The sequence below is a fragment of the Massilia sp. YIM B02443 genome, assembly GCF_030411955.1.
Classification (GTDB): domain Bacteria; phylum Pseudomonadota; class Gammaproteobacteria; order Burkholderiales; family Burkholderiaceae_D; genus Telluria.
In genome coordinates this window covers 54316-111986 of the sequence record NZ_JASNRA010000016.1, presented here as the reverse complement: position 1 = coordinate 111986, position 57671 = coordinate 54316, and the positions used below count along the sequence as shown (strand labels likewise).

General features: G+C 64.9%; 48 protein-coding genes, 1 tRNA gene and 1 riboswitch (2 of these 50 only partly in view). Of the genes, 17 read left to right on the top strand and 32 right to left on the bottom strand.

The window, feature by feature from the left end; translation table 11 throughout:
- Window positions 1–449 carry the 5' portion of an alpha/beta hydrolase gene (locus tag QPK27_RS17115; RefSeq protein ID WP_290419458.1) on the bottom strand. 592 nt of this gene lie to the left of the window's left edge, so 449 of the gene's 1041 nt are visible here — the first part of the coding sequence; the start codon lies at window positions 447–449; its stop codon lies beyond the left edge, outside the window.
- 157 nt (window positions 450–606) lie between these two features.
- On the opposite strand from QPK27_RS17115, the gene QPK27_RS17110 reads away from it, so the two are divergent.
- Together QPK27_RS17110 and QPK27_RS17105 are read left to right on the top strand one after the other, a co-directional pair.
- Window positions 607–1608 (top strand): serine/threonine protein kinase, encoded by a 1002-nt coding sequence (locus QPK27_RS17110; RefSeq protein WP_290419457.1) that lies wholly within the window; start codon window positions 607–609, stop codon window positions 1606–1608.
- Between the two features lie 138 nt (window positions 1609–1746).
- Window positions 1747–4146 carry a hypothetical protein gene (locus tag QPK27_RS17105; protein ID WP_290419456.1) on the top strand — a complete coding sequence of 800 codons (2400 nt, stop codon included), beginning with the start codon at window positions 1747–1749 and terminating at the stop codon, window positions 4144–4146.
- Between the two features lie 135 nt (window positions 4147–4281).
- Here the strand turns inward: QPK27_RS17105 and QPK27_RS17100 are convergent, their stop codons facing one another.
- Both QPK27_RS17100 and QPK27_RS17095 read right to left on the bottom strand, forming a co-directional pair.
- Complete coding sequence (locus QPK27_RS17100; RefSeq protein WP_290419455.1) at window positions 4282–4731, bottom strand: hypothetical protein; 450 nt, start codon at window positions 4729–4731, stop codon at window positions 4282–4284.
- Between the two features lie 140 nt (window positions 4732–4871).
- Window positions 4872–5942, bottom strand: coding sequence for a DUF475 domain-containing protein (locus QPK27_RS17095; RefSeq protein WP_290419454.1), 1071 nt, complete (start codon window positions 5940–5942; stop codon window positions 4872–4874).
- Window positions 5943–6077: 135 nt separating this feature from the next.
- Here QPK27_RS17095 and QPK27_RS17090 point away from each other — a divergent pair, with 135 nt between their 5' ends.
- The 4 genes from QPK27_RS17090 to QPK27_RS17075 all read left to right on the top strand — a co-directional run bounded on the left by QPK27_RS17090 (window position 6078) and on the right by QPK27_RS17075 (window position 15629).
- On the top strand, window positions 6078–6500 hold the full coding sequence (locus QPK27_RS17090) for a divergent PAP2 family protein (RefSeq protein WP_290419453.1): 423 nt from the start codon (window positions 6078–6080) through the stop codon (window positions 6498–6500).
- 285 nt (window positions 6501–6785) lie between these two features.
- Window positions 6786–7937, top strand: coding sequence for an efflux RND transporter periplasmic adaptor subunit (locus tag QPK27_RS17085; RefSeq protein ID WP_290419452.1), 1152 nt, complete (start codon window positions 6786–6788; stop codon window positions 7935–7937).
- A gap of 64 nt (window positions 7938–8001) precedes the next feature.
- Entirely contained in the window at window positions 8002–11202 is a 3201-nt protein-coding gene (locus tag QPK27_RS17080; RefSeq protein ID WP_290419451.1) for an efflux RND transporter permease subunit, read from the top strand.
- A gap of 209 nt (window positions 11203–11411) precedes the next feature.
- Window positions 11412–15629, top strand: a complete 4218-nt coding sequence (locus QPK27_RS17075) for an ATP-binding protein (protein ID WP_290419450.1) — start codon at window positions 11412–11414, stop codon at window positions 15627–15629.
- A 276-nt stretch (window positions 15630–15905) separates the two neighbouring features.
- Here QPK27_RS17075 and QPK27_RS17070 read toward each other — a convergent pair whose 3' ends face one another.
- The 4 genes from QPK27_RS17070 to QPK27_RS17055 form a co-directional block, all read right to left on the bottom strand.
- Window positions 15906–16319: a hypothetical protein gene (locus tag QPK27_RS17070; protein ID WP_290419449.1), complete on the bottom strand. Its 414-nt coding sequence runs from the start codon at window positions 16317–16319 to the stop codon at window positions 15906–15908.
- 281 nt (window positions 16320–16600) lie between these two features.
- Complete coding sequence (locus QPK27_RS17065) at window positions 16601–17572, bottom strand: NAD(P)H-hydrate dehydratase (protein ID WP_290419448.1); 972 nt, start codon at window positions 17570–17572, stop codon at window positions 16601–16603.
- A 10-nt stretch (window positions 17573–17582) separates the two neighbouring features.
- Complete coding sequence (locus QPK27_RS17060) at window positions 17583–18320, bottom strand: histidine phosphatase family protein (RefSeq protein ID WP_374047084.1); 738 nt, start codon at window positions 18318–18320, stop codon at window positions 17583–17585.
- 150 nt (window positions 18321–18470) lie between these two features.
- On the bottom strand, window positions 18471–19871 hold the full coding sequence (locus tag QPK27_RS17055; protein ID WP_290419446.1) for an L-cystine transporter: 1401 nt from the start codon (window positions 19869–19871) through the stop codon (window positions 18471–18473).
- Between the two features lie 287 nt (window positions 19872–20158).
- On the opposite strand from QPK27_RS17055, the gene QPK27_RS17050 reads away from it, so the two are divergent.
- Window positions 20159–21907 (top strand): methyl-accepting chemotaxis protein, encoded by a 1749-nt coding sequence (locus QPK27_RS17050; RefSeq protein WP_290419445.1) that lies wholly within the window; start codon window positions 20159–20161, stop codon window positions 21905–21907.
- A 222-nt stretch (window positions 21908–22129) separates the two neighbouring features.
- On the opposite strand, the gene QPK27_RS17045 is transcribed toward QPK27_RS17050, so the two are convergent.
- The 23 genes from QPK27_RS17045 to QPK27_RS16940 form a co-directional block, all read right to left on the bottom strand.
- A complete protein-coding gene (locus QPK27_RS17045; protein WP_290419444.1) occupies window positions 22130–23494 on the bottom strand; it encodes a DUF3526 domain-containing protein in 1365 nt (454 codons plus the stop codon).
- Window positions 23491–24951, bottom strand: coding sequence for a DUF3526 domain-containing protein (locus tag QPK27_RS17040; RefSeq protein WP_290419443.1), 1461 nt, complete (start codon window positions 24949–24951; stop codon window positions 23491–23493). The genes QPK27_RS17045 and QPK27_RS17040 overlap by 4 nt, the downstream gene beginning before the upstream one ends.
- Window positions 24948–25688 (bottom strand): ABC transporter ATP-binding protein, encoded by a 741-nt coding sequence (locus tag QPK27_RS17035; RefSeq protein ID WP_290419442.1) that lies wholly within the window; start codon window positions 25686–25688, stop codon window positions 24948–24950. The genes QPK27_RS17040 and QPK27_RS17035 overlap by 4 nt, the downstream gene beginning before the upstream one ends.
- Before the next feature lie 330 nt (window positions 25689–26018).
- Complete coding sequence (locus tag QPK27_RS17030) at window positions 26019–26339, bottom strand: hypothetical protein (RefSeq protein ID WP_290419441.1); 321 nt, start codon at window positions 26337–26339, stop codon at window positions 26019–26021.
- A gap of 75 nt (window positions 26340–26414) precedes the next feature.
- On the bottom strand, window positions 26415–26609 hold the full coding sequence (locus tag QPK27_RS17025) for a hypothetical protein (protein WP_290419440.1): 195 nt from the start codon (window positions 26607–26609) through the stop codon (window positions 26415–26417).
- Between the two features lie 487 nt (window positions 26610–27096).
- Window positions 27097–27375, bottom strand: coding sequence for a PAAR domain-containing protein (locus QPK27_RS17020; RefSeq protein ID WP_290419439.1), 279 nt, complete (start codon window positions 27373–27375; stop codon window positions 27097–27099).
- Between the two features lie 160 nt (window positions 27376–27535).
- Window positions 27536–27781 carry an Imm74 family immunity protein gene (locus tag QPK27_RS17015; protein WP_290419438.1) on the bottom strand — a complete coding sequence of 82 codons (246 nt, stop codon included), beginning with the start codon at window positions 27779–27781 and terminating at the stop codon, window positions 27536–27538.
- A 162-nt stretch (window positions 27782–27943) separates the two neighbouring features.
- Window positions 27944–28228, bottom strand: a complete 285-nt coding sequence (locus tag QPK27_RS17010; protein ID WP_290419437.1) for a hypothetical protein — start codon at window positions 28226–28228, stop codon at window positions 27944–27946.
- A 530-nt stretch (window positions 28229–28758) separates the two neighbouring features.
- The gene (locus tag QPK27_RS17005; RefSeq protein WP_290419436.1) at window positions 28759–28965 is read right to left on the bottom strand and encodes a hypothetical protein; all 207 of its coding nucleotides are present in this window, start codon (window positions 28963–28965) and stop codon (window positions 28759–28761) included.
- Between the two features lie 49 nt (window positions 28966–29014).
- Window positions 29015–29248, bottom strand: coding sequence for an RHS repeat-associated core domain-containing protein (locus QPK27_RS17000; RefSeq protein ID WP_290419494.1), 234 nt, complete (start codon window positions 29246–29248; stop codon window positions 29015–29017).
- Entirely contained in the window at window positions 29220–29393 is a 174-nt protein-coding gene (locus tag QPK27_RS25510; protein ID WP_374047085.1) for an RHS domain-containing protein, read from the bottom strand. The genes QPK27_RS17000 and QPK27_RS25510 overlap by 29 nt, the downstream gene beginning before the upstream one ends.
- 430 nt (window positions 29394–29823) lie before the next feature.
- The gene (locus QPK27_RS16995; protein WP_290419435.1) at window positions 29824–30285 is read right to left on the bottom strand and encodes a hypothetical protein; all 462 of its coding nucleotides are present in this window, start codon (window positions 30283–30285) and stop codon (window positions 29824–29826) included.
- 431 nt (window positions 30286–30716) lie between these two features.
- Window positions 30717–35273, bottom strand: coding sequence for an RHS repeat-associated core domain-containing protein (locus QPK27_RS16990; protein ID WP_290419434.1), 4557 nt, complete (start codon window positions 35271–35273; stop codon window positions 30717–30719).
- A 9-nt stretch (window positions 35274–35282) separates the two neighbouring features.
- Window positions 35283–38315: a type VI secretion system Vgr family protein gene (locus QPK27_RS16985; RefSeq protein WP_290419433.1), complete on the bottom strand. Its 3033-nt coding sequence runs from the start codon at window positions 38313–38315 to the stop codon at window positions 35283–35285.
- A gap of 244 nt (window positions 38316–38559) precedes the next feature.
- Window positions 38560–38635: transfer RNA gene (locus QPK27_RS16980), tRNA-Lys, on the bottom strand.
- A 74-nt stretch (window positions 38636–38709) separates the two neighbouring features.
- Window positions 38710–39465 carry a tol-pal system protein YbgF gene (gene ybgF / locus QPK27_RS16975; protein WP_290419432.1) on the bottom strand — a complete coding sequence of 252 codons (756 nt, stop codon included), beginning with the start codon at window positions 39463–39465 and terminating at the stop codon, window positions 38710–38712.
- Between the two features lie 113 nt (window positions 39466–39578).
- Window positions 39579–40106, bottom strand: a complete 528-nt coding sequence (pal, locus tag QPK27_RS16970; RefSeq protein WP_290419431.1) for a peptidoglycan-associated lipoprotein Pal — start codon at window positions 40104–40106, stop codon at window positions 39579–39581.
- Between the two features lie 34 nt (window positions 40107–40140).
- Window positions 40141–41412 (bottom strand): Tol-Pal system beta propeller repeat protein TolB, encoded by a 1272-nt coding sequence (gene tolB, locus QPK27_RS16965; RefSeq protein ID WP_290419430.1) that lies wholly within the window; start codon window positions 41410–41412, stop codon window positions 40141–40143.
- 32 nt (window positions 41413–41444) lie between these two features.
- Window positions 41445–42470, bottom strand: a complete 1026-nt coding sequence (gene tolA, locus QPK27_RS16960; RefSeq protein WP_290419429.1) for a cell envelope integrity protein TolA — start codon at window positions 42468–42470, stop codon at window positions 41445–41447.
- 37 nt (window positions 42471–42507) lie between these two features.
- Window positions 42508–42939, bottom strand: coding sequence for a biopolymer transporter ExbD (locus QPK27_RS16955; protein WP_290419428.1), 432 nt, complete (start codon window positions 42937–42939; stop codon window positions 42508–42510).
- Window positions 42940–42963: 24 nt separating this feature from the next.
- Entirely contained in the window at window positions 42964–43647 is a 684-nt protein-coding gene (tolQ, locus tag QPK27_RS16950) for a protein TolQ (RefSeq protein WP_290419427.1), read from the bottom strand.
- A 52-nt stretch (window positions 43648–43699) separates the two neighbouring features.
- Window positions 43700–44101 carry a tol-pal system-associated acyl-CoA thioesterase gene (gene ybgC, locus QPK27_RS16945; protein WP_290419426.1) on the bottom strand — a complete coding sequence of 134 codons (402 nt, stop codon included), beginning with the start codon at window positions 44099–44101 and terminating at the stop codon, window positions 43700–43702.
- A 244-nt stretch (window positions 44102–44345) separates the two neighbouring features.
- Entirely contained in the window at window positions 44346–45095 is a 750-nt protein-coding gene (locus QPK27_RS16940) for an SDR family NAD(P)-dependent oxidoreductase (RefSeq protein ID WP_290419425.1), read from the bottom strand.
- Between the two features lie 170 nt (window positions 45096–45265).
- Window positions 45266–45389: riboswitch (ZMP/ZTP riboswitch) on the top strand.
- A 126-nt stretch (window positions 45390–45515) separates the two neighbouring features.
- Between QPK27_RS16940 and glyA the strand changes: the two genes are divergently transcribed.
- The 10 genes from glyA to QPK27_RS16890 all read left to right on the top strand — a co-directional run bounded on the left by glyA (window position 45516) and on the right by QPK27_RS16890 (window position 53382).
- Entirely contained in the window at window positions 45516–46763 is a 1248-nt protein-coding gene (gene glyA, locus QPK27_RS16935) for a serine hydroxymethyltransferase (protein WP_290419424.1), read from the top strand.
- A gap of 56 nt (window positions 46764–46819) precedes the next feature.
- Window positions 46820–47287 (top strand): transcriptional regulator NrdR, encoded by a 468-nt coding sequence (nrdR, locus tag QPK27_RS16930; protein ID WP_290419423.1) that lies wholly within the window; start codon window positions 46820–46822, stop codon window positions 47285–47287.
- A 147-nt stretch (window positions 47288–47434) separates the two neighbouring features.
- On the top strand, window positions 47435–47962 hold the full coding sequence (gene pilV / locus QPK27_RS16925) for a type IV pilus modification protein PilV (RefSeq protein WP_290419422.1): 528 nt from the start codon (window positions 47435–47437) through the stop codon (window positions 47960–47962).
- Entirely contained in the window at window positions 47959–49158 is a 1200-nt protein-coding gene (locus QPK27_RS16920; protein ID WP_290419421.1) for a PilW family protein, read from the top strand. The genes pilV and QPK27_RS16920 overlap by 4 nt, the downstream gene beginning before the upstream one ends.
- A 27-nt stretch (window positions 49159–49185) precedes the next feature.
- Complete coding sequence (locus tag QPK27_RS16915) at window positions 49186–49809, top strand: PilX N-terminal domain-containing pilus assembly protein (RefSeq protein WP_290419420.1); 624 nt, start codon at window positions 49186–49188, stop codon at window positions 49807–49809.
- A 16-nt stretch (window positions 49810–49825) separates the two neighbouring features.
- On the top strand, window positions 49826–50275 hold the full coding sequence (locus QPK27_RS16910; RefSeq protein WP_290419419.1) for a type IV pilin protein: 450 nt from the start codon (window positions 49826–49828) through the stop codon (window positions 50273–50275).
- A 44-nt stretch (window positions 50276–50319) separates the two neighbouring features.
- On the top strand, window positions 50320–50877 hold the full coding sequence (locus tag QPK27_RS16905; protein ID WP_290419418.1) for a GspH/FimT family pseudopilin: 558 nt from the start codon (window positions 50320–50322) through the stop codon (window positions 50875–50877).
- A 55-nt stretch (window positions 50878–50932) separates the two neighbouring features.
- Window positions 50933–52093, top strand: a complete 1161-nt coding sequence (ribD, locus tag QPK27_RS16900) for a bifunctional diaminohydroxyphosphoribosylaminopyrimidine deaminase/5-amino-6-(5-phosphoribosylamino)uracil reductase RibD (RefSeq protein WP_374047083.1) — start codon at window positions 50933–50935, stop codon at window positions 52091–52093.
- A gap of 47 nt (window positions 52094–52140) precedes the next feature.
- Entirely contained in the window at window positions 52141–52767 is a 627-nt protein-coding gene (locus QPK27_RS16895) for a riboflavin synthase (RefSeq protein ID WP_290419416.1), read from the top strand.
- Between the two features lie 174 nt (window positions 52768–52941).
- Window positions 52942–53382, top strand: a complete 441-nt coding sequence (locus QPK27_RS16890; RefSeq protein ID WP_290419415.1) for a hypothetical protein — start codon at window positions 52942–52944, stop codon at window positions 53380–53382.
- A gap of 101 nt (window positions 53383–53483) precedes the next feature.
- On the opposite strand, the gene QPK27_RS16885 is transcribed toward QPK27_RS16890, so the two are convergent.
- Window positions 53484–56366: a pitrilysin family protein gene (locus tag QPK27_RS16885; RefSeq protein WP_290419414.1), complete on the bottom strand. Its 2883-nt coding sequence runs from the start codon at window positions 56364–56366 to the stop codon at window positions 53484–53486.
- Window positions 56367–56548: 182 nt separating this feature from the next.
- Window positions 56549–57671, bottom strand: partial view of an EAL domain-containing protein gene (locus QPK27_RS16880; protein ID WP_290419413.1) — the 3' portion only. The gene runs 1577 nt beyond the window's last position; the window shows 1123 of its 2700 coding nt (coding positions 1578–2700); its start codon lies beyond the right edge, outside the window; its stop codon occupies window positions 56549–56551.

Here is a 57671-nt window from a genome sequence, read left to right as displayed (position 1 = left end):
TCGGCCGAGACCACGACCGCCTTGGCGCCCTTGGCCAGCGCGCGCACCGACGACTCATAGACCTTGGTGTCGGCGATCACGAAGCCGCCGCCGTGGTAGTACACCACGACCGGGAACGGGCCCTTGCCTTCCGGCGTGAAGACGTGCACCGGGAAGCTGCCGCCCTTGCCCTGGACCGACATGGTCTTCATGGTGACGCCGTCTTGCGGCGCGCTGCTCTTGCCCGCGTCGGCCAGCAGTTTCTTGACCGCGTCGGCCGGGGTCGGCTGCTTGCGCGCTTCTTCCGGCGACAGGGTCTCGATCGGCTTAGGCTTCAGGGTGGCCATGGCGTCCAGCACTTTCTGCATGTTCGGCTCGGCCTTCGGCGGTTGGGCGTTCTGGGCGATGGCGACACCGCACAGCAGGCCGGCGGCGACGGCGGCGACGGTCAGGGTCAGCGATTTCTTCATGTTCTTCCTTTCGGTATTTCGTAGCGCACGCGACTGCGTCGGCTTACGTTGATGACATGAGACCTTGTTAAACATGCACGTTCAGTGCGTGAACGAACTCAGCATGATGGAAATCGGGTCATTCGCGGTTTCGCGTGCGCCACCGTACAATGCGGGCATGGATATCGACGACACCACTGCGCAAGCCCACCCGTTCGCCCGGCTCGACCCGGCCACCGTGCTCGACGCCCTCGACAGGGTCGGCCTGCATGCCGACGGCCGCCTGCTGGCCCTGAACAGCTACGAGAACCGGGTCTACCGCGCCGGCCTCGATGAAGGCGCGCCGGTGGTGGTCAAGTTCTATCGGCCCGAGCGCTGGAGCGACGCCGCCATCCTCGAGGAACACGCCTTCGTGGCCGAGCTGGTGGAGCAGGAAGTGCCGGCGGTGCCGGCATTGACGATCGACGGCCGCACGCTGCACGGCCACGCCGGTTTCCGCTTCGCCGTCTTCCCCAGCCGCGGCGGGCGCGCGCCCGAACTCGACCGGCCGGAGGTGCTGGAGTGGATTGGCCGCTTCATCGGCCGCATCCACGCCGTCGGCGCCGCGCGAGCCTATACCCAGCGCCCGGTGCTCGACCCGCAGACGTTCGGGCGCGCACCGTTCGACTACCTGCGCAATCACGGCTTCGTGCCGCCCGAGCTGCTGCCGGCCTGGACCAGCGTAGTGGAGCAGGCGCTGGACGGCGTGGCGCGCTGCTACGAGCGCGCCGGCGAATTGCCGCTGTTGCGCCTGCACGGCGACTGCCACGGCGGCAACGTGCTGTGGACCCCGGACGGGCCGCACTTCGTCGACTTCGACGACAGCCGCATGGGGCCTGCGGTGCAGGACCTGTGGATGCTGCTGTCGGGCGAACGCCAGGAGATGGTGCGCCAGATGGGCGACGTGCTGGCCGGCTACGAGGACTTCTGCGAATTCCATCCGCGCCAGCTGTACCTGGTCGAAGCGCTGCGCACGCTGCGCCTGATCCACTATGCGGCGTGGCTGGCGATGCGCTGGGACGATCCGGCGTTCCCGGCCGCTTTCCCCTGGTTCAATACCCAGCGCTACTGGCAGGACCGGATCCTGGAACTGCGCGAGCAGGTGGCGCTCATGGATGAGCCGCCGCTGTGGCCGGTATGACACACCGGTAAATACGCAGCGCAAACCGACGAGCTGACAGGGATGCCGCCCGCTGTTCGGCGTGGCATGCCTTGCAATTTTGCCGGATAATCGACACGACACATCCCATCTTCGGGATCGCCGCCAACGAGAGCTTTCATGGAACCGAACCAAGCCAAGCCAGACGATGACGACTTCATGATCGACCTGTCGCACATGGATGGGCCGCCGGAGGCGCCTGCCGCGCCCGACGTGGCACAGGCTCAGGCCGCCGGTCCGGCTGCGGCCGGGGCTGCAGCCGGAGCGGCGGCCGAGCGCAAGCCGCTCGAGATGCGCGAGATCCAGGAAGCGATCGCGCGCGTCGAAGCCGAGGCCAAGGCCAATGTGGCCGCCGAGAGCCGCGCCCACGCCGAAGCCCAGGCCCGTGCGCTGGCCGAGGAGCGCGCCGCGCTCGACGCCGCAGCGGCGGCAGCGGCGCTGGCCAATTCCCAGGCCTCCGAAGAAGCGATCGCCGCCAACCGCGACCGCCTCGATTCGCTGCGCGCCGCGGCCCAGGCCTCGAGCGAGCGGCTGGAAGCGATCCGGCAAGAGACCGCCGAGCTGCGCGCCCGCGTCAAGACCGAGACCGAGGTACGGCTGGCGGCCGAGGCGCGCGTGCGCAGCGAAGAAGAAGCGCGGCGCCGCGCCACGGTCCAGATCGAGGCCGAGGCCGAACTGGCGGCCAAGGCCGCGCGCGCCGCCGACGACCTGGTGCTGCAAACCGAACAGGCGCGCCTGCAGGCGGCCGAACGGATGGCGGCGGTGGCGGCGGCCAAGGAAGAAGTGCTGCACAACGCCAGCGCCGACGCCCGCATCGCGATCCTGGCGCGCGAGCGCGAACGCGCCGAAAAAGCCGCGCGCCAGACCGCCGAGAAGCTGGCCCAGGCCGAAGCCGAAGCGCTGGAACTGACGCTGCAGCGCGAGCGCGCCGACCAGGTGGCGCTCACCTCGGCCTTCCAGCGCGCCGCGGCCGAAGCGCGCGCGCTGGAAGAAGCGCGCGCGTTTGCCCACATCGAACAGGAACGCGAAGCGATCGCGCTGGCCCAGGCCGAATCCGAGCGGGTCGCGGCGCAATCGCTGCGCATGCGCCTGCAGACCGAGAAGGAATTGCGCGACGCCGCCACCCACCGCGCGCGGATGGAGCAGATGGCGGCCAGCAGCGCCGAGGCGCGGCGCGACGCTGAAGTGCGCATCATGGCCGCGACCGAGGCCCGCATCGAGGCCGACCGCAAGCTGCTGGACGTGTCCGAGGACCGCGCGCGCGTCGAGGAAGAAGCCGGCATGCAGAGCCAGGCGCGGCTCGAGGCCGAAGCGCAGGCGGCGAACGCCGCGCGCGACCGCATGGCGGCCGACGAAGCGGCGCAGGCGGCAGCCCTGCACGAGCAGGAAGAACAGGAGCGCGAACGGGCGCTGGCCGCAGCACGCGCCGAGCAGGCGCAGGCCGCAGCCGACGCGCTGGCGGCGCAGAACGAAGCCGAAGCGGCTGCGCTGGCGCTGGACACCGAGCGCGCCGAACTGCAACGCCAGGCGGCCGAACTGGCCGAGCAGCGCCGCGTTGAAGCCGAAGCGTTGGCCCAGGCCGAACGCGAACGGCTTGAAGCCGAAGCGGCGGCGCTGGCGCAGTTGGAACAAAAGCAGGCGGTCGAGCGTTCCCTGACGCTGGCCGCGCAGGCGCGTATCGAAGCGGAACAGGCGACGGCCGAAGCGCTGCGCAGGCAGGCCGAGGCCGAGCAGCGCCTGGAGGCGGCCCAGCGCGCGGCATGGGAAGCGCAGCAGGCGCAGGCCGACGCCGCGATCGAAGAAGCGGCGCAAGCCGAAGCGGCCGCAGCGGCCCAGCAGGCGCAGACCCGGCGCGCGGCCGAACTGGCGGCGGCCCAGGCCGAGCGGGTCGAGGTCGAGCGCCAGCAGGTGCAGCTGACCGAACAGGCGATCGCCTCCGAGCGCGAAGCGACCCAGGCCGCGCGCGAGGCGCTGGCCCTGGTCGAACGCAAGCTGGCCGCCCAGCGCCAGCAGGCCGCGGCCGACGCCCGCGCCAACGAAGCGGCGGCGGCGCGCCTGGCCTCGGAGCAGGCCGCAGCCCAGGCCGCGCAGGCGCGCGCCGAAGCCGAGGAAGAACAGGCGCACCTGGCGCGCGAGCGCGAACTGGTGGAGCAGGCCGCGATGCAGGCCGCGGTCGACAAGCGCGAAGCCCAGCGGGTGCTGCTGGAGCACGCCCAGGCGCACGCCGAGATGCAGCGCAAGTCGGCGCAAGCCACGCAGCAGATGGCCGACGCGCGCAAGCACCTGGTGAACCTGGAAAGCAAGCGCCAGGACGAACAGGCGGCCGAACTGGCGGCGACCGAACGGGTGATCGGCGAGCGGCGCCAGGAAGCCGGGCAGCGTTCCATCTCGGCGGATTTGACGCGCGAAGTGCTGGGACGCTTCAAGCAGTCGCAGGCGAGGGCGGCGGAATCGTCGGCCGCGCAGGCGGCGGCCAGGCTGGCGGAAGTGGTGGCGGCTCAGCGCAAGCTGGATCAGTAAGGCGGTGTGGCCTGCGACCTGAATACCGTCGTTCCCGCGAAGGCGGGAACCCAAGTTCGTCGCGTGCCAATCAAATCAAGCGTAGTCGGTCCGCACGCAAACTTGGATTCCCGCCTTCGCGGGAATGACGTCGGTTTATTGTGCAGACTGAGCTGGCGCCGCCGGCGCTTGCACCGCCCCACTTGCTTCGCTCGGCGACACCGGATTCACCGGCCCCGTCACCACGCCCTTGACGAAATACTCGGTATCCCCAAAGCACGAGGTCGGCACACCCTTGTGCTGCTGGTACGACACCTGCACCCGGCGACCGATATTGCTGTTCAGTTGCTTGGCCACCGCATCGTCGCGCACCGTGAACGCGAAGCGCTCCGGAATCGCGCCCGGCATGCTCGACAGCAGGATATCGCCTTCCCAGGTCTTGCACAGCCAGCCCTTCTTCGAGAACGACTGCAGGTAGCCGGCACGGTCGCCTTCGGAATACGACCAGTTCAGCGTGAACCAGGTGTACAGGCTGCCCAGGACGGCAACGATGGCGATGACGGACAGCAGCAGGGCGGTGATGCGCTTGGACGAAGTGGTCGGCATGGTGGGGCGGTGATTCCTAAGTGGTGGTCGGGATGGCAGCGAAAATGGCAGCGCCGGGGGCGCCGCGCGCCCATTCTGCCATGGCCGCGCCGGTTAGCAAACCGCCGTGTCGGATATCTGTTCCGGAATCAATTCACGCCTTAGTGCACGCCGCCCGCCGTCTCGACGCCGCCCGCGGCTTCCCCGGCCTCCATGCGCCGCCGGTAGCGCACCGACGACCACAGCGACACCAGGATGAAGGCCAGCCCCGACAGCCCGGTGAACCACTCGGGAATGTGATAGTGCACGCCGAGGAACATGATCAGCGCCAGGATGCCAATCGCGTAGTGCGCCCCGTGCTCGAGATAGACGAACTGCTGCAGCGTACCCTTGTAGACCAGGAACACCGTCATGGAACGCACGAACATGGCGCCGATCGCCAGGCCCAGCATGATGATCACCACGTCGTTGGTGATGGCGAACGCCCCGATCACGCCGTCGAAACTGAACGACGCATCCAGCACTTCCAGGTACAGGAAGCCGCCAATGCTGCCCTGCGAGATCATGGCCCCGACCGACGGGTCTTCTTCCTTTTCTTCCAGCAGGCCGCTGAGCCACTGCACGCCGATATACACCAGCACCCCGACCACGCCGGCCAGCAGCACCGCCAGCTTGCGCTCGGGCGGCATCAGGCTCATCGAGGCCAGCACGCCGAGCAGGGTGATCAATACGGCGAGGCCGCCGGTGCCGTACTGGCCCATCTTTTCCTCGATCCAGCCCAGCCAGTGCAGTTCCTTTTCTTCGTCGAACAGGAAGTTCAGGAACACCAGCGCCAGGAAGGCGCCGCCGAAGGCCGCCACCTCGGCATGGTGCTCGGTCAGGTGGCGCGAGTATTCGTTCGGGTTCTCGATCGCCATGTGCCAGACGTCGACCAGGCCGAGGCCGGTCGCCACGGCCACGATCACCAGCGGGAACAGCAGCCGCATGCCGAACACCGCCACCAGGATGCCGACCGTGAGGAACAGCTTGCGCCAGAATTCGTTCCAGTGCTTCAGCACCGAGGCGTTGACGACGGCATTGTCGAAAGAAAGCGACACTTCCAGCACCCCGAGGATGGCGGTGATCCACAGCGCCTGCAGCAGGCCGGCCATGCCGCGGTGCTCGTACCCCCACCAGCCGGCCAGGGCCATCAAGACGATGGTGACGATGAACGACCAGCGGAAATGCTGCATGGGGACTCCTTGTATGTCGGACCGGGTTGGAGGAATATTACCTTCTTCCGGCGTGATGGGGCCGTTCGGAAAATCTCCTGCCAGGGCTTGCTTCTGAGATAATTCTGCCCGACATTTTTCACTCTTTAAAATTCCATGGAAATTATCTACCTCGTGACGCCGGTGTTGACCTGGATGGTGGTCGGCCCGATCAAATTCCTCATTTCCAGCATCCGCCTGCGGCGCTGGGCCTTCGACCTGGTCGGCAACGGCGGCTTCCCCAGCAACCACAGCGCCGTGGTGTCGAGCATGGCGACCCTGATCGCGCTGCGCGAAGGCATGGGCCATCCCGCCTTCGGCGTGGCCGTGACGCTGGCCTTCATCGTCATGATCGACGCCAACAGCCTGCGCCAGCACGTCGGCCGCCACGCGGTGGCGCTGAATCGCCTGCACGACGGCAAGACCGAATACGTGGTGCTGCGCGAGCGCATGGGCCACACCAAGATCGAGATCGCCGGTGGCGTGCTGACCGGCATCGGCATGGGCTTCCTGATCAACGCCGTCCTCGGCGGCCTGTAAGCCATGAACGGCGCGTATCTACTTCTCGTATGTACGCGCCACCCGTCAGCGGACAGGGGGCGGACGTCCGCCCGTCCGCCCGGCGCTGCATTCCATCCGGGCTGCAACGCAGCTCATCGCCAAAATCCGCAGTTCATCCATCGAAACCCGCAGCCCGCAGGTTCCTCGATTGACGCCAGTGAGGCAGTCCTGAATACTGCCCGCTGACCCTGTTTGTTCGCCCGTCGGACACGTCGCATTTCCCATACTTACAAAGACACTGAGTCCATTCTCCGGAGATCCACAATGCTGCGCAAAACCCTTCTCGTTCTCGCCATCGCTTCCAGCCTCGCCGCCTGCGGCAAGGGTGGCGCCCCGGATGCGGCCAAAGCCAAGGACAACAAGCCCACGCAGCTGTCGGTGGCGCCCGAAGACGTGCTCACCGTGCAGAGCGACGCGGTGGCCTCGGGCCCGGTGATCACCGGCTCGATCCAGCCCGAGCGCCGCGCCGACCTGCGCGCCGAAGTCTCGGCCATCGTGCTGCAGGTGCTCAAGGAGAACGGCGAACCGGTCAAGCGCGGCGACGTGCTGGTGCGCCTGGACGAAACCTCGATCCGCGACACCCTGACCTCGGCCGAGGATGCGCAGCGCGCCGCCGGCCTGGCGCTGGACCAGGCCAACCGCCAGGTCGAGCGCCTCAAAACCCTGAGCGCTTCCGGCATGACCTCGATGAAGGCGCTGGACGACGCCGAGATGGCGCGCAACAACGCCCTGAGCGAACTGTCGGCCTCCAAGAGCCGCGTAGCCACCGCGCGCCAGCAACTGGCCCGCACCACGGTGCGCGCGCCGTTCGACGGCATCGTCTCCGAGCGCAAGGTCTCGAACGGCGACACTGCCACCGTCGGCAAGGAACTGGTGAAGGTGATCGACCCGTCCAGCATGCGCTTCGAAGGCGCGGTGTCGGCCGATTCGATCAGCACCGTCAAGGTCGGCCAGCCGGTCAAGTTCCGCGTCAACGGCTATGGCGACCAGCTGTTCGCCGGCACCGTGCGGCGCATCGATCCGGCGGCGAATGCCGTCACGCGCCAGGTCGAGGTGCTGGTCGGCTTCGCCGACAACGCCCAGCCGCGCGTGGCGGGCCTGTACGCCGAAGGCCGCGTCGACGCCCACAGCAGCGACGCGCTGATGCTGCCCGAGAGCGCGCTGGTGCGCCAGGGCGACAGCAGCTACACCTGGCGCATCAAGGACAAGACGCTGTCCAGGGTGAACCTGGTGGTCGGCGCGCGCGATGCGCGCACCGGCAACTTCGAGGTCAGGCAGGGCCTGGCGGCCGGCGACGTCGTGCTGCGCGCCCCGACCTCGAACCTGAAGGACGGCCAGAAGGTCGACATGGCCACTGCGCGCGTGGCCAGCGCGGCGCCGGCGGGGCAGGGCCCGGCCCAGAACCAGAACAAGTAACAGCATAAATAAGCGGGCGCACCAGAACAGCTCTATAACAAAGAAAATAAGCAAGGAAAACAAGATGTTCCTGTCCAATTTCAGTGTCAAGAAACCGATCGCCACGATCGTGATCATCGTGGCGATGATGGCCATGGGGCTGCTGGCCCTGTCCAAGCTGAAGGTCAACCAGAACCCGGACGTCGACCTGCCGCTGATCGTGGTCGACATTCCGTATCCGGGCGCTTCGCCCGAGACCGCCGAGCGCGAGGTCACCAACCGCATCGAGAAGCAGCTGCAGGCGATCCAGGGCGTGGACGAGCTCACTTCCAACTCCTACGAGGGCGGGGTCAGCATCCTGCTGTGGTTCGACTTCGGGCGCGACCTGATCGAAGCCTCGGACGACGTGCGCAACGCGATCTCCGCGGTGCGCTACAAGCTGCCGCTCGAAATGCGCGAGCCGGTGCTGCGCCGGGTCGACCCGGCGGCCGACCCGATCATGCAGCTGGCCCTGTCGTCGACCAGCCAGAGCCACGCCGACATCTCGCGCTATGCCGAAGACGTGCTGGCCGACCGCTTCCGCGGCATCGAGGGCGTGTCGATCGTCAATGTCGGCGGCGCCCTGCGCCGCGAACTGTCGGTGCTGCTGCGCGCCGAGAAGCTGCGTGAATTTAACGTCTCGGTGACCGACGTCACCAACGCCCTGCGCAGCGGCAATACCAATGCGCCAGTGGGCAAGCTGCGCAGCGAACTGGACGAGAAGGGCATCCGCCTGATCGGCCGCATCGAGCGTCCGGAAGACTTTTCCCAGATCGTCGTGAAACGCAACGGCGACCAGATCGTGCGCCTGAACCAGGTGGCCGAGATCCGCGACGGCTTTGCCGACATCAATTCGCTGTCGATCCGCAGCGGCAAGCCGAACGTCGGCCTGTACATCTCGCGTTCGCGCGACGCCTCCACCGTGGCGCTGGCCAAGAAGGTCCATGCCCTGGTCGAGGAAGTCAACAAGGAACTGCCGCAAGGCACCAAGGTGGAAGTGACGCGCGACGGCGGCCGCGAGGCGCAGCTGAGCCTGAACAACGTGATCGAATCGCTGGTGCTGGGCGCGGTGCTGACCGTGTTCGTGGTGTACGCCTTCCTGAATTCGTGGCGTTCGACCCTGATCACCGCGCTGGCGCTGCCGACCTCGGTGCTGGCGGCCTTCATCGCGGTCTGGCTGTGCGGCTTCACGCTCAACTTCATGACCCTGCTCGGCCTGTCGCTGGCGATCGGCGTGCTGATCGACGACGCCATCGTGGTGCGCGAAAACATCGTGCGCCACATGGAGATGGGTTCTGATCGCCGCACCGCGGCCCTCGAAGGCACGGCCGAGATCGGCCTGGCGGTGGCCGCCACCACCTTCTCGATCATGGCGGTGTTCGTGCCGGTGGCCTTCATGCCGGGCCTGGCCGGCGAATGGTTCCGTCCGTTTGCCCTGACCGTGACCTGCTCGGTGATCGTCTCGCTGCTGATCTCGTTCACGCTCGATCCGATGCTGTCGGCCTACTGGGGCGACCCGCCGGGCCACCACAGTGCGCCGAAGAAGGGCCTGGGCCGCCAGCTGGACCGTTTCAATCACTGGTTCGACCGCCAGGCCGACCGCTACGGCCACGTGATCGCCTGGGCGCTGCACCACCGGCGCTGGATGGGCGCGATCGCGCTGGCCAGCTTCGTGGCGGCGATCGTCCTGCAGGGCAAGTTCGGCGGCACCAGCTTCCAGCCGAAGATGGACTCGGGCAACGTCCAGATCGAGGTGCGCACCCCGGCCTCGTCGAGCATCGAGTACGCCCGCCGCAAGGTGGAGGCGGCGGCCGAACTGGCGCGCACCATTCCCGAGACCAAGGACACCAACAGCCGGATCGACCTGAACGGCGGCCGCGTCACGGTCGACATCGGCCGCCGCAGCGAACGCAAGCGCAACGCCGCCGAGATCGCGATCGAACTGCGCCAGAAACTGGCGCCGCTGGTCGGCGCCGAGTACACCGTCATCGACGACCTCAACGGCGGCGGCAAGCCGGTCCAGATCGAGTTCACCGGCCCCGATTCGCGTAAACTCATGGAGCTGACCACCGCCTACATGGCCAAGCTGCGCGAGGTGCCGGGCGCGGTCGACGTCTCCCTGTCCGAGCAGGACCCGAAGAACGAGCTGCAGATCGTGCTCGACCGCGGCCTGGCCAACGCCATGGGCATCTCGGTCAACGACGCCGCGCAGTCGCTGCGCGTGGCCTTCGCCGGCATCGAGGTCGGCGACTGGGTCGACCCGACCAGCGAGACGCGCGACGTGGCGGTGCGCCTGCATCCGGACGACCGGGTCAGCACCGAAAGCATCGAGCGCCTGCCGATCTCGGTCGCCGGCACCGGCATGATGGTGCCGCTCGAGCAGATCGCCACCATCACCATGGGCAAGGGCCCGTCCGGCATTCGCCACAAGGACGGCGAGCGCCTGATCACGGTCTCGGCCAACGTCCAGGGCCGCGCCCCGGGACAGGTGACGGAAGAAGCGATGGCGCTGGCGCGCACCTTCGACTTCCCGCCGGGCTACGGCCTGTCGCTGGGCGGCGCCGGCGAAGACCAGCAGGAACTGATGCAGGCGATGGTGATCGCGCTGCTGTCGGGCATCGCCCTGATGTACCTGATCCTGGTGATGCAGTTCGGTTCGTTCACGGCGCCGTTGGGCGTGATGCTGTCGCTGCCGCTGTCCCTGATCGGCGTGGTGCTGGCCCTGATCCTGACCAGCAACACGCTCAACATGATGAGCATGATCGGCATCATCATGCTGATGGGGCTGGTGGCCAAGAACGCGATCCTGCTGCTGGACGCGGCGCGCGCCCTGGAGCACGAAGGCATGGACCGCGAGGAAGCGCTGATGGCCGCCGGCCGCAAGCGCCTGCGTCCGATCCTGATGACCACCTTTGCCCTGATCGCCGGCATGTTCCCGGTGGCCCTGGCGCTGGGCGACGCCGGCCAGTTCTTCCAGCCGCTGGCGATCGCCATCATCGGCGGCACCATCACCTCGACCCTGCTGACGCTGCTGGTGGTGCCGACCTTCTACGACAGCATCGAGATCGCCGCCGACCGCATGGCCGCCAAGTACGGCCGCCGCTCGGCGCGCTGGAGCATGCTGCCGGCGTTCCTGGTGACGCTGGTGGAAGCGATCCTGACGCTGACCTTCGTGCGCCTGGTGTACCGCTTGATCGTGCGCGGCATCGGCTTCGCGACCGGACGCGGCAAGGCGCAGCCGGTGTAAGCGCCGGGCGGCGCGCCCGCCGCTTTGACCTGCGGACACGGCCAGCCATGCGCTGGCCGTGTCGTTTTCGGGCGCGCCGTAGCTTCCTGGTTGTATTTATGCGACTGCCGGTTTTGTAGCTATTGCAATGGAGTATTGCCACATGGCGTAGAATGGCTGACTTCGCGCGGCTGTCCAGCGTGTTCGTCCATTGCCTCCCAAGTCCTGCCATGTCCGCATCCGATCACATCCCACACCAGTCCAGCGCCGATCCCGACCTCAACTGGCTCGCCGGCGGCGGCGAGATGGGTGAGCTGATCCGCAATATGGACTGGTCCAGGACGCCGCTGGGGCCGCTGTCCGGCTGGCCGCAGAGCCTGCGCACCTCGGTCAGCCTGTGCCTGTCGTCGACCTTCCCGATCCTGGTGTGCTGGGGCCCGGACGACATCCAGATCTACAACGACGCTTACCGCCCGATCTGCGGCGACCTGCACCCGGCCTCGATGGGGGCGCCGTTCAAGGTGATCTGGGCCTCGGCGCTGCCGGTGGTGGGCGATGCCTTCGAGCGCGCGCACCAGGGAGAAGGCGCCTACATCAAGGACCAGCAGATGTTCCTCGATCGCAGCGGCTACCTGGAAGAAGCCAACATGACCTTCTCGTTCTCGCCGATCCGCGACGAGTCGGGCGCGGTGGGCGGCGTGTTCCACCCGATCACCGAGACCACGGCAGTGGTGCTGGGCGCGCGCCGCACCCAGTGCCTGCGCGACCTGAGCGCCAGCCTGGCCGGAGCGCGCACCATCGGCGAGATCGGCGAGCACATCGAGCGCCATGGCGCGCAGCTGGCGGCCGACGTGCCGTTCTTGCTGTTCTACCAGATCGACGCCGCCAGCGGCGAGCTGCAGCTGCGCGGGCGCGCCGGCCTGTCCGGGGACTGTCCGCTGGCGCCCGGGACGCTGGCGCTGAGCGACGCCTGCTGGCCATTCGCCCGCGCCAGCGCCTCGCACGCGGCCGAGCAGGTCGACGACGTCGCCGCGCGCCTGCAGGGCCAGGTTTGCGGCCCGTACGACGAGCCGCCGCGCTCGGCGCTGGTGCTGCCGCTGGCGCTGCCCGGCGGGCAGGAGCTGTTCGGCTTCCTGGTGGCGGGCGTCAACGTGCGGCGCGCGCTCGATAGCGAGTACCGCAATTTCTACGAACTGCTGGGCGCGGCCGTGAACACGGCGGTCGGCAACGTGCTGGCCTACGAGCAGGAGCAGCGCCGCGCCGAAGAGCTGGCCGCGATCGACCGCGCCAAGACCGCATTCTTCTCCAACGTCTCGCACGAATTCCGCACGCCGCTGACCCTGATCCTGGGCCCGCTCGACGACGCCCTGGCCGCCGGCGCCGGGGAGGCGCTGGCGCCGGCCCAGCGCAAGCGCATCGAGGTCACCCACCGCAACGCGCTGCGCCTGCTGAAACTGGTCAATTCGCTGCTCGACTTCTCGCGCATCGAGGCCGGGCGGGTGCAGGCCAGCTACGTGCCGCTCGACCTGGCGCGCACCACGCTCGACCTGGCGGGCGTGTTCGAGTCGGCCATGGCCAAGGGCGGCCTGGAATATCACGTCGAGATGCAGGAGCTGGGCCAGCCGGTCTACGTCGACCGCGACATGTGGGAAAAGATCGTGTTCAACCTGCTGTCGAACGCCTTCAAGTTCACGCTGCAGGGCAGCGTCACGATCCGCCTGGCCGAGCACGAAGGCATGGCGCGGCTGTCGGTGCTGGACACCGGCACTGGCATCCCCGAGCACGAACTGCCGCGCATGTTCGAGCGCTTCCACCGCATCGAGGGCGCGCCCGGACGCACCTATGAGGGCACCGGCATCGGCCTGGCGCTGATCCAGGAACTGGTGCGCCTGCACGGCGGCAGCATCGCCGTCTCCAGCACCTACGGCCAAGGCACCCGCTTCGACGTCGACCTGCCGTTCGGCAGCGCCCATCTGCCGGCGGACAGCGTGCAGGGCGCGCCGGACGACGTGGCCGACAGCCGGCGCATGGGCGCCGCTTTTGTCGAGGAAGCGCTGCGCTGGCTGCCCGACGCTCAAGCTGCGCCGGCCGCGGCGCCGGACCTGGATGGCGCGGCCCAACAGCTGCGCCCGCGCATCCTGATCGCCGACGACAACAACGACATGCGCGCCTACCTCAAGTCGCTGCTCGAGCCGCACGCCGAGGTGCGCGCCTGCGCCGACGGCGAGGCCGCGTTCGAACTGGCGCTGGCCGATCCGCCCGACCTGCTGCTGAGCGACGTGATGATGCCGCGCCTGGATGGCTTCGGCCTGATCGCGCGCATCCGCGCCACCGAGGCGCTGCGCCACCTGCCGGTGATGCTGCTGTCGGCGCGCGCCGGCGAAGAAGCCAAGGTCGAGGGCCTGCAGGCCGGCGCCGACGACTATCTGGTCAAGCCGTTCTCCACCAGCGAACTGCTGGCGCGGGTCCAGACCCAGGTGACGCAGGGCCGCGAGCGGCTGCAGGCGGCGCAGGATGCGCGCCAGCGCGAAGCCGCGGTGCGCTCGCTGATCGACGCCTCGCCGGCCACGCTGTGGACCACCGACAACGATGGCCAGTGCACCTACCTCAGCCAGCGCTGGTACGACTACACCGGCCGCACGCCCGAGCAGGACCTGGGCATGGGCTGGCTCGACAACGTGCACCCGGACGACGCCGCGCGCTCGGGCGCGATCTTCCTGACGGCGAACGCCCGGCGCGAAGCGTTCTCGTTCGACTACCGGCTGCGCCGCCACGATGGCCAGTACCGCTGGTTCATCGACGCCGGCATGCCGCGCCTGGACGCGGCCGGCGCGCCGGACGGCTACGTCGGCACCGTGATCGACGTCCACGAACGCAAGCTGCTGCAGGAACGCTTCGAGCGCGTCTCGCGCGCCGGCAACATCGGCGTCTGGTACGCCGATGCGCCGTTCGCGCGCTTCCAGCTCAACGCCGAGATGGCGGCGCATTTCGGCCTGGACGGCGCCGGCGAGGTGGCGCTGGACACGCTGCTGGCGGCGGTCGACCCGGCCCAGCGCACGCAGCTGGCCCAGGGCATCGAGCACGCGATCCGCGACGGCGCCGCGCTCGACCTCGAGCTGTGCAGCCTGGGCGCCGGCGCGAGCGATAGCGGCGGCAAGGACGGCAACGGCAATGTCAGCGGCGGGCGCTGGCTGCGCGCGATCGGCTGGCGCGGCGTCGACGAACGCGGCCAGCCGGCGCGCTTCGACGGCGTGATCCTCGACATCGACCGCCACAAGCAGGCGGAAGCGGACTTGCAGCACCTGGCGCGCGAATTGACGGAAAAGAACCGCCTGCAAAGCGAGTTCCTGTTCACCCTGGCGCACGAGCTGCGCAACCCGCTGGCGCCGATCCGTTCCGGCCTGGAGCTGATGCGCATCGGCAGCGCCGCCGCCAACGTGCAGGGCATCATGCAGCGCCAGGTCGACCACATGGTGCACCTGGTCGACGACCTGCTCGACATGGCGCGCCTGGCCGAGGGCAAGGTCACGCTGCAGCTGGAAACGGTGCTGCTGGCCGACGTGGTGCGCGACGCGGTGGAGATGTGCGCGCCGCAGGTGGAGGCCGGGCGCCACGCCCTCAGCCTGCGCCTGCCGCCGAGCGCGGTCGCGCTGCAGGCCGACCGCCACCGCCTGGCCCAGATCTTGAGCAACCTGATCAACAACGCCGCCAAATACACTCCGCCCGGCGGCGCGATCGAGGTCGCGGCCCAGGTGGAAAGCGGCGCGGCGCCGGCGGTGGCGATCTCGGTGACCGATAACGGCATCGGCATCGCGCCCGAGCTGCTGGAGTCGGTGTTCGACATGTATTCGCAGGTCAAGGACGCCGAAGGCATGGCCCAGGGCGGCCTCGGGGTCGGCCTGAACCTGGTGCGGCGCCTGGTGCAGCTGCACGGCGGCAGCGTGGTCGCGACCAGCATGGGCGCCGGTTGCGGCAGCCGCTTCACGGTGCGGCTGCCGCTGCCCGCCGCCGGCGTGGCCACGGAGACCAGCGCTGCCTCGGGCGCCGCCAGCGCGGCGCTGGCTCCGGCAGCCGGTGCCGCCCTGCGCATCCTGGTAGTGGACGACAACGTCGACGCCGCCGACACGCTGCACGCGCTGCTCGAGATGAACGGCCATGCGGTGACGGTGGCGCACGACGGCGCCGCCGCATTGCGCGCGGCGGCCAGCAGCCTGCCGCAGGTAGTGTTCCTCGATATCGGCCTGCCCGACATGAGCGGCTACGAAGCGGCAGCCGAGATGCGCCTGATCGACGGCATGGCGCACGCCACCCTGGTGGCGCTGACCGGCTGGGGCGCCGAGCAGGACCGCCAGCGCTCGCAGCGTGCCGGCTTCGACCATCACCTGACCAAGCCGGCCGATTTCGATACGGTCGAGCGCCTCATCGCGGAGGTCGCGGCGGGGCAGTGAGGCTGGAGGCGCTCAAAAACGTTCGTGCGAACGGGCGGGCTGTAACTTAGGCTGTAACTTAGGCTGTCACTCAGCTCGTAACTCAGGCTGTAACGCCGGATGTGGAGCAAGACGGACAGTGCGGAAGATCGCCGCCGCGACTATTGCAGGAAATTGCTGAGGGGAGAGCTGAAGGGGCGCTACGGAAAGAGTTGCGGCCCGACGCGAACGCCGGGCGCGCTGCTTGCCTCCGAACGTGCCTGCAGGCAGGCAACGTCGGATGATGCTGGCAACCGATTAGCGGCCGGTGGTGCCGGTGCCGGTGGTGCCGGTGGTGCTTTGCGGGTCGGTGCTGGTGGTGCCGGTAGCGCCTTCGGCAGTGCCTGCACCGGTGGTGCCGGTGGTGCCGGTGGTGCCCGAAGTGCCGGTGCCGGTGCCGGTCGCGCCGGTGCCCATGTCGCCGGTGGTACCGGTTGCGCCGCCGGTTGCGCCACCCATGTCGGTGGTGGTGCCGGTGGTGCCGGTGCCGGTCGCGCCGGTGCCGGTGTCACCCGTGGTGCCGGTGGCGCCCGAGGTGCTGCTCGGGGTGGTCGCCGAGGTGTCGGCCGGGACGGTGGTCTCGGTGGTTTCGTTCTTCTTGCAGGCGCCGAGCAGCGAAGCCATGAAGGCGGCGGTCAGCAGGATTTTTGGTGCCTTGGTCAGTGCTTTCATTTTTAACTCCTCGATTACGTCACATGTATCTTGTGCCGAAGTCTCCAGGTGAGGCGCTGGAGGGTCAACGGCGCCAGTGCAGTTCCCCGATCGACCCGATTCCAGGCCGGCGGTGGAACGTCCAGGGTACCGACGCAACGCGCGGTCCCGTTTGGTGCATCGATCCAACGGTGCTGATTAGACCGCAAGTAAATCCTGCGGTTCGTTAGTTCGCGCACCTCTAGCTATTTTTTCACGAAATTCATCGCGAAATTTACAGCGCCGAGCAAATCAACACCCGGTTATTGCTCCCCCGACTCACGCCGGATGGCCTGTTCCTCGACGGCATTCTTGCCACCAAGCTGTTCCAGCAGCGCGGGAATCTCCCCCGGGAGTTCACGCGCCAGATATCCCAATGTGCCCATGCGCGCCGCCAGCCGGTCGCCGGCGCGCGCATGCAGCGCCACGCCCCAGCATGCGGCCTGCGCCGGCGGGGCGCCGCGCGCCGCCAGGCCGGCGATGATGCCGGCCAGGACGTCGCCCGACCCGGACGCCGCCAAACCGACATTGCCGGCGCAGTCGTGCTGCCACAGCGTGCCGTCGGGCGCCGCGATCACGGTGCGGCGGCCCTTGAGCGCCACTACCGCATTCCATTCCTGCGCCGCCGTCTGCGCCGGCGCGTCGGGAGCATCGACCAGCGTGTCCTTGTCGCGCCCGGTAAGGTGCGCCATCTCGCCGCAGTGCGGCGTCATGATCACCGGCCGTGCGAAGCGCATCGGCTTGCCTTCTGGCCAGTCGGGCGGCAAACGCAGCAGCGCATCCATGCCGCAGGCATCGAGCACCAGGTTCACTTCCGCCGCGTCCAGGCTCGGCAGCAACGCGTGCACCAGGCGCGCCGTGGAGGCCTCGTCGCGCATGCCGGGACCGACCAGCATCGCATCGACGCGGTCGGTGAGCGGGTCGAGCGTCGACAAGGCATCGAGCTTGAAGCCGTCGGTTTCATGCTCTTCGAGGCCGATCACGCGCGCCTCGGGCATGGCCATGGCCACCAGCTGCGCCACGCTGGCGCCGGTGGCGATCGTCAGCTTGCCGGCGCCGGCGCGCATGGCGGCGGTGGCGGACAGGATGATGGCGCCCGGCATCTCGCGCGAGCCGCCCAGGATCAGGACGTGGCCACGGATTTCCTTGTCGCCGCCGGCATGCGGCTGCGGCAACGGCCAGGCGCGCAGGAACGCGTCGTCGATATCGAACGTGTGGCGGTGGTTGGCATCCATGGAGGTGGCCTCAGGCGTTGGGCGCGACGGGCAAGTCCTTGGCGGCAGTGACGGGCGTACCGCTTGCTTCCAGCGGCGCCACAAAGTTGACCAGGCGCAGCGACAAATCGCCGCGCTTGCCGAGTTCGGGATCGAACTCGTAGGAAGTGACCGAGCAGTTCGGCACATCGCCGGCGCGGTCGAATTCGAGGATCTGCGCTTCGGTCAGGTGCTCGAACAGGTAGCGGAAGCAATTGACGGTGACCTGGTGCGCCACGATCAGCACGCGCTCGTTGCAGAACTCGCGCTCGAGCGTGTCCATCACGCTGCGCAGGCGCAGGATGACGTCGCACCAGCTCTCGCCGCCAGGTGGGCGGAAATAGAATTTGCCGACGTGGTGGCGCTGCTCGTACAGATCGGGGAACAGGTGCGCGATGCCGTGCGTGGTGAGGCGATCGAGCACGCCGAATTCCTTTTCGCGCAGGCGTTCGTCGACGCGGATCGTCAGGTTGTCGCGCACCGCCGCATCGAGCCGGCTCATCACGATGTTGGCGGTCTCGGCGGCGCGGACATACGGCGAGTGCAGCACCACGGTCGGGCGTTGCTCGGGTGGCAGGGCTGCGAACCAGTCGCCCAGCGCCTCGGACTGTTGCATACCGAGCTCGGACAGCGGCACATCGACGTCGCGCTCGGCAATGTCGATGCGGTGACCGTTGGCGGCCTCCGCCAGGTCGCGCGCGACGTTGCCGGCACTTTGTCCGTGCCGCACTACCCAAATTTCCTGGGGCCACTTCTGTTCCGTTGCCATCGCCGAGTTTGTCAAATTTGTTAACTTGGCGACATCATAGACGGATTCGGCTCAGCGTCAGCGCACGATTGCCGCCTGTCCATGGCGGCAAGAAACGCTATAGGAAAGCGCTTACACGGCCTGCTCTTCGCTGTCCAGATTCACTTCGGCGTCGCTGTCGAACACGCGCATGTCGGTCTCGCCCAGCACCCGGCTGGTGACCGAACCGGCCGCGATCGAGCCGCTCACGTTGAGGGCCGTGCGGCCCATGTCGATCAGCGGTTCGACCGAGATCAGCAGGCCGGCAAGGGCCACCGGCAAGTCCAGCGCCGACAGCACGATCAGCGCCGCGAAGGTGGCGCCGCCGCCGACCCCGGCCACGCCGATCGAGCCGAACGCCACGATCGCCAGCAGCGGCAACAGGAAGCTGGCGGTGAACGGATCGATGCCGACGGTCGGCGCGATCATCACCGCCAGCATGGCCGGATAGATGCCGGCGCAACCGTTCTGGCCGATGGTGGCGCCGAACGAGGCGGCGAAGTTGGCGATGCCTTCCGGCGTTCCCAGGCGCGAGGTCTGGGTCGCCACGCTCATCGGGATCGAGCCGGCGCTGGTGCGCGAGGTGAAGGCGAAGGCCAGCACCGGGAAGATTTTTTTCACATAGCGCCACGGGTTCAGGCCGGCGCCGCTGACCATCGCCAGGTGCACGCAGAACATCAATGCCAGCGCGCAGTACGAGGCCACCACAAAGCTCAGCAGCGAGAGGATGTCGTGGATGCTCGAGCCGGCCACCACCTTGGCCATCAGCGCGAACACGCCGAACGGGGTCAGGCGCAGCACCAGGGTCACCATGCGCATCACGATCACGTGCGCCACGTGCACGAAGTTGCTGAACTGCTGGAACACGTCCGGCTTCTTGGCAGCGATGCCGACCGCCGAGATGCCGATGAAGATCGCGAACACCACCACCGCAATGGTCGAGGTCTTGCGTGCGCCGGTCATGTCGAGGAAGGGGTTGGCCGGGATGAACGACAGCAGCATCGACGGCAACGAGATGTCCTGCGCTGCAGCCTGGTTGCCCTGCAGGTAGACACCGCGCGCGGCCTCGGCGGCATCCGGCACCAGGCCGACCGCGGACAGGCCGAACAGCTTGGCCATGGCGATGCCGATCGTCGCCGCGACGATGGTGGTCAGGATCAGGATGCCGATGGTGAGCGTGCTGATCTTGCCGAGCGAGGCGGCGTCGCGCAATTTGAGGATGGCTTGCACGATCGAGACCATGATCAGCGGAATCACGATCATCTGCAGCAGCTTGACGTAGCCACTGCCGACCACGTCCAGCCAGGCGTTGGTGGCCGCGACCTCGGGCGCCGTGGCGCCGTAGACCGCCTGCAGGCCGGCGCCCAGCACCACGCCCAGGCCGAGTCCGGCGAACACGCGCTTGGTGAACGACATGTGGCTGGCCTGCATGCGATACAGCAGGAAGCAGACGGCCAATGCGATGGCCAGGTTGACGATTACGGGAAATGTCATAGGTCGTTGGCGGCGCTGGTGGATGACGATGCGGACACGGTCGCCAGGCAGGCTGCGAGCAAGGTAAAAGGATCACGCCATTCTATAGCCAAAGTGACATTGCCGTTGGGCTAGCAATAGATTTTAAAGTTGTCTAGATATATTGTTTGCCTCATAAAACCTTGTTGCTTCAGGGCGACGGAATACCGGGATAGCGCAAAGCTGGCTCACAATAATTCCCATACAGCGAGTATTGTTTCTATAATCCAATACCTACATTGATCAATTTCGGCTTCGGCCAGCGGACCATGTTCAAACACCTCAGCATCAAGTCACGCCTCGTCTTCGTCATCGCCTTCCTCGCCGTCGAACTGGTCGCCGGCGCGGTCATCGGCATCTACAACCTCGGTGTCGCGAATACCGAACTCAAGCAAATGTACGACCATCGCCTGGTGGGCCTGAACCAGATGGGCCAGGTGACCCAGCTGATCACGGCCAACCAGCTGGCCGTGGCCAAGGCGGTGAGCATGGAAGACGCCGGCCAGCGCGCCGCGGCGATGAACGCGATCGACGCCAACGTCGCCACCGTCGACAAGCTGTGGGACAGCTACAAGGCGATGGACCTGAACGACAACGAGCGCGCGATGGTGGAACAGTTCGCGGCCGCGCGCAAGGCCTTCGTCGACCAGGGCCTGGCCCCGGCGGTGGCTGCGATCCGCGCCAACGACAACGCCGCCGCGGTGGCGTTGCTGAACGGTCCGATGACGCGCCTGTACCAGCCGCTGAACGACCTGGGCGGCAAGCTGATCAAGGAGCAGCAGGACGCCGCGCTGCAGGAGTACCAGCACTCGCAGGCGACCTTCGAGACCGTGCGTGCGGTGTGCCTGGCCGGCCTGGTGTTCGGCCTGGTGATGGCGGCCTTCGTCGGCTGGGTGCTGGTGCGCGCCATCGTGCGTCCGCTGGAAAAAGCGGTGGCCGTGGCCGGCGCCGTGGCCCAGGGCGACCTGACCCAGACCATCGACGTCACCTCGCACGACGAGACCGGCCGCCTGCTGCAGGCGCTGAAGGACATGAACGATTCGCTGGTCAAGATCGTGAGCCAGGTGCGCACCGGCACCGACAACATCGCCACCGCCTCGAGCGAGATCGCGGCCGGTAACCTGGACCTGTCGTCGCGCACCGAGCAGCAGGCCGGCTCGCTCGAGGAAACCGCGTCGTCGATGGAAGAACTGACCTCGACCGTGAAGCAGAACGCCGACAACGCGCGCCAGGCCAACGCCCTGGCCACCTCGGCTTCGGAAGTGGCGGGCAAGGGCGGCGACGTGGTAGCGCAGGTGGTGCAGACCATGGGCGCGATCAATGCCTCTGCGACCCGCATCGTCGACATCATCGGCGTGATCGACGGCATCGCCTTCCAGACCAACATCCTGGCGCTGAACGCGGCCGTGGAAGCGGCGCGCGCCGGCGAGCAGGGCCGCGGCTTCGCGGTGGTGGCCGGCGAAGTGCGCAGCCTGGCGCAGCGTTCGGCGGCGGCGGCGAAGGAGATCAAGCTCCTGATCGACGACTCGGTCGAGAAGGTGCACCACGGTTCGGAACTGGTGGACCGCGCCGGCTCGACCATGGCCGAGATCGTGCAGAGCGTGAACCGCGTGACCGACATCATGGCCGAGATCACCGCCGCCAGCCAGGAACAGACTGCCGGCATCGAGCAGATCAATGGCGCGGTGGCGCAGATGGACCAGGTGACCACGCAGAACGCGGCGCTGGTGGAGCAGGCGTCGGCGGCGGCGGCGTCGCTGCAGGATGAGGCGTCGGCGCTGGCGCATACGGTGGGGGCATTCAAGCTGAATGTGGCGGGTGGCGTGCGCGCTGCTACTAGCGCTGCGCGTCCGACGACGACGCTGCCGGCGGTGGTGGCGAAGGCGCCGGTGAAGTCGGCGGCTGCGGCCAAGCCGGTCAAGTCGGCGGCGCAACCGAAGGCGGAGAGTGCGCCTGCTGCCGCGAAGTCGAAGAAGGCCGAGACGGCCGATGTGGGTGAAGGCTGGGAAGAGTTCTAAACAGCGCCCGCACAGCAACGTCCGCGCAGCCATAGGCTGCAAACGATTTAGTCAGTTAGTCTAAAGACCGTCATCCCCGCGCAGGCGGGGATCCAAGTTCTTCGAGTAGCCAATGCGTTACGCGTTAGTGGCGCGCGGTGAAACTTGGATCCCCGCCTGCGCGGGGATGACGGTTTTTAGGGTGGTGGGATGAACGATTCAGGCTGTCATGCAGTCACCTGGTCATGCCGGCGTACGCAGCTTGCGCAGCCCGATCAACAGCATCGCCAACGCCAGCGCAGCCAGCGCAATCACCTGGCCCACGGCCAGCGCACCACCGGTTTCACCGTTCTGGTACACCGGCAGCTTGCGGATATCCTCCGCCGTCATCGCCCGCTCCTGGAACAGATACGGATAGAAGAACCTGCGCAGCCGCGCATGAAACTCCCCGATCCGCTCCTGGTACGCCAGCTGCGCCGCCAGGTCGCTGTCGGCCAGCCGGTGCAGCAGCACCTGCACGTTCACCGGCGCCAGCAGCAGCCCGACGCGCGCGGTCCAGTCCTCGCGCGCCTGCAGGCTGGCGCGGTACTGCGCCACGTCGGCGGCCACCGCATCGTCGCCCGCCTGGTGCATCGCGTAGTACCACTTCCAGTGGAAGCGCCCCTCGACCGGCGGCGTGTCCTTCCACTCGGGATGGCTGCGGAAGAACTTCTCGAACGTGAGCGGCTTGGGAATGTCCCAGCCGTTGTGCACCGCCTGGCGCTGCGCCAGCGCCAATTCAACGCCTTTCGACACCGGCGACAGGCGCGCAATCGCCGCGTCGGCCAGCGTCGGCAGGATCATCGCCAGGCCGACCAGGCAGGCCAGCAGCGTGGCGGCGCTGCCGGCCGAGGTGCGTGCGCGCGCCGCGACCCAGGCCGCTAGGCCGAACCAGAACGCCAGGTACAGCGTGGCCACCAGCGCAATCAGCGCAAAGCCGGCGATACCGGCGCCGGCCAGCGTCGCGCCCACCGCCACCGGCAGCAGGGCCGCCAGCCACACCAGGCCGTAACGCAGGCCGACCCGGCGCCGCCAGGTGTTGGCGGCGCCGGCGGGCAGCGACGCCAGCAGGCGCAGGCGGCCCGCTTCGCGCTCGCTCGTCACCAGGTCGTGCATCAGCGCGATCACGAACAGCGGCGTCAGGTACACCAGCACGAAGGCGAAGTCGAACCGCCCCGGCATCGCCAGTTCGGGATTGATCGCCTCGGATTCATACAGCTGCGCGTGCAGCCCGAGCAGGCGCACCCGCAGCGCGGACGGCTGCAGGTCGCGCTGGCCGATGGCGGCGAAGGCCAGCGGCGACGGCGGATTGACGGTCAGGTGCGGCAGGTAGTAGCCGACCGAACCGGCCAGCGCGCCATTCGCCTTGCCCTTGAGCTGCTTGGCGGCGATCGCCTCGAAGTCGCGCGCATGGCTGGCCGCGATGCGCTCCAGCGCGGCCTGCTGCCGGGCCACCGCCTGCAGCCCGGTCCATACCGACAGCGCGGACAGCAACAGCAGCAGCACGATCGCCGCCAGCGCCAGGCGCGAATGCGCGATCTGGCGCAGTTCGAATTTCAGGTGATTCATTTCGGGTTCCTTTCGAGGCGTTGTGCGATCCAGCGGCCGGCGCCGAGCAGCACCAGCAGCCAGCCGGCCAGCAGGGAGAACAGCGGCCAGGCATGGCGAGCGGCGACGTCGCCATAGGCGGCAGGCGCATAGGCGAAGCGCGGCGTGTCCTGCCAGTGGTGCTTGTCGATGCGTTCGGCGCCGTCGCCCTGCGGCGAGACGACGTTGGCGTGCAGGCCGTTGAGCGCCTGCACGAAGCCGTAGCGGTACTTTTCACCTTCGCTCAGGAAGCGCGCGTGGCTATCGAGGTTGGTGCCGGCCAGCGCGGTCGACATGCGGCGCAGCGCGATTACCGGACTGGCGACGCTGGCGGCATTGACGATGGCGCTTTCGCGCGTCTGGCGCGCGTGATCCTCGCGCATGAATTCGTCGAACAGGGCGCTGGTCAGGCGCTCGCCTTCCTGCATCAACAGGCCTCCGTAATTCACCGGCAGGTCTTCGACCCGCTGCACGCCGTATTTTTCCAGCGTGCGCGCGCGGAAGGCGTTGAAGTACGGGTCGTCCGGGTCGTGGCTGTCGCCGATCGCGGCCAGGCGCTCGTGGATCGCGACCTCGGTCTCGATCCGGCTTGGACGCTCCACCACGCCGGCGGCGAAGTCCGGCATCACGCGCGGCAGCAGGATCACGGTGACGATCCAGCCGGCCACCAGCGCCAGCAAGGCGTCGCGCGCACGGGGCAGTGCGCTCGAGACCAGCACCGCCGCTATCGCCCACACCAGCAGGTACAGCACGTAGCCGCCCAGCATCGTCAGCGCTTCCGCCGCCAACGCTGGATGCAGGATTGCGATCGCGGCCAGCGCCAGGAAGGCCGGAGCGCCCAGCAGCAGCGCGATGCCGCCATGCGCCAGCAGCTTGCCGGCGAGGAGGGTCGAACCGCGGATGCCCTGTACGATCTGCAGCCGCAACTGTCCGCGTTCGCGTTCGCGCGCCACGCTTCCAAAAGCCAGGAACACGATCAGCAAAGGCGTGAGCACTTGCAGCACGAAGGCGGGCGTCAGCTGCCCGAAGCGCAGCAGCAGCGACGACTGGCCGGCGTCGCTGAAGTTGGCGCTGTTCTGGCGGTGGCCTTCCAGGAACAGGGTGTTGCCGGTGAACGGATCGACGCCGAAGTCGAAGAAGGCGAGGGGGCTCAGGGGCCGGAACACGTAGTGACCGTAGTGGACCACGCGGTGCGGATGGCGGTCCGGCTGGTTCTGCCACTGTTGATCGGCGGAGTTCTGGAAGCGCGCGCGCTCGGCGTTCACCGCGCTCAGGCGCTCATGGCTGACCAGGATCGCGGCCAGCGTCAGCGCCAGCATCAGGATGCCCGCCGCTACCGCCACCTGGTTGCGCAGCATGGCGCGCAATTCGGCGCGGGCGATGGCTGTCATTGCGCCGGGCGCGGGCGAGCGCGTGGCGCCTGGTAATACCGCGCTCATGCCGCCTCCGCGCTGGCGGTGGCGCCGGCGTAGCGCCGGTACAGGTCGCGCACGTCGTAGCGTTCTGTGCCGCTGGCGGTGAACTCATGGCTGATGTGGCCGCGTTCAAGGAAGCCTATGCGGTCGGCCACTTCGGCCGCGCCGAGCAGGTCGTGGGTGACCATGAAGATCGCGCTGCCGCGTGCGCGCAGGGTCTGCAGCAGGGTGTTGAATTCGCTGGTGGCTTGCGGATCGAGGCCGGTGGTGGGTTCGTCGAGCAGCAGTACCGGCACCTGGCGCGCCACCGCCAGCGCGATCGCCACCTTCTGGCGCATGCCTTTCGAGTAGCCGCCCAGGCGCCGCTTCCATGCCGATTGGTCGAGGCGCACGGCGTTCAGGGCGTCGTCGATTATTGCTGGCGTAAAGTCGCTGCCGGCCAGGCGCAGGAAGTAGTCGAGGTTCTCGCGCGCGTCGAGGTGTTCGTACAGCGCCACGTTCTCGGGCACGTAGGCCAACTGGCCGCGCGCCGCCAGCGCATCGGCGCCGACGTCGATGCCGCATACGCTTACGCTGCCCGTTTGCGGATGGGCGAAGCCGAGGAAGGTGTTGAGCGTGGTCGACTTGCCGGCGCCGTTACCGCCCAGCAGGGCATAGATTTCGCCGCGCGCCACGCGCAGCGACAGGTCGCGCAGCACGGGCGCGGAGCTGTAGGCGACGGTGACGTTGTTTGCTTCGAGGGCCGGAGTTTGGGTGTTCATGGTGGTCCTTTGTTCTGTGGTTCGACAAGGCGGCGCACAGGGCGCCGGTGCAACGGGCGTCAAGGGGGCGGCGGGTCGCGCGCGGCGCAGGGTGAACGGACAGTGCGCGCGGCGGCAACGCGCAACGCGGCGAACGAAGGACGCGCCATGGAGGCGCAAGTAAACGGCATGGGCAGTTCCGATGGGCCGCTCCCGATAGCGGGAACGGCGAATCACGGGCTTGCAGGTGCGCGAAGCGGCAGGGGGCAGGCGGCGCACGATGGCGCGTGATGACGCAGCGTACGCGCACGGCCGACGCCGGGATCGGCGTGCAAGAACTCGGTGGACGGATTACTGCGAGAAGGGAGGGGCCTGGCGCGAGGGGATCAGGTAGCGTTGCACGACCACCGCGACAGGGCGCGGCAGGCGGGCAAGGACGTAGGCGATAGCGAGGAAGACCGCCAGCACCACCGGCGGTGCGGCCGGCAAGGTGGCATGCGAGTGGGCGCCGACGTGGCAGCTGACGCAATCGGACAGCTGGTCGGCCAGGTCATGGTCGTGGAACGACGAGCCGACCAGTTGCAGCGCCATCGCCAGCGCGCACAGGCACAGCAGCACGCGGCGCAGGAGCGCGCGATAGGGCTGTTGGCGGGCGGGCAGTGGTGACGGCATGCGGTGCGGCGGACAAGTTGACGCCGCAGTATAGCCCGGCCGTGAGCAAAACATCAACCGCAGGCCGGGTTGGCGTTATTCGAACGCGATCAGCAGTGCGGTCAGGCCGATGCACAGGCCGGCGACGACGCCGATGCGCTGGCGCAGGCGACGGCTGTTAGCCACGATATGCTTGGCGATGCCGCGGCGCGGCGCGCGCGGGTTGCTGCGGTCGAGGGCAGTGGCGGCGTGGATCGAGGAATGATTGCGTTCGGTATGTTCGGTGTGCATGATGGATTCTCCGTGCCGTCTCCACCGGAGACTGGCAAAAATAATGTATGGGTGTCTGGGGCAGCGAGGGCAGGGCAGGCAGGCGAGCGGTTCGCTCAGCTGCGCAATACGCGTCGTGCGTCGATGGTGGTGGCGCGGCAACAGGAGGGCGCGGCCACGGCAAACGGCTGGCACTGGCTTCGGTACTGCAAACGGTTATTACGTGACATGCGGGCGCCAGTTCGAGCTTCAACTACCAAGATCCGCGACAACAGCAGGCGACGAAGGCAACTGTGTCCGGTACGTTATTTATTTTACATCTAAGTCAGCCGAAGACAAGGCCGCACGATTAGTGCAAGACGAGTTTATCTAGGGCAACTTATTTATCCTAGCACGGCGTTGAGCGTTCAGTAACGAATTTTCTCGCATATGCGTGGAACGAATGGTTGTAAAAATGCGAAGCGGCAGTAGATTGTTACAGAAAGCGGAAGGAAACCTAATAATGCCTTTACTCGACATTTGCAGGCGAACTGCCGACCAGCTTACATCCGCACTCTGTTTTGCACCCTTCTATTGCAACAGCTACTCCGTTAACTTTAAGTGTGTTGTGGGCGCTGATGATTTTGTTTATGCCGTGCGGTTTGCCACCAGGGTAGAACTGCGGACAGGCAACTTTGTCACCTAGCCGGGCGATCGCTTTTCCTCTAATGGTGTGGTCAGACGAACCGCTGATAACTGTGCCGCCATGGTCGGTTTTGTCTCCGACTGTAATGATCTTCATCGGCATTTGGATCTCCGGTGCAAACTTCGACGTTAGTAAGCCAGTGGGCCGCCCGGCTCGGCCTTCACTGCATTTTGAATGCCCCGTCCGAGTGGCAGTGTAGCGAGTGATAGCATTTGGGCTACAGAACGCTTTAATCTTATTTGAAGGCTACGGGTGGAATTTATTATTCAATCTCCAAAATCATTTTTTTTCTGGCGAACTCTTCCTTTAGAAACTGAATAAGCTGCTTCTTCTCGGCGGGAGTGACGTCTTCTTGGATATCTGACACATCCCACTTTTCGATGCTGTTCTGATATAGCACGAAGTCGGAAGGTCCATACCCCCTTAAAAGCGCTTCACCATATACGGTGATGCTTTTAGCGCCGTTTTGCACCCGAAGGTATCCGCGCGAAATTTCTTTTAGTTCCATAGTGGTTGCCGTCCTAAAGGTAATCCCCTAAATAAGTTTTGGGACAGTGATGTGAATCTCGTCAAAAATGAGTGTTCAGCAGTACCACTCGTCGCGTTCCCAAGATTCTGGCTGGTGGGAGTTCTGTGCAACCACTCAGCGTTGCAAGGCGCAACCGATTATTCAGATCTTTGTTCGAAGCATGCACAGCGCTGCCTGGACCTTGTCACTTTCGGCCAGACTCAGCCCTCCTTGGTTATTTCCGATGCGCTGCCAGCAATAGAGAAAGTAACGCAACGCCGCTGCAGACCATGTGTTAGATGGTGTTGTGCCCGCAGACGCCTGATTGGACTCGTCTGTAGTCTCAGACAGAGGGTCAAACGTCAATGCAAACTTCGAGAATGCAGACCAGTTGAAATCTCCTTCTGGTACATCGTTTTTGCTTAGATCGCTAGTCGCAATCATCATGATGGCACTTCCTCTCCGCTATAACTCGTTTATGAAAATATGTCCACTTTACTAATAGCCGCAGCGCGCCGTCTCATCATTATTCACCACATTCTGATATGTGCCTACCCCTTCGCTCGATCGAATAGCTTGCTGCGCATTCCGGACGTCGGTACAGTCGCCGATTGTAGTTGGCTAGCCGTTCTTTTGCATGCAGACTTTAATCTTAAATTTCACACACCCTAGCTAACGTCTGAATCGGCTAGGGTGAACCCATTTGCTCGACTCTGTTCATTGGAAAGACTAATGTTTTTAGAAAAATTCCCTTGCAAGCGATCTCACCAAGGTTTAATAAAAATGATTTCTTCATAGGAACGTGGCTCATATGTCAATTCGATTTCGCTCCAATTGAAGCGCCACGTGCTTTTTCTATTGACCTTACTGTCGGGCTGGAGACCGACCTCTCTTTCCATAAAACTCGTAAGCATACGATATTCATCCATTCTCGCTTTGTAACTTACGTCGTCCCAATTCTTCACGGAGCTGTCTATCTAATGCATTCGTACCCAATAAATTTTTTTCTTCTGTAAGCTGATGAAAATGCCAAATCTAAAATTAGCAGCCACGTTTTCAACATAGTAGTAAGTCCCGACGGCGTCTTCTCGTGACTCAATAACGCCTTCTTTGGCGAGAAATTTTAAGTCATCCTCAGAGGTGAGAAAGTTAATTGCGCCGGATTTTTCAATAACCCAGGCCACTCTTTTCCTATAGTTCTGAATTCGTCGCAAGGTCGTTTCTTTCTCATGGCTACGGCAAAAGCTTCCACAAACGATTGGTCTGCACCGATCGCCATGTACGTCGCCAACGCAAGAAGATCAAGCCATAGCGTTGAGTTCGCGGCGTATGATAGAAATTGATGCCGCCGACCAATCTAATTGAGTCCTGCGTAAGATACTTGGCCGTGTCAGGATCATAGTAACGATGCCGGTTATAATGCAGTCCCGTCTCGCTATCAAGATATTGTCCTTGAAACCGTGTTATTCAGATTCGTGATCTTGTGTGCTTTCTTGCCGATCGCTTCTTTTGTTTGTCCCCACGCTTTGTACTGCGACGACCACGCTAAGTTGCCTTCATAGTCGGTCAATTCCTTTGGGGTCCCGAGATGATCGCACTGATGAAAGGCAATCTCATCTTTACCAAATGGTATCGCTTCCTGCCGACACTCACTGTTCCACAGCGGATCGGTCGTGCTATCGTACTTTCCGTCGTTACCCGTTGTGAGTGCGTTGACATCGGTCGTGGCGTCAGTTTGAGTAATTGGGTACGGATTTCCTGAGCCAGTGGTACAAAACTGCTGCGCTCATACACCTAGTCGTGCGGTCGCTTTTCCTCTAATATTGTGGTTAGAAGAACCACTGATAGCTGTGCCGCCATGGTCGGTTTTTTCTTCGACTGTAATAATTTTCATTGAGATTTAGCTCACCAATGTAACCTTTGAGTTGGTAATCCGTTGGAGCATTTAAACAATTTTATTTTTTCTGTTGATAAGAAAGAGCAGCTCGCAAAATAACATGGGTGGTGGCTTTATTAAAAATTTTAACTAAAAATTTCACCTATCAGGCGGTTAAATCAGGTTCATCTAAGCCATGCTCAAATGTAATGTTTAAGCTGAGATCGCCCTGCTTGGCATCATAGAAAAATGTGATTTTCCCCCACTTAAAAGAATTCAAGAATGCGGTGGAGGGATGATCGCTTATGAAGTTTACGTTCAGAGACTTCTCGCATGCTTTTAATACTTTAGATTCAAGAATGCTAGATTCGAAAAACTCGATCAAGTCAAACAAGAATGCTACGAGGTGCAATCCTTTTTCTCCGACTTCAATTACGACAGTGGATGATTTTCCGAAAACATTGGCTTTTCTTAATAAGTGATACTGTGTTCGTCCGTAATCCGTCTGAATCGGTGGCGAACAAAGTTTCGCGATAGATGCGGCGAGAGTTCCTTTTTCGTCAGTCGTTATGGGTTCTGAGTTAACCGAAACCACTCCGTGTTCCAGATTTAATTTAATGGTGTCCATTACTACCTCCCAAAAGCAATTATTCTCCCTGTATCTAACAGGTTAGTTTTGTCTCGATTTTCTATGAAATATTGTACCGCTCCGCCCTTTCCAAGGTGTGGGTTGTTTTTCGCGATACTAAGCGCCACGCAGGTATCTTTGGTAAGAACAAACCCGTGGACTTTGGTGCGCATAGGTCGTGCATCTGGATGCTTCCAATTTCCTTTGTGAGCAACCTGAACCGAGTCATTGTACTGCCTAGCATTGCGGGCGCCTAATACGACATTGGATTTCACTAAATAGTTCCCCGGAGCATCTCCATGAGGATAAAGTGTATAAAATACAGTGTCTTTTTTTACGACAACGTTGGTGTAGCTATCCACACCAGTGTACGGAGCTTTGCCTTGCCACGAGCGGGCGATTGATGCGGGATTGCGGCCTTGGCAAGGATTTCAATTCGTACAACCGTTCTTGGTAGAGTTCTGTTTTTTAGGTGCCAAACCCAGTGGGTCGATCCATTGCACGGGGTTCGGGGCATATGTGTGAGTATTGAGACCACCTAGCAATCCGATCGGATCCTTACTTAAAAATCGGCCGCTATATGAGTCGTAATAACGATGTCGGTTGTAGTGCAATTCTGTTTCGTCATCAAAGTATTGCCCTTGAAACCGAATTGGATTTTGAATGCCTCCTTTACATGGCGCGTGACTAAGCGCCTGCTTCGCTGACCCCCACGCCCTATATTGCGCCGACCATGCTACCTTGCCTTCATGGTCAGTTAGTTCTTGCGGCGTTCCCAAGTGATCGCACTGATAGAAGGCAATCTCTTCCTTATCGAGTGGGTTGACCTCCCGCTCGGACTCGCCATTCCACAGCGGATCGAGCGCGAGGTCATACTTGCCACCATTGCTTGCCATCAGCGCAGTGACATCGGTAGTGGGTCCTAATTGTATTGCCCGGCTTCGTGTAGCTTGCAGCAGCGTGACGAAGCTGTTTGGCTCATACACATAGTGTGCTGTTCGTTCGCGCGCGACATGGCCTTGGTGCACGCTGCTTTCCAGCGCCAACGTGTCGCCATCCCAGCCGTACATGGTCCGACTTGTTTCTCGCAGAGTGAGGCCGTCGAGCACGTGGTAGTGCTTGGCGACGCGCCGCCCCAGTGGATCGTAGGCAAACGTAGTGACGCCATGCCAAGTTGTCGCGCGTGTCAGCCGGTTGAACGCATCCCAATCAAATTTCGACTGCGTGCCGTCTTGGTTGCGTTGCACAACGTTGCCTCGTTCGTCGTAGCGGTAACTGACTCCGGCATATTCCTTGAGCAAATTGTCCAGTAGCTTTGGCAACGAGGCGCGGCGGATAATGGGCTCATACTGAGAGGTATCGGCTGCGTGAATATTCCCGACCGGATCGAAAGCGAAGGCTTCTTGGCCTAATGCGCTGTTTGCTGCCAATAGTCGTCCCACCGGGTCGTAGCGGTATGCGATGTGACCGCGCCGGCTGTCTTCGACGCTGGTCAGTTGGCCTCCTCGGTCATAGCGGTAGCGCCGCAGGATCGCGGCTTGCATGCCGACCTGGACGTCGGGACGATAAGTGTCGGGGTAAAAATGTCGGTCCTTCCGACGGATATCCGCGATAGTGCCGAGTTGCTGTTCGACCAGGCGGCCGGCCCGGTCGTACTTCATCGTTTGCTGCAGCCCGTTGGCCTGAGTGCGGGTGGTTTCTTGGTACAGCACGTTATGCTCGAAGGAGACGAACTCTTGACCGTCGAGCAGCAAGCCGTGCACGTGACCGGCGCCGTAGGTCAGCCATTCGATCCGGTGGCCGTCGGGACGAATGGTGCCGATGCGCTGGTTGAGTTCGTCGTGATGGTGGCGCCAGACCGCGGTTCGTTTGTCAGGATGGAACGGTCCCTGATAATGCTGGTGCTCGCGCACCAGGTTGCCGGCGGGGTCGTAGAACCATTGCAACCTGGCGTGCTCGTTCTGCGCTTCGGCTAGCTGGCCGTTGGTGTTGTAAGCAAAGGTTTCGATTTGCTCTGGCTGACCGGGTGCCGTAGCGCGGCGTTGCACGAGCCGGCCCATTGAGTCGAAATTGAGGTGCGTGCTCATGCCGGCTTCGACGGTTTCCGTCAACACCCCGCTGGCCGCGTCGTAGCGGTACTCGGTCGTCTTGCCATCAAAGCCCTGTTCCTGCAGCAGCCGGCCGACCGGGTCGTACTGGAAACGGTAGATGCTGCCGTTTTCGTTCTCCAATGCGGACAAGCGGCCGAGCGCGTCCCATCCATAGCGAAGGCTGTTTCCAAGCGCGTCAGTGCGGCTTTCAATCAGTCCGGTCGTCGTGTACCGGTAGGAGGTGATCCGCGCGAGCGCATCGGTGTGCATGAGCAGTCGCCCTTCAGCGTCGTGCTGCAGTTGCTCCAGGCTGCCGTCGGGGTGGACGATGGCTTCGAGCTGGCCGGGATGATTGCCGCTGTCGCTGCCTTCGCTGTGCGCTTGCGCCAGCGTTTCGGCAGTGAGAGGGGTGTAGCGGTAGCGGGTGATGTTGCCGACAGCGTCGATGCTCTTGATCAGGCGCTTGCGGTCGTCGTATTCCCACTGGCTGCTGTGCCCGGAACAGTCGGTGACGCTGGCGAGCTGGCCGTCCGGGGTGTAGGCGAGTTTCGTGACGCCACCCTTGGCGTCGGTAACTTCGACGGGCCGGCCAACTTTGTCATACGCGTATTGGGTCTTGTTACCGCGCGGGTCCGTTTCCTCGACCAGGTGACCTTGGCCATTGTACTCACGCCGCCAAATGCCGCCTTCGCCATCCCGGATGCGGGTGATGCGGTGCTGGCCGTCATACTCGAAGTGGACTTGGCAACCGTCTGCGCGCGTATGGGTGAGCAGGTTGCCATGCACATCGTAAGCGTGATGCTCGCTGCTGCCGTCGGTGTCGATATGGCGCACGACATTCTTGGCGTCGTCGCGATAGAACCATTCCTCGAGGCCGTCCGGATGCACGATACGGTAGGTGTAGCCAGCGATGTCATAGTAGTAGCGGGTCTCCTGGCCGAGAGCGTCGGTGACGTAAGTTAGGCGGATGTTCTTGTCCCATTCGAGCCGGGTGTCGAAGCTGCCGTCGTCAGCCCACTCGCGGATCGCTTTGGCGTGGGCGCCGCTGTCGATGCTTGTGTCGTAGGCGAGGTTCATGCCGCGCCCAGTGCGGTCGGTGTAGCGGGTAATGAGGTGGCGGTCGTATTCGTACCGCCAGGTGGCGCCGTTTTCGTCCTGAGCGCGAATCAGATCGCCGTGCTCGTCATAGTCATAGGCGGCGAGCTGGCGTACCAGCTTGCCGTCGCGGATTTCCCAGAGAGCGCGGATAAAGCCGCTGTCGAGGTCGACCTGGGTGCCGGCATGGGCGACGATGGTCTCGCCCTGCTTGCTGATGATGTCGCTGAGCACCTCCTCGCCGGCATGCTGGCCATTGGCGACAACGTGGTCGTAGCGCAGGCCGAGCGCGGCGCCGTCGCGGGAGTGCAGTGCGATCAGGCGGAAGTGCTGCTTGCCCATCTCGGCAGCCTTGGCGCGTACGGTGTCGACCAGCTCGTAGGTTTCGCGCCAGCTGCTTGCTTCGCCCTCCGGCAGGGGTTTGCCAAAGTCGAGCGTGAGCAGGGCGACGCTCATGCGGGTGAGCGTGATTTGCTCGATCGGATCATAATGCCGCTCGCCGATGCCCAGCCACGGATAGCGGTGGCTGCGCCCGTCAGGGGCGTGGTAGAGCAGGGCAGTGGGCTTGCCTTGGCCGACGACGTCAATGCGGGTGCTGTACGGAGTAAGCCAGCGCGCGCCGAGATTCCCTCGGTCGTAGGCGCTCAGCTGGCTGCGGTAGGTGCGGCTCCATTCGATGGGCAGCGGCGCATCCAATACGAAATCGGTGTGGGTGAAGGTTTCGGCGCCGGTGGCGAAGCTGATCGAACGCGCGGTGCCGCCTTTGGCTGGGCATAGCTTGCAGGCGTTGGCGTCGCCCGTGGCCGGGTGTTGACCTCTAGTGGTGGCCAGTCCATGGCTGGGATTGTTCTTCTTGTGATCGGCGCCCTTGCTCGATGGGACCAGTGCCGGATACCGCTTCTTGTGCTTGATGACTGCGTCACGCAGCCGCATCAGTATCCACTGGATGCTCATCTGCGTCTGTTCGTCGGCCAAGGCGGCGAGCTTGCCGCGAAACGCTGGCTTGAAGTCGGTCAGGTGGCCGATGATACCCTTCACGCCAGCCACCGCGCTATCCGGCAAGTGGCTGGCTGCCGCGGCGATCGCGTAGTTCGCAGCCATTTTGTACTGCTGGCCAAGGGCGCCAAGCATGCGGCGCCAGCTACTTTTCACCTCGGGGTCGTGCAGCTTGTCTTCCACTTCCGCCGGGGCGGCTACGTCGAACATCGGTTCTGTGCCGATGCAGCGGTTGAGGATCTTGATTAGATCGTCGGCGATGCCGTCGGAAGTATTGGCGCAATCGTCCAGGATGCCCGCCAGCTTTGCCATCGCACTGTCGACGAACTTGTCGATCTCGCCCGCCAGCGTGGCGTTGAGGTGCATGATCAGCACCTCGATCAATGCAGTACCGAGATCCTTGACGCCCGGCGCCAGCTTTTGCCGAACCAAGTGCAGGGCCGGCCGCAGGCTCATGCGCGCCGCGTTTCCCGCCCCCGGGGCCACGCCGATCAGGTTGATGCCCAGGCTCACCCATAGCAGGAAATCGATTTCCTTAGCGCCCTTGGCGAGGCCTTTCTGGATGATCTCCACGATATCCATGATGGCGTCGATCAGCGCCATGATGTTGCCGATCACCGGCAGGCTGCCCGCCACCGTGCTCAGGCGCTCCAGCGTGACGTAGTCGTAGCTGATCTTGCGCAGCCATTTGTCGAAGGCGGCGGCGCCGGCGGCGACGTCGCGCTGGTCGATGGTGTTGAGCGGGGCAACTGCAACCTCCGGCGCGCGCTCTGGGGACTTGGACGAGACTTGCGTGGATTCGCTCATGATGGCTTTTTATATGACGGATTTTTTAGGGATCAAAGACGGTACTTCAGCGTCGATGCGCGGCAGCGATCCGGGCAAGCCAAGCGTGGAGGCGATGGCGGCGGCAGGCTTGCCGGCACTGATTGCGGCGTAGGTGTTGAGCACCGTCGCGCCGCCCGGGAGCGTGGCCGCAACCTTGGCCATGCCCGCCTGAGCTATCGGCGCCAGCAATGCTTGTGCGCCGCCTTTTTTCAGCCACTGCACCGCGCTTGCCGCATGCTCTGCGGCGTGCGCAATCGCGCCCAGCTTCCCGGCTGCCCCGTCGAGACTGCCCGCCGCACCTTTGACGCCGGCGAACGGTGCGGCGTTTTGCCGCATCGGCGCTGGCCAGTCAGACGTCAGCAGATCAGCGACACCGGTCCCGGGCAGCGCCACGGCCGGCCATTCGCTTTCCTGGCCCAAATAGCTGTCGTCATCCCACGGGTCACGCGGGTCCTTGCCGTAGGTGACCGTGGCCATCCCCATCGGGAGGCCGGTCACGCTGGCAAATCCGTTGCCGTCGAGTGTTCCCTGGTGGACGCCACCTTCGGCGTCGACCACGGTGTACTCGCCGTGCTGGATGCCCTGGCGCTTGGCGCCTTCCGCATTCACGTACTGGTGATACAGGTCGAGCTGCCCCGGCGCCAGCTGCACGGTTTGCGGCAGGGGCGGCGTGCCTTCACTTTTGCCGGGGACGAAGCTGTGCTCTGCCGCATGCTGGCGCCACGTGCCCTTGGTGCCATGCACGATGCCCGATGCGTTCCAGCGGCTGAAGCTGGTGCCGCCGTTGATCACCACCTCTTCCTTGGCCGTGATCGTGATCCGGTTGGCGGTGTGGGTGATGTTGAGCTTGGCCAGGATGTTGACGCTGTCCTTCAAGGCGCTGATGTCGATGTCCGCGCTGGCCGCCACCAGTTTCATGCCGGCCTTGTAGGCAAACATGCGCACCGCTTCCTTGACGCTGACGAGCAGGCTCTTGCCCGCACTCAGGCTGGCATGGCCGCCGCTGGTCAGAACGGTGTGTTCCACGCTCATCAGGTGGGTGGAACCCTGGGTGGTGGTTTCGATGCCGGCTGGGCTGGCGAGAACCAGGTGGGGATCACGGAACTCGGGGAATTCGCCTTGCGCGGGTGCGCCACCCTGGCCCTGGATGGCGTCGACCTGCGCCTGCAGCACGGCGACGACCTGGTCCTGGTCGCCCGGTTGGTGGGCGTGCGCCTGCTGCGCCGTCTGCGACAGGCTGTCGTGCAGCTCCTGCCCCTGCTTCATGCGCGCCAGCGTCTCCTCCATGTCGGTGATATGGGCGCGGGCGTTCGGCCGTCCTTCGGTGCTGATCAGCAGGCCCTGCTGCGCACGCAGCGCGCCGCGGCCGTCGGTGCGCAGCTCGAAGCCCTGGCCGCGCGGCCCCGTGCGGCCGGCATTGCCGTCGATGCGGTTGATATGGCCGAGGCTGAGCTGGCTGGCCAGATGGTCGCTCTTGAGCTGGGCCTGGATCTGTCCCTGGGTGTCATCCAGCACCATGTGGTTGCTGCGTCCGCCCGGGGTGTTGCCGCCGCCGGCGCTCAGCTCGCGGCTTCTGAGGCCCATCAGCGCCCGCTGTTCGGGCAGCTTCCAGGGCGGCATGAAGCCCTGGTTGTACACCGAGCCGGTTACGATCGGATGGTCGGGATTTCCGTCGAGCCATTGCACAATCACTTCCGATCCCACCCGCGGATGGCTGCTCAAACCCTTCTCGCCACCGGCCCAGTTGCTGCTTACCCGCACCCAGCAGCTGCCGCTGTCGTCGCGATCCCAGTGAAACCTGACCTGGATGCGGCCGTACTGGTCCACGTTCAGGCTGCCCTGGCCTTCTACGCCAACCACGGTGGCGGTCTGCAGGGCCAGCAGTCTGGTGTCCGTGCTGTTGAAACTGCGGCCCGGACGCCAGGGCACGGCCTTGGGCTGGCACAGCATGCGGTTCTTGTACTCGGCGACCGTGTCCTTGCCTTGCAGGTAGTTATTGCTGGCTTGGTGATGCACCTCGAGGATCAGGAATTCGCTGTCCTCGCGCTGGCTGAAATGCTCAAGCAGCCTGAACCACCTGCCCGCAGCCGCGCGCCGGTTGTTGCCTTGCGCTTCATACAGCTTGCCGCGGGCTTCGATTTCTTCCATGCGCAAGCGCGCGAGCCGGTCGGCGCCCGACTGGTGCCTGAAGCCGTAATGTCCTTCGTAGCTGTGTACCTCAAGCTGCGGCATATCGCCTTGGCGGTCGATGGTGACGGTCTCCGCATGTACCGGGCGCGGGTTCTTGAAGTCGAAGCCGCTCACCGCCGTTTGTCCGGACGCCCACTGGCGCATGGCGCTCCATTGGATGATCGCGTCTTCCTCGGCCGAGCCGCCGGCGCCATGGAAGCGGATGCCGGGCGAGGGGCCATCAATCGACTCCGCGGCGCGGGTGTCATCGCAGACCATCAGTGTATGGCCTTCGCCGCTGTGCTCGTACCAATAGCAGTAGCCCGCCGCTTCCCAGCGCCGGCACAGGTAGTTGTGATCGGTCTCATCCCACTGCGTGGCCATCGTGAACTGCGGCTGTTCGCCGGCGACTTTCCACTCCCATGCGGGCAGGCGCTCATAACCGGCGAAGATGGTTGCCGTCTGCTCGCTCAGACTGCGGGCATGGAATAAACGGTTGTTCCGGCGCAGGCGCGCGTACGCCAGCCATGGCTGCAAGACGGCTTCGTAGAAGACCACGCCGCCATCCGTTTTGACCAGCTTGAACGAGGTGACATAACCGGTGAACGGACGCAGGCTGCCGTCCACCTGCACCAGCGAGACGCATAGCAGCTTGCCGTGCATTGCCTCAAGTTCCATCCCGGCGTCGTCGCTCAGGAGTTCGACCTTGAATTCGAAGTCGCGCGACAGGTATTCCGTACCCTCGAACCGGTTCACCATCAGCCTGACTGGCGGGCCGTCGTTTGCCGGGAACGACAGGCGCAGTATGCGTGTGCTTTGATGGGCTTCCAGCAGAGATAGCACGTCAGTCATCGTCTTGGCTCGTCAGTTGATCCGGACTTATTGACTGTAGTCATCAAGTTGTGGAGGACCAATGAGGAAACGCAAGGCACTGCACCGGCGCGTTGCAGATGTAGATGCCGAACCACACGGAAGTAATGAGAGAGGTGCTGCGCGTCGCAAACAGGACACGACAGGGAGAGGAGGGGATTGCCGCAGAAATAAAAAAAGGCGTCACGATCACTCGTAACGCCTTCATTTAATACTGCAAATTCTTTGGTAGGCCGTGCGGGATTCGAACCTGCGACCAACGGATTAAAAGTCCGCTGCTCTACCAGCTGAGCTAACGACCCGAAGAAGCAAGATTATAGGGCGCGACCACACCCTTGTCAATTGTTGCGCTGATCGGGCGCAACACGACGATGAATTACTTCAGCGAAGCCAGCCGGTCGCGCGCCGTCTGCGCAGCGCTCGAGCTCGGATACTTGGACACCAGCTGCTGCAACGCCTTCTTGGCGTTCTTGTTGTCCTTGAGCAGGGCGTAGCTGCTGGCGATGTTCAGCATCGCGTCCGGCGCCTTGGCGCTGGTGTTGTAGGTGCTGGTGACCACTTCCTGGGCCGCGATGGCCTTCTTGTAGTCGCCCAGTGCGTAATAGGTGTTGCCCAGCCAGTATTGCGCGTTCGAGGCGTAGGCCGAATCCGGGTAGCGCCGCACGAAGTCTTGCAGCGCGCCGGCGGCGCCCTTGTAGTCGCCCGACTGGAACAGGGCGGTGGCGGCCTCGTAGGCGGTCTTTTCGGTCGGCAGCACCGCGGCGGTCTGGCCGTCGATGGTTTCCTGCTGCGGCTCGACCTTCTTCAGGCGCGCGTCGAGGTCGGCGTACAGCTGCTTCTGGCTGTTCTGGGCCTTGGCCACCTCGTTGGCCAGCACCTCGATCTGGCCGCGCAGGCGCGCCAGTTCCTGCATGGTCTGCTCGTGCTGGTTCAGCATGTCGATGGTGACCGACTTGTCCGCCTTGGCGTCGACACGGCCGTTCAGCTCGCGGGCGATGTTGTCGACCTTTGTGCGCAGGTCGAGGATCGCGCGGCGCGCTTCCTCATCGTCGAGCAGGCCGGCCGATGCCTGCAGCGGCATCCAGGCCGCCAGGAACAGGCAGGCGAGGCGGGACGGGGACAGTTTGATCATGGTTGCTCTTTCGTTACTAAACCGTTGCAGAGATAAAAAACAGGGCGGGTAGCAGTCTGCACTGCGTCCCGCCCCGTGTCAATCGGCCTTGCCGGCCGCTTGATGACTATCTATTACTGGTACACGATGTCGGCGCGGCGGTTTTCAGCCCACGCTTCTTCGTTGCTGCCGGTTGCCTTTGGCTTCTCTTCGCCCAGCGACACGGCTTCCATCTGGCCTTCCGACACGCCCAGCGACGCCATCGAGCGACGCACGGCTTCGGCACGCTTCTGGCCCAGGGCCAGGTTGTACTCGGTGCCGCCGCGTTCGTCGGTGTTGCCCTGGATCAGGACTTTACGCGAGGTGTTCTTGGTCAGGTAGCCCGAGTGGTTCTGCACCACCGGCTGGCCGTCGGCGCGGACCACGAAGCTGTCGTAGTCGAAGTAGACGCTACGGTTGGCCAGCACGCCTTTCGGATCGTTCAGCGGGTCGACGCTGCCGGTCTCGACCGGACGGATGTCACGGGTGTCGGCCGGTGCGGCGGCTGCCGGTTCCGGCGACTTTTCGACGACCGGGGTCTCGTTCAGCTTTGGCGACGACGAGCAAGCGGCGAGAAGGGTTGCTGCGGTAGCGATGAAAGCGACACTCTTGAAGTTGCGCATGGATTTTCTCCTGTTCTGGTTAAGGTTTTACTTCTTACTTCATGAAGGGACCCCAGCTGGGCTCCCGAATGTTTCCCGCTTTGGTCGTCAAGCGTTGCTTGACGCGTCCATCCACAGACACCACTGCAAGCGAGACACGCCCGCCGCCCTTGGTTGCATACATGATGTACTTGCCGTTAGGCGAAAAACTCGGTTCGGTGGCCCCATCGGCCAGGCGCAGTTCCTGGCCGCTCGCCAGGTCCATCGCATATAAGGAGAATCCGCCGCCACGCTGCGAGATCCATGCCAGCGTCTTGCCGTCGGACGACACGCGCGGGCTGATGTTGTAGTTGCCGTTGAACGTGACGCGGGTCGCGTTACCGCCCGAAACGCTCATCTTGTAGATCTGCGGGCCGCCGCTGCGGTCGCTGGTGAAGTAAATGGTCTTGCCGTCGGCCGAGAACTGCGGCTCGGTGTCGATCGCCGGGCTGTTGGTCAGGCGGCGGTGGCCGCTGCCGTCCGAGCGCACCGAATAGATTTCGGTATTGCCATCCTTCGACAGGGCCACGGCCAGGGTGCTGCCGTCCGGCGACCAGGCCGGCGCCGAGTTGTTGCCCTTTTCGTTCGAGATCACGTTGCGGCGGCCGGTCATCAGGTCTTGCAGGTAGACCACCGGCTTGCGGTTTTCCATCGAAACGTAGGCGACCTTGCTGCCGTCGGGCGACCAGGACGGCGAAATGATCGGTTCCTTGCCGGTGGTGGCGATGATTTCGTTTTCGCCGTCGGCGTCGGCCACGGCCAGTGAATAGCGATTCGCGGCGCGGTCTTCCTTGACGTAGGCGATGCGGGTCGAGAAGATGCCGCGCACGCCGGTCAGCTTTTCGTAGACGTCGTCGGCGATGCGGTGCGCCTGCAGGCGGGTGTAGCGCGGCTGCACTTCGCCACCCAGCTGCGAGATCTCGCCGCCCTTGACGGTGTCCATCAGTTTGTAGCGCACGGCGAAGCGGCCGTCCGGCTGGCGCGCCACGCTGCCGATCACCAGCGCATCGGCGCCGCTGGCCTTGAAGGCCGCCAGGTTGATGGCGCCGGCGTCGCGCTCGCTGATCGCCTGGCCGGCGTCGATCACCTTGAACACGCCGCTGCGCTGCAGGTCGGCGCGGATGATCTCGGACACCTTGTCCGGGGCCACCGATTCGTCGGCGAAGGCCGCCACGGCGACCGGGATCTGGTTGCTGCCGACACCGGCGATTTCGATTTGCAGCTGCGCATTGGCAGCCGTTCCCATGGCCAGGGAGACGCTGAACAGCAAGAGATGGAGTTTTTTCATGGTTCTAGTCTGTCTGGTTTAAATCAAGCGAATCAATCGTAATCTTTCATCGAGAAATTCACGTCGAGCGTTCGTTCCACGGTGCCGTCCTTCTTTTTGGGCAGTGGCGATGCTTTCTTGATACCATTTTCCACTGCTCTGTCAAATTCCGGCACACCGCTGCTTTTTACCAGGCGCACCGACATGATTTCGCCGGTCGGCAACTGCTCCACGCGGAACACCGCCTTTGGATTGCCCGGCACGTCGGTGTTGCCTGGATACGCCGTATTGCTCTTGATCGCGGCCGTGATCGCGGCGATGTAGCCACCGTCCGACTTCGGCCCGGTCGACTTGGCGGCGGTGCCGCTGCTGCCCATGGCGCCGGCCATGCGTTTCAGCTCGTCCTGGCGGAATTTCTCCAGCTTGGCGGCTTCGGCGGCGGCGGCTTTCGCCTTGGCGGCGGCTTCCTTTTTCTTCTCGGCAGCGGCGAGCTTGTCGGCTTCCTTCTTCTCGGCTTCCTTCTTCTTGGCTTCTGCCAGCTTTTCGGCTTCTTTCTTCTTGGCTTCCTCGGCCTTTTTCTCGGCCAGCTCTTTCTGCTTGCGCTCGGCTTCGTCGCGCTTCTTCTGTTCGGCCAGCTCGCGCTTGCGCTCGCGTTCTTCTTCAAGCGCGCGTTCGCGCTTTTCCGCCTCGCGCTTCTCGGCGAGTTTCTTGGCTTCTTCTTCCTTGCGCTGCTTTTCGCGCTGCAGGGCGATGTCCGGCGGCGTCGGCGCAGGGCGCTCCACTTCCGGCTCCGGCGCTGGTGGCGGCGGTGGCGGAGGCGGCGCTGGAGTCGGTTCAGGCTCCGGCTGCGGCTCGGGTTCCGGCGCCGGTTCCGGCGGCAGCTCGGGCGCGGCGGCGCTCTGCACCGACATGTCCCATACTTCGGCCTCGACCGCGACCGGAGTCTTGGTCTGCCAGCTGATGCCGATCCACAGGAAGCCCAGCAGAACGGCGTGCACGGCTACTGCCAGCAGGAATGCTGGCAGGCGGCTCGGTTCGGGCGGCACGCGGTAGGGCGCGCCGGCGGGGGCTTGCTTCATGGCTGACATTGCTGGGTATGCAGGGTGTGCTCGTGGATCACTTGGTGGCCAGGCCGACGCGGTTGATGCCCATCTTCTTGGCTTCCGAAATCAAGAGGATCACGTCTTCGTACTTGCTCTCGCGGTCGCCCGCGATCAGCACCGGATAGTCCGGGTTCTCGTCGTGCAGGGCCTGCAGGCGCTGCAGCAGGGCCGAACGGTCGGCGACGTCATCCATGCCGGTGCGGTTCTTGCCGTGCACGCCGATCGACAGGCGGTTTTCGGGCTGCACCGAAATCTGGATGTAGCTGTCCGGCGGCAGCGCCGATTTCTCGGCGCGCGGCAGGTTGACCACGCTCGGCGCTTCGTTGGCCGGCACCGCCATGAAGATGATGAGCAGCACCAGCATCACGTCGATGTAGGGCACGACGTTGATCTCGGACTTGAACTTGCGGCGGCGGCCGCCGCGCATGCTGCTGGAAAATGCCATCCCGGTCTCCCTTGTTCGCCCGGATCAGCGCGACTGGCGCTGCAGGATGTTCGAGAATTCTTCGACGAAGCTCTCGAAACGGTTGGCCAGGCGATCGATGTCGTGGGTGAAGCGGTTGTAGGCGACCACGGCCGGAATCGCGGCGAACAGGCCGATCGCGGTGGCGATCAGCGCTTCGGCGATGCCGGGGGCGACGATCGCCAGCGTGGCCTGCTCGACGCTGGCCAGGCCGCGGAAGGCGTTCATGATGCCCCACACCGTGCCCAGCAGGCCGATGTACGGCGAGACCGAGCCGACCGACGCCAGGAAGTTCAGGTGGGTGTCGAGGGCGTCCAGTTCGCGCTGGAACGAGGCGCGCATGGCGCGCCGTGCGCCGTCGAGCACCGAGTTCATGTCGAGCGCGTCGCGCGAGGCTTGCTTGCCCTTGATGAATTCGCCCATGCCGGCTTCGAAGATGCGGGCCAGGGCGCCGCTCTGGTCGCGCTGGCTGCTGGCGCTCTGGTGCAGGGTGTGCAGGTTGCCGCCGGCCCAGAAGCTGCGCTCGAACTGCTCGGTCTGGGCGCGCGCGGCGCGGATCGCGAACACCTTGCGGAAGATGTAGGTCCAGCTCACGATCGACAGCAGCAGCAGCAAGGCCATGATCAGCTGCACGAGCACGTGGGCATTGCTGATCAGGGAAATAAACGAAAGGTCTTGGGTCGCGGTCATCGTGTTGGACGGTGAGGTTGGCAGTAAGTAGTTGGCTTGAACTTAAGGTTGTTCAGGCGGCACGCATTTTAGCAGCGACATGCTCGGGCAGGGAACGGGGGCGCATGGTCGCGATGTCGACGCAGCCGACCTTGACGCTGGCGCTGTTGAGCAGCTCTTCGCCGCGCCACGCTTCCTGGGCAAACTGGACCGACGCGCGGCCGAGCTTGTCGACGCGGGTGCGGATGGTCAGCTCGTCGTCGAGACGGGCTGCGCCGTGATAATCCAGGGTGACGTTCTTGACGACGAAGGCCGCGCCGTCGTTCTCGAGCAGGGTTTGCTGTTGCACGCCCAGCGCACGCAGCCACTCGGTGCGGGCGCGCTCGAAGAACTTCAGGTAGTTAGCATAGAAAACAATGCCGCCGGCGTCGGTATCTTCGTAGTACACCCTGACTGGCCAGTGAAAAACGGACATGTTTGCTGCTTTTTAAATGAAAACGGGAAACATTTTACGCGAATTCATCCGCGGATATGTACGCTGACGAACACTAAACATGCAAATATCTACACAGATGGTGCATAAAGACATGCTGTTGCGCAGTAGTAGACGTGAAATGCTGTCAAAACACCAATCACTGTAACACTTTCTCACAAATGTGCGGTATTGCTGCCCAGTATCCATCGCGTGTTTCGTGGAAATCCGCTAAACGGTCGGGTGATCACCCGGCGCGTTTGATCGTGAATGGCGAAAATCCCTGGCAGGTCGGCATCAGTTCGATGCTGTTGACGTTGACGTGTGGCGGCAGGCTGGCAATCCAGAGCGCGGTGTCGGCGATGTCCTTGGCGGTGAGCGGGGTGGTGCCTTCGTACACCTTGGCCGCGGCCGCGTCGTCGCCCTTGAAGCGCACGTTCGAGAATTCGGTGCCGCCGCACAGGCCCGGGGCGATATTGGTGGCGCGCACGCCGGTACCGACCAGGTCGGCGCGCAGGTTGAGCGTGAACTGTTCGACGAAGGCCTTGGTGGCGCCATAGACATTGCCGCCCGGGTAGGGATAGTGGCCGGCGGTCGAACCGATATTGATCACCAGGCCGCTGCCGCGCGCCACCATGTCGGGCAGCACGGCGTGGGTCATGCTGACCAGGCCCTGGCAGTTGGTGGCGATCATGGTGTGCCAGTCGGCCAGCGGCACCTGGTGTGCCGGCAGCGTGTTCAGCGCCAGGCCGGCATTGTTGATCAGCACGTCGATCGGGCGCCATTGAGGCGGCAGGCCGGCCAGGGCGGCGTCGATCGAGGCCTGACTGGTGACGTCCAGGGTGACGGCCAGCGCCGACTCGCCCAGCTCGCGCGCCAGGTCCTCGATGCGGTCGGTGCGGCGTGCGGCCAGGATCACGCGGTGGCCGTTGTGGGCGAAGGTGCGCGCCATTTCGGCGCCGAAGCCGGCCGATGCGCCGGTGATGAAAACGATCATGAAGCTGTCCTTGCTGGGCGTGAGGGTGCGGGATTGCGTGCTGCGGAATCGGAAAATTGTAGCCGAAACGACCACGCCTGCGCTGGCGCCATCCTGTTCGGCGCCGCCCCGGCGCGGCGTCAGCAGTTTCCTTGCCCTAAAATGGGGACTTCAGTACAATCTGGAGTCCCTAAGTCTCACGTGACTGGCGAAACACCGTGCGCGCTGCCTGAACAATGCAATGGCGCCCGGTCGAAGGTGGACACCCACCGGGGAACGTGAGATGCCATTTCGCCGTTCGCCTGGGCAGCCATCAACCGGTTTGCGTTGACTCGCGTTGGATCGCGCTTGCCCGCGGCCGCCTCCCCGGCGGCCGTCCGCCGAGCCGCCCGCGCCTGCTGCGTTGCCCGTTGCCTGGATTTCATTCGATTGGAGTTTTACATGTTTGCCAAAGACCATACGCTCGCCAACATCGACCCGGAACTGTGGAGTGCCATCCAGAAGGAAAACGTTCGCCAGCAAGATCACATCGAGCTGATCGCGTCCGAAAACTACACCTCGCCGGCCGTGATGCAAGCGCAGGGCTCGCAACTGACCAACAAGTACGCTGAAGGCTATCCAGGCAAGCGCTACTACGGCGGCTGCGAATACGTCGACGTCGCCGAGCAACTGGCGATCGACCGCGTCAAGCAGCTGTTCGGCGCCGAAGCCGCCAACGTCCAGCCGAACTCGGGCTCGCAGGCCAACCAGGGCGTGTTCTTCGCCATGCTGAAACCCGGCGACACCATCATGGGCATGTCGCTGGCCGAAGGCGGCCACCTGACCCACGGCATGGCGCTGAACATGTCGGGCAAATGGTTCAACGTCGTCTCCTACGGCCTGACCGCCGAAGAAGACATCGACTACGATGCGCTGGAAAAGCAGGCGCATGAACACAAGCCGAAGATGATCATCGCCGGCGCATCGGCGTTCGCGCTGCGCATCGACTTCGAGCGCATCGCCAAGGTCGCCAAGGACGTCGGCGCCTACTTTATGGTCGACATGGCCCACTACGCCGGCCTGATCGCCGCAGGCGAGTACCCGAACCCGGTGCCGTTCGCCGACTTCGTCACCTCGACCACCCACAAATCGCTGCGCGGTCCGCGCGGCGGCATCATCCTGATGAAGGCCGAGCACGAAAAGGCCATCAATTCGGCGATCTTCCCTGGCATCCAGGGCGGTCCGCTGATGCACGTGATCGCCGGCAAGGCAGTGGCGTTCAAGGAAGCGCTGTCGCCGGAGTTCAAGTCGTACCAGCAGCAAGTGGTCAAGAACGCCAAGGCGCTGGCCGAGACCCTGATTGCGCGCGGTCTGCGCATCGTCTCGGGCCGTACCGAGTCGCACGTGATGCTGGTCGACCTGCGTTCGAAGAACCTCACCGGCAAGGAAGCGGAAGCGATCCTGGGCAAGGCGCACATGACCTGCAACAAGAACGGCATCCCGAACGACCCGCAGAAGCCGTTCGTGACTTCGGGCATCCGTCTCGGCAGCCCGGCCTTCACCACCCGCGGCTTCAAGGAAGAAGACGCGGTCAAGGTCGGCCACCTGATCGCCGACGTGCTGGACAATCCACACGACGAAGCGACCATCGAGCGCGTCAAGGCCGAAGTGAAGGTCCTGACCGACAAGTACCCGGTCTACGCGGCCTGATGTCCTCGGGGCCGGTTCGCCGGCCCCATTGTTTTTAGCTTTAACCGCCCGGCGCCATGAAATGTCCCTTCTGTCAGTGTGAAGAAACCCAGGTCCTCGATACCCGCGTATCCGAGGAAGGGGACGCCATCCGGCGCCGGCGCCGCTGCGGCAAGTGCGACAAGCGCTTCACGACCTACGAGCGGATCGAGCTGTCGATGCCGATCCTGGTCAAGAAGAACGGCAGCCGCACCGAATACGCCTCGTCCAAGCTGCGCGGCAGCCTGATGCTGGCGCTGAGGAAGCGTCCGGTGGCGGCCGAGGATATCGACCGCGCCGTGGCCTCGATCGAAGAAAAGCTGCTCACCAGCGGACGGCGCGAAGTCGATACCAACTACGTCGGCGAGCTGGTCATGGCCGAGCTCAAGCGCCTGGACAAGATCGCGTACATCCGCTTCGCCTCGGTCTACAAGAATTTCGAAGACCTGGACGAGTTCCAGGAAGCGCTGGCCGAAGTCGGGCATCAGCGCAAGCTGGGCGATTGAATCACACCTGATTGTCGGCCGCTTCGGCTCGACCATTTTCCCTTTCCGCAGTTCCCATTTCCTGCCCGCGCACGCTTGCGCTGACGCACGGACGCATGACACCTGCCTGATAACTTCACAGCTCGCTACCGTTATCGGGAGGCTTGTGTGCACAAGGTTCGACAGGATGGATTCACGCTCATCGAAGTGCTGGTGGCGCTGTTCGTGCTGGCCGTCGGCATCGTCGGCGCCGGTGCGGCGCAGCTGGCCGCGCAGCGTACGCGCCAGCATGCGGCGCTGACCTCCGAAGCGGCCCGGCTGGCGGCATCGCTGGCGGCGCGCATGCAGGCCAACGCGCAGCTCAGCACGCTGCCGGATGGCGCCAATCCCTATACTGGCTTCGATTACGACGCGCACGAAGCGGGTCCGCCTGCGGGGAGTGGCTCGTGCTACGGCGCGGGCGCATGCGATCCACTGGCGCTGGCGGCGTTCGATTTGCACGAGACGCGGCTGGCGGTGCATGGGCGCTTCCCGGGTGGACGTATCGCCGTCTGCCGCGATGGCGCGCCGTGGGACGCGGCGGGTGAGCGCTACCGGTGGGCATGCAGCGGCGATGCGAATGCGCCGGTCGCGATCAAGATCGGCTGGCATGGCAGCGGCGATGGGCCGGCGTTCGTGTCGATGGTGGCGCGATGAGGCAGCGTCCTGACCATCCAGGGGCAGGGCGCGCCAGCAGGCAGCGCGGCCTGACCGTCATCGAGCTGATGGTGGCGATGGCGCTCGGGCTGGTCGTGCTGCTGGCCACGGGTTCCCTCTTGATCTCCAGCACCCGCGCGCATGCCGCGTTGGTCGAAACGACCGAAATGGACGATAGCGGACGTTATGCGATGGACGCCCTGGCGCGTGCGGTGCGCATGGCGGCGCATGTCGACTGGGAGCTCAGTCCCGAACCCGATCCGGAGGCGCCGGCCCGCATCGTCGGATTCGACGCGGCGTCATTGTCGCGCACCGATCCCGGCGTCGACGTGCTGTTGCCGGACGTCGCCAATGGCAGCGACGTGCTGGCATTGCGCTTTTCCGGTAGCGGCAATGCGCCGGATGGCGACGGCGCGACGCTCGATTGCGCTGGATTTCCGGTCAACCGCGAGGAGGAGGGCTGGAGCATCTTCTACGTCGCGCGCAATGCACAGGGCGTGGCCGAGCTGCGCTGCAAGTACCGTGGCCACAGCAACTGGTCGTCCGATGCCGTGGCCGGCGGGGTGGACAGCTTCCAGGTGCTGTACGGACTGGATACCGACGATGACGGCACGCCGAATCGCTATCTGAATGCGCGTGAGCTGCAGGCGCTCGACGCCGGACTGCTGCTGACGGGCGCCACACCGGACGAACGCTCGGCCGAGCTGCGCAGGCGCACGCACTGGAAGCGGGTGGCGACGGTGCGGGTGGCGTTGCTGCTGCATGGACCGCGGGCCGATTCCGGGCTGGGCGGCGCCATCGTTCACGACCTGTTCGGGCCGGACTATGGCGCGGCGTTCGCGCAGGCGGACCGCGGCACGCGGCTGAGCGAAATGGCGCTGGCCGGACGTGCTCGCGAGATACGTATGCGCAAGGTGTATGAGGTCACGGTCGCGCTGCCGGTGATGTTACCGCCCGCGCCGCCTGGCGGAGCGCCGGCGCCGGACCCGGACCCGGCGGAGCCACCGGACCCGGCGCAGCCGACAGATCCGCCAGAGGCAGCGGAACCGCCTGAGGCGCAAGGTCGTCCAGCACGGTCAGGGCCAGGAGAGTCGACCATTGAGCGTCCGCGCGAAGCGCTACCGCGTGCACTCTCGCGAATGCCGCCGCAAACGTTGGCGCAGGCGTCGGCATTGTCGATCGTGGCGAAGCGCTGAGGCCTGTCCATGCGACGATTTTCCTTTATGCGACAGCGGCAACGTCAGGGCGGCGCTGCACTCCTGACGGCGCTGATCCTGATGCTGGCCGTACTAATGACCGGCATCGCATCGACCCGTAGCGCGCTGCAGAACGCCCGCGCCGCCGGGCATGAGCGTGACCGTGTGCTGGCGCTGCAGATGGCCGATGCCGCGCTGTTCGACGCCGAGCACGACATCGAAGGCGGCAGCGCTCCCGGGTCGGCACGCGCGGCGGCGTTCGCGGCCGGTCAGCCGGGTGTGTTCGAGATTGGCTGCCGTGGCGGCACGCCGTACAACGGCTTGTGCGCGCACGATCCAGGCCAGGAGCGCCACGCCGCGATCCTGGCCGAGGACGAAGGTCCGGCAGTCGTGTTCGGCACCTTTACCGGCAGCCGGATGCCGGACGGCGAGGCTGGCTTGCAGCTCGAGGCGCCGCGCTACCTGATCGAACTGATGCCGGCCGGCGGCGACGCCCACCTGTACCGGATCACGGCGCGTGGCGCCGGCGCCATGCAGCACACCTGGGCCGCGCTACAAGCCTACTACCGCAAGCCGCACGACGGCACGCCGGGCCGGCGCGTCGGCTGGCGCGAACTGGGCAACTGGAGCGAATCGTATGCATCCAACTGAGACGAGGGCGAGCGCAATGTGGCATCAAGCGGCCTTTACGCTGATCGAAGCGTTGATCGTGCTGGTGGTGCTCGGCATCCTGGCGGCCATGGTCTATCCGTCGTACGAACGGCAGATGGTGATGGCGCGCCGGGCCGAAGCCCAGCTGGCGCTGCTCGACGCGATGCAGCGCCAGGAGCAGTACCGCGCCATGCACCATTCCTACACGGCTTTCTCGGGCACATCCGCGAATGGCGGCGACAGCCGTTTCCGCTGGTGGATCGGCGCCAGTCCGGCCGCCAGCGCCTATGAGCTCGACGCCTACGCCTGTCCGGGCCAGGACATCGCGCAATGCGTGGTGGTGCGCGCGCGGCCCGGCACGGACCGGGTCAATGCGCGCTTCCGCGATCCTGAATGCGGTGCGCTGACCTTCGACAGCAATGGCGAACAGGCGGCGGACGGGCCGTCGACGAAATGCTGGCCATGATACGGCAATCTGTCCGCGCTCCGGGCAGCCAGCGGGCCTGCCTCATGGCTCGTCCGCACTGCGCCGGCATGTCGCTGACCGAACTGGTGGTCGTGCTCGGTATTGTCGCGGTCACGACGGCGACAGCGGCGCCCAATCTGCACCAGCTGGTGCGTGCCCAGCAGTTGCGCACTGCCTCGGGCGAACTGTATGGCGCGATCCAGCTGACGCGCGCGCAGGCGATCGCGCGCAACGAACGGGTCAAGCTGGCGCCCAACGATCCGGACGGCTTCGACTGGGCACGTGGCTGGACCGTGTTCGTCGACCGCAACGACGATCGGCGGCCGAACGACGGCGACACCATTCTTGCAGTGCGTCCGCCGTTGCCGGCCGGCCTGGTGGTCGGCTATTCGTTCACCAGCCCAGCGCCGCCGCAATACATCGCCTACAATGGCGCGGGACGCAGTTGCAGCGACACCAACAGCGCCGCGTCGCGGCTCGGTACGCTGTCGCTGTTTCACGGCGGCCAGATCCGCCGCATTAAAATCAATATGCTCGGCCGCGCGCGCCTGTGTAATCCGGCGCGCGAGCGCGGCTGCGACGGCCTTGAGGCGCCGTCGTGAAGGAAAGGTGAATGTGACGAAGGACAGTCGGACAGTTTCCAACGATACCGAAGGCATGGCGCTTGCCCTCGAATGGGCGGCGCGCGGCATGTTGATCACGGCGCCGAACCCGCGCGTCGGCTGCGTCATCGTGAAGGACGGCGTGGTGATCGGCGCCGGCCACACCCAGCCGGCGGGGCAGGCCCACGCCGAAATCCAGGCGCTGCGCGACGCCGCCGGGCGCGGCAACGATGTGCGCGGCGCCACCGCGTATGTCACGCTGGAGCCGTGCAGCCACCATGGTCGCACCCCGCCATGCTCGAATGCGCTGGTGCAGGCCGGCCTGGGCCGCGTGGTGGCGGCGATGGGCGACCCGAATCCGCTGGTGGCCGGACGCGGCATGGCGCAACTGGAAGCGGCCGGCATCGCCGTGCGCTCCGGCGTCCTCGCGGATGCCGCATACGAACTGAACATCGGCTTCTTCTCGCGCATGCGCCGCGGCCTGCCGTGGGTGCGCCTGAAAGTCGCGGCCAGCCTGGACGGCAAGACGGCGCTCGAGGACGGCGAAAGCCAGTGGATCACCGGCCTTGAAGCCCGCGCCGACGGCCACGCCTGGCGCGCCCGCACGCAAGTCATCCTGACCGGCATCGGCACGGTCAAGGCGGATAACCCGCAGTTGACGGTGCGCGGCATCGACACGCCATTGCCGCCGCGCCGGGTGATCGTCGACAGCCGCCTCGACATCGACCTCGACGCCCGCATCCTGCAGGGCGAGCCGTGCTGGATCGTGGCGGCCGGCGCGCCGGCGCAATCCGGTGCGGCGCAAACGGGGCAGGGCGCTGCCGCGCTCGAAGGCGCCGCCGTGCGTGAAGAGAAGGCTGCCGCGCACGAAAAGAAAGCTGCCGCGCTCCGGGCCGCGGGCCATGAGATCCTGTACCTGCCGAATGCGCGCGGCAAGGTCGACCTGCCGGCGCTGATGCGCGAACTCGGCCGGCGCGAGATCAACGAAGTGCACGTCGAAGCCGGCTCCAAGCTCAATGCGTCGCTGGTGCGCGAAGGCTGCGTCGACGAATTGCTGGTGTACCTGGCGCCCAGCCTGATCGGGCCGGGCCAGGGCATGTTTGACCTGCCGCCGCTGGCGCGCCTGGCCGAACGCCGCCAGTTGCGCTTCCATGACGTGGCGCGGGTCGGCGACGACCTGCGCATCCTGGCGCGCTTTACCGAACCTGAAAATTAAGCTGAACCCAAGCTCGAACTGAAACCACACACAAGGAATCAAGCCGTATGTTTACTGGAATCGTCGCCGCCGTCGGCAACATCACTTCCGTCACCCCGCTGGCAGGCGGCCTGGACGCCGGCGTGCGCCTGGCGATCGACGCCGGCCCGCTGCCCCTGGCCGACGTCGGCCTGGGCGACTCGATCGCCATCAACGGCGCCTGCATGACCGTGGTCGAGAAGACCGACAAGACCTTCACGGTCGACGTCTCGCGCGAAAGCCTGAACAAGACCGTCGGCCTGGAAGTGCCGGGCGAAGTCAACCTGGAAAAAGCCCTGACGCTGGCCGAGCGCCTGGGCGGACACCTGGTGTCGGGCCACGTGGATGGCCTGGGCACGGTGCACAGCTTCGAGCCGGTGGGCGAGTCACGCGAACTGATCGTCGACGCGCCGCACGAGCTGGCCAAGTTCCTGGCCTATAAGGGCTCGGTGGTGGTCAACGGCGTGTCGCTGACCGTGAACCGCGTCGAGGACATCGAGGCCGATGGCCAGAAACTGTGCCGTTTCTCGATCAACCTGATCCCGCACACGATCGAGGTCACCACGCTCAAGCACCTGCAGGCCGATTCGCGCGTCAACCTGGAAATCGACCTGATCGCGCGCTACGTCGAGCGCATGCTGTCGGCTGCGCGCTGACCACATCGGTAGGGCAGGATGGCGCTCGGCGTTGCGCCCCGCCATCCTGCCCGCGCCAGGCGCGGCTTGACGAAAATGATGGCTGCCCAGCGATAAGGTGCTAGTATTTACGATCTTGGTGGAAACTTTTCAATCGCTGTCGTTGTAATAACGAGACTGAAACGGGAGTGTTCAATGAAGATCGGTGCAGGAATAAATTACCCATATCCTAGCCAGCGTCCGCAGGTGGCGTCTGCCGAGCGTCCCGCCTCCACGTCGTTTTCCGCCGCGCTGACGGCAGCCTCGACATCCAGCGCCAGACCTGCGGACTTCACCAGCATGACGCGCCAGGACATGCGCGACTGGGTAAACACCCAGATCCGCAGCGGCGAGATGTCGCTCGACGACAGCCGGCCTTTCATGGCGATGACGATGAAGATTCCCGTGAGTGGCGCCGGCGCCGAGCTTTCGGTCGAGAACGACAGGACGCGCTACGACTTCATGCAACAGGTGCGCGACGGCATCCTGGGCGCACGTTCGCGCAATGATGAGACCACGTTGAACATGCTGGAATCGGCCATCTCGATCATGCTGCGCCAGCCGCGGCAAGCCGGGGGCGTCGATCAGCGCGCTTGAGTCGCACCGGCCCGCACCCGGCCATACCTGAAAATGCAAGAGGCCGGTTTCCCGGCCTCTTTTTCTCATATGCAGTTCGCAAGCAGCGCGCCGAGCACCGTTCAGCTTCCCGGCGCCGCTGCCGGCGTGGCCGCCGGCGCCTTGGCAACGCTGGCCGCCGCGGCCTGGCTCTCGGGATTGAGCACCACCTGCACATAGTTCCCGGTGTCGAAATAGCGCTTCGCCGCCGCCTGCACGTCCTGTGCGGTAAGCGCCTGCACCTGCTGCTCGACCTTCAGGATCGAGGCCGGATCGGTGCCCTCGGTCAGCGCCGATTGCAGGTTGGCCACCCAGTAGCCGTTCTCGCGCAGCGAGCGGCGGTGGTTCTGGATCCAGTTGCTCTTCACTTTCTCGAGTTCGGCCGCGTCCGGGCCGTGTTCCTGCAGGCGCGCGATCTCGGCGAAGGTGGCGGCGATCACCTTGTCGACGTTCTCGGGCCCGGTCGGCAGGTTGATGCCGATCACGTAGTTCCCGTACGGGATCTTGCTCAACGAACCGCTGGCGCCGCCGCCGTAGATCATCGCCATCTTCTCGCGCAGCGTTTCGATGATGCGCAGGTTGGTGACCTCGACCAGCGCCGCCAGGCGCAGCTGCTCGGCTTCGGAGAACTGCGCCGGGCCGGTGAAGTTGAGCGAGATCGTGCTCTTCGGCTCGGTGCCGCTGCGCACTTCGCGCTTGACCACGCCCGTCACCGGGCGCAGGCCGACGTCGCGGTATGCCACCGGAATGTCCGGCGTCGGCAGGCTGCCGAGGTAGGTCGCCAGCAGCGGGCGGATCGCTTTCTCGTCGAAGCTGCCGGCCAGGATGAAGGTCAGGTCCTTGGCGCTCGAAAAGCGCTGGCGGAAGATGTCGATGCTGCGGTCGAGGTCGATCTTGCCGAACTCTTCCGGCTGCAGCGTGCGCGGTGCGCGCGGGTGGCCGTTGTACAGCGCGGTCAGCACCGCGTCGCCGAAACGCCGTCCCGGCAGGGTGCTCTGGTTGCGCGCGATCTCGGCCTGCTTGTCGACGTAGGTGCGGAACAGGTCCTCGTCGCGCCGCACACCGGCGAACTTCAGCCACAGCAATTGCAGCATGGTCTCGACGTCCGAGGCGCCGGACGCGCCAGCGATCACGTCGGTGTAGGCGCCCAGGCCCACCGTCACGCCGGCGGCCTTGCCGGCCAGGACCTTGTTCAGGTCGAGCGGGCTGAAGTCCTTGGTGCCCATGCTGGCCACGATCGCATTCGAATAGCGCGCATTCAGGATGTCGCGGTCGCCGAACAGGCTCTGGCCGCCGAAGCGCGCCGCGCTCAGCACCACCTGGTCGTTGCGGAAGTCGGTCGGCTTGAGGATCACCTTGACACCGTTCGACAGCGTCAGATTGGTCAGGCCGAGCGCCTTGTCGTGGCTCTCGGCGACGATTGTGCCGGCCTGCGGCGGACGCTCCATCAGGCCCGCCGCCAGCGCCTTCTCGTCACGCGGGGCGACCGGCGTGCGCGCCGCCTCGGCCACTGCCGCCAGCAGCTGCTCGCCGCTCGGCGCATCCGGACGGCTGACGCCGGTGTACAGCACCAGCTTGCCCGAGTCGGCCGGGATGGTGCGGCGCGCGTAGGCGTTCATTTCTTCCAGCGTGATGCCGGGCACCAGTTCTTGCACGTACTTGTATTCGGTGTCGATGCCGGGAATGGCTTCGTCCTGCAGGAAGTTGCGGATGTATTCGGCGGCGTAGGTGCCCGAGTCGCTCTTGGCGCGCTCGTTCCAGGCCTGCTCGTAGCTGCGCATCAGGTTTTTCTTGGCCCGTTCCAGTTCCTGGGCGCCGAAACCGTGCTGGCGTGCGCGTTCGTTCTCCTGCACCAGGGCGGCGATCGCCGGGGCGGCGCCGCGCGGGCCGAGTGCGGCCGAGGCGTTATACGAATGGTAGCGCGGGGTCAGCTTGCCGAGCGAGCTGCTGGCGCCCAGGTAGGGCGCGTCAGGCAGCTGCGCCAGTTCGGCCAGGCGCTGGCTGAGCATGGCGCCGAACAGTCCCTGCACCAGGTCGTCGCGGTAGGCGCGTACGGTGCCGGCTTCGCGCACCGGCTGCACCGGATAGCGGATCAGCACCGCGTTGCCGCTGGCTTCCGGGTCGGTCACCACCAGCGCTTCGGTATTGGTGCGCGCGGGAATCGCGGCGTATTCGCGCGGGCGCGGATTGGCCGGGTTCTTCAGGCGCGAAAAGTGTTTCTTGACCAATTGCTCGGCGCGCGCCGGATCGACGTCGCCGACCACCACCACCGCCATCAGGTCGGGGCGGTACCAGTCGCGGTAGAAGCGGCGCAGCGTCTCCGGCTTGAAGTTGCGCAGCACGTCTTCCTGGCCGATCGGCAGCCGTTCGGCGTATCTGGACCCATTGAATATCTTCGGATAGATCTGCTTGCCCATGCGGTCCGAAGCACCTTTGCCCAGGCGCAGTTCTTCCAGCACGATGCCGCGTTCCTTGTCGATCGCCTGGGTGTCGAAGCTGACGCCATGGGCCCAGTCTTCCAGCACCTGGAACGCCTTGGTCACGTTCTGCGGCTTGTCGGTCGGGATCGGCAGGATGTACACGGTTTCGTCGAACGAGGTATACGCGTTCAGGTCGGCGCCGAAGCCGACCCCGATCGACTGCAGGTAAGAGACCAGTTCGTGCTTGCGGAAATGGGTGCTGCCATTGAAGGCCATGTGCTCGACGAAGTGGGCCAGTCCGCGCTGGTCTTCATCTTCCAGGATCGAGCCGGCCTTGACCACCAGCCGCAGTTCGAGCTTGCGCTCGGGGCGCGCATTGCGCTGGATGTAATAGGTCAGGCCATTCGGCAGCTTGCCGACCTTGACTTGCGGACCGACCGGGATCGGGGCGTCCAGCTGCAGCGCGGCGTGCGCCGGCGGCTGGATCAGCGACTGCATGCACAGCGCCGCGGCCAGGCACAGGCCGCGTACGAAATTGTTGCTCATGGGGGGAGATGTCCGTTGATATGCTCAGCAGCATTCTACCCCGTTGCCGGCCGCGCCACCGGACGCGCACGCTGACGCACTGCCGAATACGCGGGTCGTTTTGTGGTCGCTCAGGGAGGCGGGCGGTGCGCAAGGGACAGGTGTGGCGCCGACGCACTGCGACGCCGAATCCGGTGCCGAATTCAGAGGTTCACCCGCCCGCGCGCCAGCAGTTGCGCCATCTCGAACGCCGGCACCGGCCGTCCATACAGGTAGCCCTGCAGCACGTCGCAACCGAGACTGCCCAAAAAGTCGCGCTGGCCGATCGTCTCCACCCCTTCGGCCACCACCGCCAGCGACAGGCCCTGGGCCAGCGCGATGGTGGCCTGGGCAATCGCCGCGCTGCGCTGCTCGGTGGCGATATTGCGCACGAAGGTCTGGTCGATCTTGAGTTTGTCGAGCGGGAAGCGCGACAGGTAGCCGAGCGACGAGTAGCCGGTGCCGAAATCGTCCAGCGACAGCGACACGCCCATCGCGCGCAGTTCGGCCAGCTGGGCTTCGGCGGCGCTGCTGTCGCCCAGCATCACGCTTTCGGTGATCTCGACTTCGAGCCAGTGCGGCGCCAGGCCGGAATCGACCAGCGCCGCGCGCACCACGTGCGTCACGCTGCCGGCCTTGAACTGGCTGGCCGAGACGTTCACCGCCACCCGCACCGGGCCCAGCCCGGCGTTCTGCCAGGCCTTGTTCTGGAAGCAGGCCTGGCGGATCACCCATTCGCCGATCGGGTGGATCAAGCCGGTGTCCTCGGCCAGCGGGATGAAGTCGGCCGGCGACACCGGGCCGATCTCTTCGCTGTTCCAGCGCAGCAGCGCTTCCATGCCGACCAGGCGGCCGTCGATGCGCGACACCTGTGGCTGGTAGTGCAGGGCCAGTTCGTCACGCTCGATGGCGCGCCGCAGGCGGGTTTCCAGCGCCAGCCAGCGCAGCGCCTCGGCGTTCATTTCGCCCTTGAAGAAGCGGAAGCCGTTGCGCCCCGATTCCTTCATGTGGGTCAGCGCGGCGTCGGCCGCTTTCAGCAGGTCGCCGGCGGCGTCGCCGTCGCGCGGATAGATGCTGATGCCGATGCTGCCGGTCACCACCAGGTCGTGCCCGCCGACCGGATGCGGTTGCGCCACGGCGTCGATCAGGCGCTGGGCGCGATAGATGACGTCGTCGGTGTCTTCGATATCGGTCAGCAGCATTACGAATTCGTCGCCCGACAGGCGCGCCACGGTGTCGGTCGGGCCGGCCACCTCGCTGGCGCGGCGCGCCACTTCGCGCAGCACC

Coding starts and splice junctions, on each gene's coding strand:
- QPK27_RS17110 (WP_290419457.1), top strand. CDS start 607: ATGGATATCGACGACACCACTGCGCAAGCCCACCCGTTCGCCCGGCTC.
- QPK27_RS17105 (WP_290419456.1), top strand. CDS start 1,747: ATGGAACCGAACCAAGCCAAGCCAGACGATGACGACTTCATGATCGAC.
- QPK27_RS17100 (WP_290419455.1), bottom strand. CDS start 4,731: ATGCCGACCACTTCGTCCAAGCGCATCACCGCCCTGCTGCTGTCCGTC.
- QPK27_RS17095 (WP_290419454.1), bottom strand. CDS start 5,942: ATGCAGCATTTCCGCTGGTCGTTCATCGTCACCATCGTCTTGATGGCC.
- QPK27_RS17090 (WP_290419453.1), top strand. CDS start 6,078: ATGGAAATTATCTACCTCGTGACGCCGGTGTTGACCTGGATGGTGGTC.
- QPK27_RS17085 (WP_290419452.1), top strand. CDS start 6,786: ATGCTGCGCAAAACCCTTCTCGTTCTCGCCATCGCTTCCAGCCTCGCC.
- QPK27_RS17080 (WP_290419451.1), top strand. CDS start 8,002: ATGTTCCTGTCCAATTTCAGTGTCAAGAAACCGATCGCCACGATCGTG.
- QPK27_RS17075 (WP_290419450.1), top strand. CDS start 11,412: ATGTCCGCATCCGATCACATCCCACACCAGTCCAGCGCCGATCCCGAC.
- QPK27_RS17070 (WP_290419449.1), bottom strand. CDS start 16,319: ATGAAAGCACTGACCAAGGCACCAAAAATCCTGCTGACCGCCGCCTTC.
- QPK27_RS17065 (WP_290419448.1), bottom strand. CDS start 17,572: ATGGATGCCAACCACCGCCACACGTTCGATATCGACGACGCGTTCCTG.
- QPK27_RS17055 (WP_290419446.1), bottom strand. CDS start 19,871: ATGACATTTCCCGTAATCGTCAACCTGGCCATCGCATTGGCCGTCTGC.
- QPK27_RS17050 (WP_290419445.1), top strand. CDS start 20,159: ATGTTCAAACACCTCAGCATCAAGTCACGCCTCGTCTTCGTCATCGCC.
- QPK27_RS17045 (WP_290419444.1), bottom strand. CDS start 23,494: ATGAATCACCTGAAATTCGAACTGCGCCAGATCGCGCATTCGCGCCTG.
- QPK27_RS17040 (WP_290419443.1), bottom strand. CDS start 24,951: ATGAGCGCGGTATTACCAGGCGCCACGCGCTCGCCCGCGCCCGGCGCA.
- QPK27_RS17035 (WP_290419442.1), bottom strand. CDS start 25,688: ATGAACACCCAAACTCCGGCCCTCGAAGCAAACAACGTCACCGTCGCC.
- QPK27_RS17030 (WP_290419441.1), bottom strand. CDS start 26,339: ATGCCGTCACCACTGCCCGCCCGCCAACAGCCCTATCGCGCGCTCCTG.
- QPK27_RS17025 (WP_290419440.1), bottom strand. CDS start 26,609: ATGCACACCGAACATACCGAACGCAATCATTCCTCGATCCACGCCGCC.
- QPK27_RS17020 (WP_290419439.1), bottom strand. CDS start 27,375: ATGCCGATGAAGATCATTACAGTCGGAGACAAAACCGACCATGGCGGC.
- QPK27_RS17015 (WP_290419438.1), bottom strand. CDS start 27,781: ATGGAACTAAAAGAAATTTCGCGCGGATACCTTCGGGTGCAAAACGGC.
- QPK27_RS17010 (WP_290419437.1), bottom strand. CDS start 28,228: ATGATGATTGCGACTAGCGATCTAAGCAAAAACGATGTACCAGAAGGA.
- QPK27_RS16995 (WP_290419435.1), bottom strand. CDS start 30,285: ATGGACACCATTAAATTAAATCTGGAACACGGAGTGGTTTCGGTTAAC.
- QPK27_RS16990 (WP_290419434.1), bottom strand. CDS start 35,273: ATGAGCGAATCCACGCAAGTCTCGTCCAAGTCCCCAGAGCGCGCGCCG.
- QPK27_RS16985 (WP_290419433.1), bottom strand. CDS start 38,315: ATGACTGACGTGCTATCTCTGCTGGAAGCCCATCAAAGCACACGCATA.
- ybgF (WP_290419432.1), bottom strand. CDS start 39,465: ATGATCAAACTGTCCCCGTCCCGCCTCGCCTGCCTGTTCCTGGCGGCC.
- pal (WP_290419431.1), bottom strand. CDS start 40,106: ATGCGCAACTTCAAGAGTGTCGCTTTCATCGCTACCGCAGCAACCCTT.
- tolB (WP_290419430.1), bottom strand. CDS start 41,412: ATGAAAAAACTCCATCTCTTGCTGTTCAGCGTCTCCCTGGCCATGGGA.
- tolA (WP_290419429.1), bottom strand. CDS start 42,470: ATGAAGCAAGCCCCCGCCGGCGCGCCCTACCGCGTGCCGCCCGAACCG.
- QPK27_RS16955 (WP_290419428.1), bottom strand. CDS start 42,939: ATGGCATTTTCCAGCAGCATGCGCGGCGGCCGCCGCCGCAAGTTCAAG.
- tolQ (WP_290419427.1), bottom strand. CDS start 43,647: ATGACCGCGACCCAAGACCTTTCGTTTATTTCCCTGATCAGCAATGCC.
- ybgC (WP_290419426.1), bottom strand. CDS start 44,101: ATGTCCGTTTTTCACTGGCCAGTCAGGGTGTACTACGAAGATACCGAC.
- QPK27_RS16940 (WP_290419425.1), bottom strand. CDS start 45,095: ATGATCGTTTTCATCACCGGCGCATCGGCCGGCTTCGGCGCCGAAATG.
- glyA (WP_290419424.1), top strand. CDS start 45,516: ATGTTTGCCAAAGACCATACGCTCGCCAACATCGACCCGGAACTGTGG.
- nrdR (WP_290419423.1), top strand. CDS start 46,820: ATGAAATGTCCCTTCTGTCAGTGTGAAGAAACCCAGGTCCTCGATACC.
- QPK27_RS16920 (WP_290419421.1), top strand. CDS start 47,959: ATGAGGCAGCGTCCTGACCATCCAGGGGCAGGGCGCGCCAGCAGGCAG.
- QPK27_RS16915 (WP_290419420.1), top strand. CDS start 49,186: ATGCGACAGCGGCAACGTCAGGGCGGCGCTGCACTCCTGACGGCGCTG.
- QPK27_RS16910 (WP_290419419.1), top strand. CDS start 49,826: ATGTGGCATCAAGCGGCCTTTACGCTGATCGAAGCGTTGATCGTGCTG.
- QPK27_RS16905 (WP_290419418.1), top strand. CDS start 50,320: ATGGCTCGTCCGCACTGCGCCGGCATGTCGCTGACCGAACTGGTGGTC.
- ribD (WP_374047083.1), top strand. CDS start 50,933: ATGGCGCTTGCCCTCGAATGGGCGGCGCGCGGCATGTTGATCACGGCG.
- QPK27_RS16895 (WP_290419416.1), top strand. CDS start 52,141: ATGTTTACTGGAATCGTCGCCGCCGTCGGCAACATCACTTCCGTCACC.
- QPK27_RS16890 (WP_290419415.1), top strand. CDS start 52,942: ATGAAGATCGGTGCAGGAATAAATTACCCATATCCTAGCCAGCGTCCG.
- QPK27_RS16885 (WP_290419414.1), bottom strand. CDS start 56,366: ATGAGCAACAATTTCGTACGCGGCCTGTGCCTGGCCGCGGCGCTGTGC.